Genomic DNA, 57,671 nt, shown 5'->3' with positions numbered 1-57,671 from the left:
ATTGATATCCTCTGCTGTCAAAGGAAGGCCAGCTGGAATCCCTTCGATAATTGCCGTCAGACGCGGACCGTGTGATTCTCCTGCAGTTAAATATCTCATACGTTCTCCTTATTTTACCAAGTAGTCTTTCATCTCTTCCAGAGAAACTGGGTGAATGGTCGCTGAACCAAGCTCTGGTACCAAGACCAATTTCAAGGTGTTCCCACGCGCTTTCTTATCATGAGTCAAAGCTTGATAAAGTTTATCAACATCCCAGTTTTCATAGTCAACAGGCAAACCAAATTTCTGACACATAGCTGTGATGGACTGGGTTATTCCAATCGGCATAAGGCCTTTTTCCTCAGCAACCTTGGAAATCTGAACCATGCCCATGGCCACAGCCTCACCATGCATAACCTTGCCATAACCGGCCGTTGCTTCAATGGCATGGCCAATAGTGTGCCCAAAATTGAGGTAAAGGCGAACACCGTTATCCAACTCATCCTCAACCACCATCTTGCGCTTAACCTGACAAGAATGTTCAATCAAAGTCTCTGCATGTTCCAGAATACTCTCAACAGAACCATCCAGCTCCGTTAAGAGAGCCCATAGTTCTGGATCCTCAATCAAGCCATACTTGATAACCTCACCCATTCCTTCAATCAACTCTCTTTTTCCAAGCGTTTCAAGGACAAGTGGATCAATCAGAACCCCATCAGGTTGGGCAAAAGTTCCTACCATATTCTTAGCAAAAGGAGTATTAACACCTGTCTTCCCACCGATAGAAGAATCAACCTGGGCTGTCAAACTAGTCGGAATCTGAACAAAGTGAATGCCCCGCATATAGGTAGAGGCTACAAAGCCAGCTAGGTCCCCAACGACACCACCACCAAGGACCACAATCCCATCGCTACGAGTCAGACCTTGCTTGACTAGAAATTCATAGACTTTCTGAACAGTAGTTAAATTCTTTCTTTCTTCACCTTCTAAAAAGTCAAAAACAGCTACCTGAAAACCAGCATCTTCTAGGCTGAGCTTGACCTTCTCCGCGTAGAGTGAGGCCACATGGTTGTCTGTTACGATAACCACTTTTTGCGGTTGCCAGAGTTCTTTCAACCATTGACCTGCTTGCGATAGACAACCTTTTTCAATCTGAATATCATAAGGATGATGTGGAATATCGATTCTGATTTTCATAGGTGGTTCTCCTTTTCATTATTGGTATTTTTCCGTTAAGGACTGCCAAATCTCTTCTATCGGCATTTCCTTGCCTGTCCACAGTTGAAAAGCTTCTGCAGCTTGATAGAGCAACATTCCCAGACCATTGACAACTGGATTACCCTGACTTTTGGCCCATTTCAAAAATGGTGTTTCAAAGGGTTGGTAAATGATATCTGCGACCAAGAGTGTTTCTGGCAAATTGATGCTTTCTGGAACTGGGGACGACTGGTCATCCATCCCTACACTAGTCGCATTGACGAGCAGGTCCGACTTGGCAATCTTTTCTTGCAGTTCAGAAAGATTTTCTAAAGCATACAAGTCCACTTTAAAGCCTGTCTGCTCCTGTAACTTGGTCAGGTAAGGTCTTGTTTTTTCCATGGAAACTGAACGAACAAAGACTGAAATCTGACTGACGCCATCTAAAATAGCCTGTGCCAAAATGGACTTAGCCGCACCACCTGCTCCCAGAATGGTCATTTTCTTATCTGAAATTGTAAAAGAAGGCAAGCTATTAAAGAATCCCTTGCCATCTGTATTATATCCAATTAACATTCCGTCTTGATTAACAACTGTGTTGACCGCCCCAATCAAACGAGCCTCATCACTCAACTCATCCAGATAAAGAATCACCTGCTCCTTGTATGGCATGGAGAGATTGATCCCAAACATCTGGTAACGGCGAATATTGGCGACTGTTTCTGCCAAGTCACCCGTTTCAATTTCCCAAGCTACATAGGCACCATTGGTAGCTGTCGCCTCAAAGGCGCTATTGTGGATGAAGGGTGAAATAGAGTGTTTGATGGGATTGGCAACAACTGCAGCTAAACGTGTATAGCCATCAAGCTTCATCCAAAATCTCCCTGATTTTTTTCATGTTTGATAGAGAAATCTGACCTGGGGCACTCGCTTCATCAAGACTCGCAAATGACCAACTTGAACCCGTCACATCTGAAGTGATACGCGATACCTTGCCCATTTTTCCCATGGAAATGGTCACGTAGTCTTGCTCAGGATTGAGTGTCTTAAATCCTCGTGTGTAGTTCATCAAGTCTAAAACATCTTGCTCCGTATGGGCCATGACAGATACCTTGACCACTTTGGGAGACAGACTGGTCAACTCAGACAGGATCTCCATCATGTTTTCAGGTGTCTCTTGGAAATTATGGTAACTCAAAACAAGATTTGGAAAATCCAACATCTCCTCAAAAACGTCCTTGTAGCTGAAATACTCAAAATCCACATAGTCTGGTTGATAGAGTTGAGTGACTTCCTTGATGATTTGAACATACTCCTCAGAAGACAGTTCGATTTCTCCTCCCTCAGAGCGAGTCCGAAGGGTAAAGACCAGTTCGCGTCCTGCAAATTTCTCAAAGATAGCGGGTGCTACCTGTAAAATAGCGTCCTTTGCAAGAAAGTCCGCACGCCATTCGATGATATCGGCATCTTCATACCTTGTGGCATCCAGTTCTTGCGCTTCTTCTAAACTTCTTGGCATTACTGAAACGATTAATTTCATCTACTAACCTTCATACTAATCACCTTGAGGTAATTACTGCTTTCATCTTTTTTATTATAGGCAAAGTCTGCTGGAAGGCCATATTGGTTCAAAATCTGATACCTTCTTCCTGCAAAACCTTTATCAATTTGTTCTGTAAATTTCTGGCGGGAAACATTGGCAGCATTAGTACTGGCAATGATAATCCCTCCCGGATTTATAATTTCTAGACTCTGGGAAATCAGCTTGTGATAGTCCTTCGCCACAGAAAATGTTTGTTTTTTATTGCGGGCAAAGCTCGGTGGATCAAGGACAATCACATCATAGGTCAATCCTTTCCGCTTAGCATACTTGAAGTATTCAAAGACATCCATGACGATAAAACGGTGATTGTCCGTACTGAATCCATTTGCCTGAAAATGAGCTTCTGATAGCTCTCTCGATCGTTTGGCCAAGTCGACAGAAGTCGTCTCACTGGCGCCTCCCATAGCTGCAGCAACTGAAAAGGCAGCCGTATAGGAAAACATATTGAGCAAGGATTTACCCATGGCTAGACCATCCACCAAACTCCCACGAACCTCATGTTGGTCCAGAAAAATACCTGTCATCAAGCCATCATTCATAAAGACTTGATAGAGCACGCCATTCTCAAGAACAGTAAAGTAGTCTGGCGCTTTCTCACCATAGACATGAGCAGACTCGTAATCTAGACCTTTAAAACGAATCTTTTCGTACGCTCCCAAAACCTCAGGAAAGACTTCCTTAAAAGCCTTTACTATCAGCTCACGAATCTGGTAAACAAACGAGTTGTACCACGAAAAGACAGCATAATCTCCGTAGAGATCGATAGTCAGGCCACCAAAACCATCCCCCTCTTGGTTAAAAAGGCGAAAGGCAGTAGTCAAGTCATCTTGATAATATGGCTTTCTAGCTTCCTTGGCCTTACGAAACAGAGTTTCAAAGAAGGTTTGATCGAAAGAAACTTTTTCCTTGCTGACCAACCAACCAATTCCCTTGTTCTGTTGAGAAAGATAGGCACTCCCTAAAAACTTCCTATCTTGACTAAGAACTTCTACTGCCTGATCCGTCAGATCAATATCTCTTAAATCACTTGCTTCCAAAAGAACTAGACCCTTAGCTAGCTTTTTTTCAACACGTCTGCTGACCCTAATTCTATTCATAGCTACTATTATAGCAAATTTTATGACAATTCTCAAAAAAGAAACCGCTTATCCATTTTTACTTTAGTTTACTAAGTGCCATTTTTGTAAAAATAAGTTTACTCAATTTATTTTTTCTCCTAAACACTATTTCTCTAGCAATGGGAAGGAAATAGTGTCTTTAAAAATAGACAATTCTAGAAATGAGTATAGAAAACTGCGCAAACGTTTGCCTAGTACTAAACTTTATGGTAGAATAAAACACAACATTGATAAGCAAGAGGAAAAACAATGCAAAATCAGACACTTATGCAATACTTTGAGTGGTATCTGCCTCACGACGGCCAACACTGGACGCGACTGACAAATGATGCAGAGCACCTAGCCCATCTGGGAATTAGCCATGTCTGGATGCCACCTGCCTTCAAGGCAACCAACGAAAAAGATGTCGGCTATGGCGTTTATGATCTTTTTGATCTAGGTGAATTTCACCAAAAAGGAACTGTCCGCACCAAGTATGGGTTCAAAAAAGACTATCTTCAAGCCATTCAAGCCTTAAAGGCTCAGGGAATTCGACCTATGGCCGATGTGGTGCTCAATCACAAGGCTGCTGCCGATCATATGGAAGCCTTTCAAGTTATCGAAGTCGATCCGGAGGACCGTACAGTTCAACTAAGCAAGCCATTTACTATCAATGGCTGGACTCACTTTACCTTCGATGGTCGCCAAAATACCTACAATGACTTCCACTGGCACTGGTACCACTTTACAGGTACAGACTACGATGCCAAACGCCGTAAGTCTGGCATTTACCTTATTCAGGGGGACAATAAAGGTTGGGCAAATGAGGAATTGGTCGATAACGAAAACGGCAACTACGACTACCTCATGTATGCTGACCTAGACTTTAAGCATCCTGAAGTCATCCAAAACATCTATGACTGGGCTGACTGGTTCATGGAAACGACTGGTGTGGCAGGATTCCGCTTGGATGCCGTTAAACACATCGACTCCTTCTTTATGGGCAATTTCATCCGTGATATGAAGGAAAAATACGGAGAAGATTTCTATGTTTTTGGGGAATTTTGGAATCCAGACAAGGAAGCCAACCTAGACTATCTTGAAAAAACGGAAGAACGTTTTGACCTTGTCGATGTTCGTCTCCACCAAAACCTCTTTGAAGCCAGTCAGGCTGGAGCAAGCTACGACCTTCGTACTATCTTTACTGATAGCTTGGTTGAACTCAAGCCTGATAAGGCTGTCACTTTCGTGGACAACCATGATACTCAGAGAGGACAAGCCCTTGAGTCTACTGTTGAAGAATGGTTCAAGCCAGCAGCTTATGCCCTTATTCTATTACGCCAAGATGGGCTTCCATGTGTCTTTTACGGAGACTATTATGGTATTTCTGGGCAATTTGCTCAACAAGATTTCAGAGAAGTTCTTGACCGTCTCCTAGCCATCCGAAAAGACTTGGCCTATGGAGAGCAAACAGACTACTTTGACGATGCCAACTGTATCGGATGGGTTCGTTCAGGCGCTGAAAATCAATCCCCAATCGCAGTCTTGATTTCAAATGACCAAGAAAACAGCAAGTCTATGTTTGTCGGTCAAGAATGGGCTGGCCAAACCTTTGTAGATTTACTTGAAAACCACCAAGGTCAAGTTACAATCGATGAGGAAGGTTATGGACAATTTCCAGTCTCAGCTGCTTCGGTAAGTGTCTGGGCAACAAAATAAACTTATCAGTTCAAAGTCAAATCCGGTCGGATTTGGCTTTTTAAGTAGGCAAAAAGACCTACCCAAGTGGATAGATCTTTATTTTCTTACAATTTACCTGCTACTGCATCCAACAATTCCTGAATCTTAGCTTGGTTGCTCCCTCCTGCCATGGCCATGTCTGGTTTACCACCACCACGTCCATCGACGATTGGAGCCAATTCTTTAACCAAGTTACCCGCGTGAATGTCTTTGGCCTTACTTGCTACAAGGACATTGACTTTGTCACCAATAGCGGCAACTAGGACAAGCACATCAGAGTAGTCTTTTTGTTTCCATTTGTCCGCAAAGGTACGAAGGGCACCGGCATCTGATACAGAAACTTGGCTAGCAATATAACGGTGGCCGTTGACTTCCTTCGCATCCTTGAAGACATCACCTGCGGCTGCAGCTGCGGCTTTTTCCTTCAACTCTGCATTTTCTTTTTGCAATTGACGGAGTTGTTCTTGAAGGCCTTCAACCTTGTGAGGCACTTCCTTGAGTTGAGGTGCTTTCAAGGTTGCTGCTACTGTTTTCAGAGCGTCTTCTTGTTCACGGTAGGCTTCAAAGGCTTCCTTACCAGTCACTGCCAAGATACGACGAGTTCCTGATCCAATCCCTTCTTCTTTGACAATCTTGAAGAGGCCAATCTCAGAAGTGTTGCCAACGTGGGTACCACCACAGAGTTCCACAGAGTAGTCACCGATGGTTACAACGCGGACTTCTTTACCGTATTTCTCACCAAAGAGGGCCATAGCTCCCATTTCTTTAGCAGTGTCAATATCTGTCTCAACAGTTTCTACTGCAATTGCTTCCCAGATTTTCTCATTGACTTGTTGTTCAATGGCGCGCAACTCTTCAGGAGTTACGGCTTGGAAGTGTGTGAAGTCAAAACGAAGGAATTCGACTTCGTTAAGGGATCCTGCTTGTGTCGCATGGTTTCCAAGGATATTGTGAAGGGCTGCATGGAGCAAGTGCGTTGCAGTGTGGTTTTTCATGACACGGTGACGACGATTTGTATCAATTGCCAAGGTGTATTCTGCATTCAAAGCCAGCGGTGCAAGAACTTCAACTGTATGAAGTGGCTGGCCATTTGGTGCTTTTTGAACATCTGTCACAGTAGCCACGACATTTCCAGCAGCGTCCAAGACTTGACCGTGGTCAGCTACTTGTCCACCCATTTCAGCATAGAATGGAGTCTCTGCAAAGATAAGAGAGACAGTTCCTTCTGAAACAGCTTCTACTTCTGCATTGTCCGCTACGATAGCGACCAATTTAGAAGACAATTGAGATGCTTCATAGTTAAAAACACTTTCAACTGTAATGTTTTGAAGGGTTTCATTTTGCATTCCCATTGAACCACCCTTGACAGCTGACGCACGCGCACGTTCTTGCTGCTCTTTCATGGCTGCTTCAAAGCCTTCACGGTCTACCGTCATGCCAGCTTCTTCAGCGATTTCTTCTGTCAATTCCACTGGGAATCCATATGTGTCGTAGAGTTTGAAGACATCTTGTCCAGCAATGACAGATTGACCTTTTTCTTTCAAGTCAGCTACAATAGTTTCTGCAAAATGTTGGCCTGAGTGAAGGGTACGAGCAAATGACTCTTCTTCGCTCTTGATGATTTTTTCGATAAAGTCACGTTTTTCAAGCACTTCTGGGTAGTAGCTTTCCATGATTTTACCAACAGTTGGAACGAGTTTGTAAAGGAAAGGCTCGTTGATGCCCAATTTTTGACCATGCATAGACGCACGACGGAGAAGACGACGAAGGACATAACCACGGCCTTCATTTCCTGGAAGGGCACCATCACCGATGGCAAATGAAAGGGAACGGATGTGGTCAGCGATAACCTTGAAGCTCATGTTATCGCCATCTTGGTCGTAGACCTTACCAGACAACTTCTCAACTTCACGAATAATCGGCATGAAAAGGTCTGTTTCAAAGTTTGTCTTAGCCCCTTGGATAACCGCCACCAAACGCTCCAAACCAGCGCCCGTATCAATGTTTTTGTGTGGCAATTCCTTGTATTCGCTACGAGGAACAGCAGGATCCGCGTTAAATTGTGACAAAACGATGTTCCAGATTTCGATGTAACGGTCATTTTCGATATCTTCTGCTAGAAGGCGAATACCGATATTTTCTGGATCAAAGGCTTCCCCACGGTCAAAGAAGATTTCTGTATCTGGTCCAGAAGGTCCTGCACCGATTTCCCAGAAGTTATCTTCGATTGGGATCAAGTGACTTGGATCCACGCCCACTTCAATCCAGCGGTTGTAAGAATCTTTATCATCTGGATAGTAGGTCATATATAGTTTGTCTTTAGGGAAATCAAACCATTCAGGACTTGTCAAAAGCTCATAAGCCCAAGTGATGGCTTCATCACGGAAGTAATCCCCGATAGAAAAGTTCCCCAACATTTCAAACATAGTATGGTGACGCGCAGTCTTCCCTACGTTTTCGATGTCGTTGGTACGGATGGCTTTTTGCGCATTGGTAATACGTGGGTTTTCAGGTTTGATAGTCCCGTCAAAGTATTTCTTAAGAGTTGCTACCCCAGAGTTGATCCACAAAAGAGTTGGGTCGTTTACTGGAACCAAGCTCACTGATGGTTCTACAGAGTGACCTTTGCTGGCCCAGAAATCAAGCCACATTTGGCGAACTTGAGCACTAGATAGTTGTTTCATAATATCTCCTTATTTACTTGTTTAATTTGATTGGCTTTCTAGCATCTCCACATAGTCAATCGCGACACAGAGGGAAACGACTAAGTCTGCATAAGAGTCTTCATAGACGGTTACGGTGTAGGTTGAGATCAGATGGAAAATCTCTTTCCGAATCTCGGCGACAAGCTGATCACGATCATCTAGCAATTTAAAATTCAAATCCCAGATATTTCCCTCGATACGAAGCCCTAGATTATCAAACTCATACTTATCTCGAAAGAAAGTCAACTTCTTTCGAATGACGAAATTGGAACCGTTTCGTAGCTGAATAGTAAAGCGAGGAAGCAAAGTGAAAAATTCTTTACTGATTTCACTGACTTGCTCACCATAGGCGTCATAGATGGTAAAGGTCTTAGGAATTTGGAAGAAAGAGCCCTCCACCTGATAGTTCACTACTCCTCTGTCATCCTTGATATCGAAGCGTTCGCCTCCAAGACGAAACTTTTGTTTCACGAGAAATGTCTTCATAAACACCTCCAAAAATCAAAAGACAAGCTCACATCACGAAGGGCGAAAAACCGCGGTACCACCTTCATTCAATGAACTTGTCATTCTCATAATCTTATGCAATTGTCTGATTGAGTAGCATGACTTCCTAGCTTAGATGGCTCGCAGCACCGCCATTTCTCTGGACTAAGACAAGTGAAAATCAATTCTCAACTTTCTTATTATATCGTTTTTTTAAGTCTGCGTCAACTGGGAAAACAAGCACTTGCAATCTCATTATATGTATCTTCAGCAAAATAGATTTATTAATAAGTATATTATTGACGAAGTAAGTCAAGCATTTCATTATTGAGTGTTTGATAACAAGAGAAATAGCTATCATCAATCTCAAATGTATCTTGTAAAATAAAGCGCAAGGTATCTATTGTCTGTTGCAATTTCTTTGAATTGACTAGTTTACTATCAATCTTTGACAAGCCATGTGCCACCTTATTTCTTTCACCATTTAAGCTATTTATTAACTTTATGGACTTCAGTAATTCAGGAGAAACTTGATAATAAGATAGAATATTTTCATAAGACAAGAGATTTAAGGTTGACTGAGGTGAATAGATTCTTTCCTTCTCATCTTTTATACCCTTGGCTTTCTTAAATTCTAGGTCTATGAAATCTAAAATAGCTTCAAAATCCTTGTATTCTTCATTTAACTTTGGAAATGTCCCATCATATTTTATCAATTCTGGATAATCTTTCTTTATCTTCTCCTCAATAACAAATTCAACATAAGACTTTGATTTGATTAAGACATCAGCAACTTGCCCTCTCTCTTTCAAAACTTCAATCATTAAAAAGTAATTAAGAGCTTTTTTCTCAATTTCTGTAAGTGAATATTCCCGAATATCTTTTAAAATCGCTTGAGTTTTAAATACTTTTACAAAATCATTTAATATGTCTCTTAAACGAGCTAATTTCTTTTTAGAAAGTAATTTATTGTATTCTTTTCTAGTAACTAATTCTTCCGCAGCAAGATAATCATAAGAAGAGATTAAATTTCTTAAGTGGCGCTTGATAAGAGACTGGTTAAATTTTTCAGCTTCATCTTTGATTGTACGATCTTCGTAATCCTTTTGGTTATCCTCGTTCTCGTCAAAAAGCTTCTGTTCACCTTCACTTGACAGTGGCACATACTTTCTGTTTGCTGATTTGTTAGGTGTTGCAACCTGTATGGCCTGCGTATTATAATCATTAATTCGATTCAAGGCAAATAAAGCAGAAATAATCTGAGGTGTCCCTGAGGAGAGATTTAAGATTAATTGATGATCTGTTCCAGAATATTTTTCGATAATCTGTCCCATCACTCCATACATTTTATCAAATAGATAGACTTCATCATTTTTCAATATGATTGATTCAATAACCACTTTAGGATGATAACCCTCTATTGAACATAATGCTTTCTCAACAAGATCTTTTTTTACTAACATTTCTTCACTATAAACCAAAACAATTTGTTCAGGTCTATATGTTCGAGCAATATGTAATAAAGCTGCATCTCGATTATTGCTTATCGGATCTGTCGTTCCAACTGCTGAAATTAAAATTTCCAAGATATTCTACCTCTCATTATTTCAGTAATTCTAATAATTCTTTATTAAAATCCTTGTAAAAATTAAAATCCTTTTCAGTAAGTTGATACTGTTCCTTGATTAGCCCTTTTAAGGCTTTTAGAACTGGACCTAACTGTTTAAGTTCCTCAGAATCTAGTGAATCCAATTTATGAGCTATCGTATTTCGTGTTTTGTTCATTCTCAAAATCGGTTTGATTTTATCAGATAATATCCGATCTTTGGTTTGAAGAATCTTATCATAATCCCGAATCCCGAGATAATATTTCTCTGATTGATTCACATAATTATCCAGAAATCCTGGATAACGACTTTCGATATAGTCTTCTAATATAAACTCTGTAAGGTTTTTAATTCTAATCAGACCTTCACTAAAATTACCACGTTCTTTTTGCAAATCAATAGTCAAATAAGCATTTAATACTTTTTTCTGTTCTTCGCTCCATTTTTTCTTTTGGAGGACTTGAGGTACAGCTTGCCTATCTAATGAATCGACAATATCTTGTAACTTTTTGCGACAATCTTTCAAACCAGGGAGGTCTGGCAATTGATTTGCTATCTCTAAACTTGCTTTGTAATCATATTTCTTAATAAAATCACGTAAAGTTTTTTTCATTAAGCCTTGTTTAAACTTTTCTGAAGTATCTTCAATAGTTCGATCGACAAAGTCCTGCTTATTATCTATATTTGTATCAATTAGTACATCAATATCTTCCGAATCATCATGCCGAACTCCAGCGTTTGATTTTTTTGCAGGAGTTGGAACTTGTACTGCCTTGACATTGATTTCACTAAGTCTATTAATCACAAACAAAGCTGATTTTATTTGAGGAGTTGCACTTGAAAGATTGAGGATAAATTCGTCGTCTTTTGTATAATACTCTTGTATAATAGCATCAAATTGATCATACATGGTATCAAAAACATATACATCTTTATTTAAGATGATTGGCTCATGGTATACAATCTCTGGGACGTATTCACTATCAATAGAAAGAATTACTTTCTCAATATCATCTTTCTTACTAATCATTTCCTCAGAAAAAACAATAATAATCTTATCTGGACGGTATTTTCTCGCAATATGTACTAAGGCTCCATCGTGAAAATTACGGATTGGATCTGTATCACCCACTGCTGAAATCAAAACCTTCATTTAGTAATCTCCTTAATCATAAAGTTCGCCTTGCCCATCTCATATAAGGATTCATCATTCATTATCAGTTTACGAGGTCCTTGTGTTGTTTTAACACTTTTCCTTGGTGCTTTTGTTAATTTCAATACTCCCTTACCAACCATCTTGGTCTCCATTCGACTATATCGTTTTTGTAAGATTCTGACCGCTTGTTGAAACAAGGTTTTTGTCCAGGCTCCACTTCCTGCTCCCAAGTAGATAGGATATTGAAGATTTGGCTGAATTTTAGTTTCAGGAAAATCTGATAAGAAAAATTCTTTATATTCTTTGTAAAAGGCTTGCGCTCTCTGTCCTAATTCTTCCATTAGGATTCCAGCTTCCTTAGTAGTTGTAGTAATGGTGAAATTGATTTTAGTTAAGGGCGCGATTGCTTCCCTATATAAAGGAAGAGGCTTAGCAGTTAAGGACTTAGCTGAATAATCCCATTTTTGAACTAGAATAATCTGCTCATTGTTAAATGGCTCACTATCACTAACACGAATGGCATTAAACAAGTCATTAAATTCTTGACCCTTTTTGGCACCCCATGGAATCATCTTCTTGTTTTCTTTAGGACTTCTCCCGCGAAAATCAACTGCATTCTTATTGTTCCAATCAGGATTTGTGTTCATTAAGATGGTTCGAATAGCTCCCTTTAAGGAACTACCTGGAATATACGGACTCCCAAAAGGGTCTCTAATAAATTTTGCCACTTCATTTATCGTGCCTAATTTGGAATTGCGATTATTTTTTTCAATTTCCAAACCAGTCTCAACAATCCGGTAACCACCGAAATCACGATTAGATATCCGGTTATCATCCAAGAAGGAAATCAAGCGATTATTTCTGGCGTTTGGCTTTGTCTCCTGTAAGAAGCGCTCAAACTTTTGATTGTAACCTTTCTCCACCATGCGATTATAAAACTTACCCATATCAGGGAAATAAAAGTACCCATTTTCATAGATAAATTCTCGAGAAGTATATTTTTCACCATTCCCAATATGAATAGGGGCCATAGCTAGGAGTCTGAATTGAAAGGTTTTATATTCTGTTTTCATCTTTCTCCCTCCATCTTGAAAAATAGTGGTTTAGAATAGTTTAATACTTCATGTGGGAAATCAAGAGGTCTTACATCCACAATCTGTCCTGTAAAGGTTTCAGAGAAAGTAGATCCAGAAGCAAACTTATATAAATCCTGCTTACGGTAATTTTCATTAGTTTCTGTACTAAAAGCAAAACCACTTGATTTACTTAGTAAATAGGAACCAGTTTCCATAGCATATTCAAGTTCCTTTTCAATTGGTAGAGAAGTCGTCAAGGTCATGACAGGTCCTTGATGGACCTTAGTAAGACGATTTTTAAGGGCAACAGGTATGTCTGTAATGGTTAAATCAAACAGTCCATAACCGCTGGAACGTTTGCCACCAATTCCTGTATACTGCAAGCTGGTCATGAGTTCATTCAAGAGGTCAGATTCGTTTGCAATCACGTAAAGAGAAGAATCATCTCTAAATCTAACGGTAGACACTTGAAAAAGATTCCCATCAACGTGAGGTTGGTTTTTAGTGACGATGTTTGTTTGTGCATGCTCTGCGTCTTCAAAAAGCGTTCCTTTTACATAAGAATCAAATTTATCCAAGGGTATAAACTGAAGTTTCTTCGCCATTTTCGCTTGACGTCTTACTTCTTTGACATCCGTTGTTAAGTCAGGCTGATCAAACTTTGGAAATCCTATCGGCTTAGGTAAAAATGGACCTGACTGATAAGGAAAGGCGTCAGTCAAAACAAATTCATCTTGAACTGCTAATGATACAAATTCCTCCATTTTACCCATTTTTTTTGCTTCAATAGCTAAGGCTGAAAACAATCTGTCCGCTGCAAAAGTCATTTTAGAACTATCCAGAGTTCCTGCTCCGAAGTGAGCAGTATGGAAGTTCATAATATACATTTTATAGGTCATATTAGACCTCCGTAGTTAAAAGTTCATTCAATCTACTAACATCATAGTTTCCGAAAACTGTATTTGCTTTAAGGTTCTCAAAAACAACTTTACCATAACCACGAGAACCTGAACCACCTAAATAATCAAGTTCCAACAGCTTTAATCCATCAAGAATTACTTTGAAGTCTTCTTCTACTTGAGCTTGACTCTTGTCTGTCACCTCATAGATCAACTCAAATCCAAAGATACTGTCTCGGATAGCACGTTCAATTTGTCTTGGATTTGCTTCAGCAGTGATACGGTCAATAGTATTTTCAAACTTAACTTCAGTATAACTCTTGACCCCTAATGAATCTAACTTGTCCTTATTGATTAAGAAAGCATCTCTAAAAATGAGTCGTCCCATTTTATAGCGATTATCAGAACTGTTCCCAAAGAGTCGACTTAGAATTTCTCCATCTTCTCCTGGTTTCTTAGCTAGTCGTTCATTATGAACTTTTGAAAGAAGGGTACGCATTTTCCCTTTGATACTAGATCCTGGAATAATGGGTAAGTTAGTTATTGGATCTTTAATCACAGGTGAGTCCGTAGCACCAATCGCTGCAAAAGCATTGCTTGTCCCAATATGAAGTCCTGTTTCTAGACGGATTTGTGCTGTTACTTTAATTTTTGCAAATGCCATTAATCTTTTCCTCCATAAAATTTGAAATAAGCTACTAGTGCTTCCATATAGCGACAAAAACGTTGGAGACTTTCCTTATTGTTTATTTCTTTTAGAATGTCTAGAATTTCAGCCTTTTTAACCAAGTCTTTAACCGCAGTTTCTCGGCCCGATTGATAAACAAACTGCACTCTCAAATAAGCAATTTTGTCAGCTAAATCCTTATACTCTCTAACCTTACTTTCATCAAAGAGGGTACTCGTCAAGCTTAGTAGGTTTCTAATTTTGCTAGTTGTTAAAAGGAATGCTTCAGGGTTCCTAGAATCTCTAGTGTTGCGGCTCAATGATTTAATAACATTTTCTGCCTTATCTACGTAATTATCATCTGTTAAAATTGCCATCTATGAATCCTTTCTAATCTCATAAATATATAGAAGTAAAGCCATTTCTGCTTCCTTACGTTCAATTTCGCTACCTGTATACCAAGAAAAGAATAAATCTTTAAACTCTTTAAACTCTTCTTTTTTATCCTTAGAAGTTTGATCTTCTAAGCGGGTCAAATAATAGGCTAATCGAGCAATATTCATACGATCGTAGTTGTGAAGGAGCTCAATAAGTCTATATACAAAACTCTTTCCTCGCTCATCTTGAATATTAAAGTAGTAACGAATGCTCTTCAGTTTCCCATTATAGACATTGTCAATAAATTGGTCGAACTTCAAGGTATAATTTTTTTCAAAAAGGGAGATACTATCCTTGTCGTTATCCTTTGCTGCTCCTTCTAGCTTGCCAGTTTCTTCAGCCATGAGGCTAACTGGAGTTTTATCTGGAAAGAGGCCGATTCCTGCTGATAGGGTTAATTTGCCATTTGTCCACTTGATAAAGTTTTGTCGGAGACAAATAGTAAACTCAATAATATCCTGCCAGGAACCGATAGCAAATACATCATCTCCACCGGCATAGATGATCGATAGTTTTTTCTCTCTTGCAAACTGGTTGATATAGACCTTAAAGAAGAGACTCATACTTCTAGAGAAGGTCGCTGACCGTGCCAGAGTATTATACTTGCCACCATCTTGATAGGAGAACCCAGCCATAAAGGCTGCTCCTAGATCATCCACATCTAGTCGAACAACTGCTAATCGCTTAATCCCTTGTCCAGTTTCACTATCCTGAGATAATTTGGCGTACTCGTAAATCTCATCATACTTGTAATCTCCGACAAAGACATGGGTTGCTTTTAGGATATCTGTACTATAGCTATTCTTTACATAAATACGGTCCCACTCTTCATTGGCAAGGTCGGCTTTTGAAATACCACTAATATAGGCTCCCGGACCTATCGGCAGGCCTTTTTCTTTTGTCACAATATAGTAGTTTTCTTGTATTTCCTTGGCAAAGCGATACATCCCTGCACAGATATGGCAGACCTCTTGATCTTTATACTTGGTAAGCTTTTCGACTGAGTGACAAATTGCACATTCTTTCTGGGAGCTTTTTCCTCCTTGGTTGAGTTCAAGGAGAGTTTTGGCATTGTAACGAGAAATTTTCTTTTGGGAAATCATCCGACTAGTTGTTTGATAGACTTTTCGATAGTCGGCCAGTGTCGTTGTCATATCATTGGCTGAAAATTGACTCCAACCAAATGCTACGAACAAACCTGTCTGGAAATGCTTGACCAAAAACTGATTGAATTCTGCTTCAAAGCTAGCCAAGATCTCTCTAGTTTTTTCGGTGTTTGGAAGGATAAAGTAGGCGTGTCCTCCACCGACGTAGAGGAGATTAGCCCTTGTCAACTCTAACTTCTCCAGTAAGCTGTCAGCGATATGTTCCCCCATAAAATCTAGATACAAGGAACGTGCTTTTAGTTGCTTGGCTGCACCAGCTGTTGCAATATTGTAGATAAAGTCCTGAATACCTGACAGGTCAAAGCTTGCTAATAAAAAGGCCTTCTCGCTATAAAAAGCTTCTAAATCTTTCCCCAATACCTTCTCATAATCACGACAATTCTTATCAGCTAAATAGTCCTCTATAGCTAGGGCAAAGCCAGCTGTCAGACGACTGTAGGTTGCTAGGGAAAGATCCGATAATTCCTTGGTTCTTGTCGAAACAGGTACATAGGAAAGAGTAGACTCAAGGAGATTCAAAAGGGCATCTATCTCAGATTGGCTAAAGTCCAATCTCTCAAACTCTTTTTCTAAGGTCTCTACTATCAAGTCATAATCTGACTGGTTAGACGGCTCACTCGTTCCCTTAGCATAGTTTGGTTCCCCACCAAGCTCTAATGGTCGTGCATCAAGATAACGCTGACTAGGGCTATCTGAAAATACATTGAAGATATCCGATTGTTTGCTTAGGAAATCTTCTTTTCCTTGATGAATTCTTGCTGTCCCTTTTAGTCCTGAAGCAATCTTTGCAGCAGCTGACGTGATATAGACCAAACTATCAGGAGCTAAGTCCGTCGACAAATCACTAGAAGTCGCCATGGCTATCTGCTGGGCTATTTTTTCATTGTCCGAAAAGCGTCTAAACCATTTGGATCCAATGGTACCTAGGTCTTTCTCATCATACCTGGAACCTTGAATCACCTTGCCGATAGCGTGCAGAAGCGATCCATAAACTAAATCAATCTTTTCTTTCTTCAAGTTCTAAACCTCCCATCCCTAAGCTAGTTTTCATACCGAGACCTGAATACTCCCCAAATTTTAGAAGCATATTAGCATATGCTTTCAAGGTATTTGGACCTGTAATCTTAAAGGTCAGTCTCCCCCTGAAACCAGGGATTTTTTTGCCATGGACTTTAAAATAGCTGGACTCCAATCGATAGCTGGTAATTCTACTATGCTTGACCAAGTAGTCCAAGGTTTCCTCTTCGATTTCCTGACGATTCTCGACCAGACGTGCATACTTCATCATCAAACTCTGAAAGATGAGACGCATGGTCGGAAAGAGCACGCACTCTCCCTGGGAGCGAAATCCTGTCGGAGTTTGAAACTGAATGGTGTAAAGTGACCGATCTTGGTTTTCATTAAAAAACTCAAAGAGTTGCTCCGAACTGAGATCTTGCATGGACAGAGACTCAACCATGAGAGTCGGAAAATCATGAAGTTCTACTTTCTTGAGCTCCAAGAGAACAGGCAAAATTTGCTTGACAGCCTCATCCGTCAGGAGATGAAGGGACCATAGGGTCTTGTCCTTTTGATGGATGATTTTTAGTGAGTAGGGGTTGGTTTCCTGCTCATGTAGCCAAGTCACATAGTCTGGTTCTAGATTTTCCATAAGAAAACCTTGGAATTTTGTCGATAGGTCGCTCGGTGATTGGTCAATCCGCTTAAATGATAGTTCGATGCGTTTCATATGCCTCCTTTATTGATACAATTGCGCTTTTGGTTTCTCATGAGCGCTTTTTTCTTTTACTTTTAGAATCCTTTTCCCTTATGAAACTGTCCCCTCTCGAGGTGAGTAGATATCTATACTGGATAAAAACGGAAAGGAAATCTTTGAGGGGGATATGTTTCCGGCCCCTCGCGAGGTAGATAGGTATCTATACTGAATCTGCACCTCAAAATGTAACTGCAAACGTAACGTTTTCGGCCCCTTTCGAGGTAAATAGGTTTCACTACAATCGTAGAGATTTTGGCTAAGAACGCAGTAAATGCGTTTCCGGCCCCTCTCGAGGTGGATAGGTTCTTATACGAATTTAGAAAGGTGTTATTAGAAAATGGATATCAAGTTTCCGACCCCTCGCGAGGTAGATAGGTAGATATACCACCTAAAGCTCCATCACAAAGCTCTTCTTCAAGTTCGTTTCCGGCCCCTCTCGAGGTAGATAGGTATCTATACTTGGAGTAAAAGGAACATTTGACGCTGACTTCTAGTTTCCGGCCCCTCTCGAGGTGGATAGGTTCTTATACGAATTTAGAAAGGTGTTATTAGAAAATGGATATCAAGTTTCCGGCCCCTCGCGAGGTAGATAGGTAGCTATAAAAGGAGTTGGAAGATGAATAATCAGGAATTGATTGTTTCCGGCCCCTCTCGAGGTAGATAGGGTCTTATACCTTAGGTTTAGAAAAGAATATTGATGTCTCAATTTATGCGTTTCCGTCCCCTCTCGAGGTGGATAGGTTCTTATACAATGAATTATATCTAAATATGATTTTGATGAAGTTTCCGGCCCCTTTCGAGGTGAATAGGGTGTTCTACGGATAAAGACGGTGAGACTGTCTACACAACTGACGTGTTTTCGGCCACTATCGAAGTAGGTGGTATTTATACAAGAACCGCAGAAAGTCAAAGTACCGCAGTTTGTGGCTGAGTTTCCGGCCTCTCGCGAGGTAAATAGCCATCAAGACACATCAGTATTGCACATACAATCAGTTTCCGGCCCCTCGCAAGGTAGATAGGTGGCTATACTCAGCCTATCGTTTAGCAAAAGAAATCGGAATACAGTTTCCGGCCCCTCCCGAGGTAGATAGGTATCTATACCGGAAAAAGCTGGATTGAAACATACAGGTGATTATCCAAAGTTTCCGACCTCTCGCGAGGTACCAATCAAGAACGAATCTGTAAAACAGAAGGAAATTGACACGTTTCCGGCCCCTCGCGAGGTAGATAGGTAACTATACTTGTTCCAGTTTATGACAATCGTTATGAAGGCGGAGTGTTTCCGGCCCCTCGCGAGGTAGATAGGGAGCTATACGGGCTTATAAACAAGGTTAGGGTGACAGCTGAGGAGTTTCCGGCCCCTCGCGAGATAGATAGGTAGCTATACGTTATATCAACCCATGTTTGTCTGCACAAGTGGAGCAGCTTCCGGCCCCTCCCGAGGTAGATAGGGAGCTATACTCTTTGGAGCTTGTGTATTGCTAGGTTATCTAGTAGGTAGTTTGTTTCCGGCCCCTCGCGAGGTAGATAGGTAGCTATACGTGTAACAATTGGTATGCCTACACAAGGAGATGGAGTAAGGTTTCCGGCCCCTCTCGAGGTAGATAGGTATCTATACATCATTAACCTGACACCACACAAAATAAACATCGTAGGGTTTCCGTCCCCTCTCGAGGTTGATAGGGAGCTATACGGTAGAGCGCAGTCAGCAATCGTTTATGTGGACGTGTTTCCGGCCCCTCTCGAGGTAGATAGGTATCTATACGCCGTAGGAACTATTGTTACTGCAGTTGCACTATTGTTTCCGGCCCCTCCCGAGGTAAATAGGGGGCTATACTCAGTGTTCATATTATTTTGGCCAAAATAATGTTTCCGGCCCCTCTCGAGGTAGATAGGTATCTATACAAAATGCAACTATTTCAATAAGCGCAAAGCTTTATGTTTCCGGCCCCTCGCGAGGTAGATAGGTATCTATACCGTTTTGGCAAAAATAGAACATTTGGAGGACTTAAGTTTCCGTCCCCTCTCGAGGTAGATAGGTTCTTATACGCTTTACCTGAAGGAACTCTTGCACCAATGCGCTACCCGTTTCCGGCCCCTCTCGAGGTAGATAGGTAGCTATACCAAACCTCTATGAGCGCATTATCGGTAGTAGTGAATCTGATATGTTTCCGGCCCCTCGCGAGGTTGATAGGGGGCTATACTCTGTGTTCATTTTATTATTTTGGCCAAAAGTTTCCGGCCCCTCTCGAGGTAGATAGGTATCTATACTGATGGGAGCCTTTTTTGTCGTACTTACGTGCCTAAAAGTTTCCGGCCCCTCGCGGAGGTATATTGGGAGCTATACAGATCGTTCGATTGGTGGTGCGTACAAGTACGCTTATGAGTTTCCTGCCTCTCGCGAGGTAGATAGGTATCTATACAAGCAAAAGAAAGCAACTAAAGCCGTGTACCTTGTCCCAATTCCGGCCCCTCCCGAGGTAGATAGGTATCTATACATCATTAACCTGACACCACACAAAATAAACATCGTAGGGTTTCCGTCCCCTCTCGAGGTAGATAGGTATCTATACCCCATATCTTGTATGTAAACCTATAACAAGCACTAGATATAACCTATTGGAAACTACTATTAGTATACCATATTTTGTAAGAGTTTTCATTTCTGAATACCAAATAAATCACATATCTTTTTATTCCTCCTAAATGTATAAAGGATACTATTCTATCACTAAAATTGCTTTTGTCAACTACAAATATAAATTTTTTAAGAAACCAAAAAAACGAACCAGCTTAACTGATTCGTTTCATGATGGATAACTCCTACTTCCTATACATTTTAAACTGGAGGAAGAGGTCGCTGTATTTTCCTGTCCATTTATGGTCAAATTTTTCATAAACTTCTAGGTGTTTCATAGTATCCGCATCTGGATAGAAGGACTTGTCTTCTTTGGTCTCCTCTGGGAGCAGTTCCTTAGCCGTGTTATTTGGTGTTGCATAGCCGACATATTCTGCATTTTTAAGAGCATTTTCGGGTTTCAACATAAAGTTGATAAAGGCATAGGCTGCATCTTGGTTTTTCACGGTTTTGGGAATGACCATGTTATCAAACCAGAGATTGCTGGCCTCAGTCGGAACGACATATTTGAGGTTAGGATTTTTCTCCAACATCTGGCTGACTTCTCCTGAGAAGGTCACACCGATGGCCGCGTTGTTCTGAATCATGTAACCCTTCATCTCGTCGGCTACAATGGCCTTGATATTTGGAGTCAGTTTGTAGAGTTTATCTACTGTCTCTTCCAACTGCTGAGGATCCTTTGAGTTGAGGCTGTAACCAAGTGAGTTAAGCCCGAGTCCCAGCACCTCACGCGCCCCATCAAAAAGCATGATGGAATCCTTATATTCTGGCTTCCAGAGGTCATCCCAATGCTCAGGCGCCTCATCTACCATGGTTTCATTGTAGACAATTCCCAAGGTTCCCCAGAAATAAGGAATGGAGAATTTATTTCCCGGGTCAAAAGACTGGTTGAGGAACTCAGGTCCGATATTTTCGATTCCTTCAATTTTTGAATAATCGAGTGGTACCAAGAGGTCTTCGTCCTTCATCTTATTAATCATGTACTCACTCGGGATGGCAATATCGTAGGTTGTTCCACCCTGCTTGATTTTGGTATACATGGCTTCGTTGGAGTCAAAGGTCTCATACTGGACTTGAATACCTGTTTCTTCTGTGAATTGCTCCAAGAGTTCTGGATCGATATAGTCCCCCCAGTTGTAAATAACCAATTTCTGACTATCTCGGCTATTGATTTTACTATCTAGATGAGTCGCAATTCCCCACAAGACAAGGATAATCGCTACAATTCCTGCTAAAAATGAATAGAGTTTTTTCATGCTTGCTCCTCCTTCTCACGTGAGATAAAGTAATATCCAACCACTAGGATAATACTAAAGAGAAAGACAAGGGCAGACAAGGCATTGATCTCTAACGAAATTCCCTTCCGAGCACGAGAGTAGATCTCGACTGACAGGGTTGAAAAGCCATTTCCCGTTACAAAGAAGGTCACGGCAAAGTCATCCAGCGAGTAGGTAAAGGCCATGAAATAACCTGCAATGATAGACGGTGTCAGGTACGGAAGCATGATTTCTTTGAACATTTGAAATTGGCTGGCACCAAGGTCATAAGCCGCGTGAATCATATCATCATTCATTTCCTTGAGACGAGGCAAGACCATCAAGACCACGATTGGGATGGAGAAGGCCACGTGACTAGATAGAACCGTCAAAAATCCAAGTGAAAACTTAAGCTGGGTAAAAAGAATCAAGAAGCTGGCACCAATCATAACGTCTGGCGCAACCATGAGGATATTATTGAGTGATAGAAAGGCTTCTTGGTATTTCTTACGAGACTGGTAGATGTAGATGGCTCCAAAAGTTCCAATAACGGTCGCAATCAAGGCAGATAGAAAGGCCAAGAAAAAGGTTTGGGTGAGGATCAACATGAGACGACCATCACCAAACATGGTTTGAAAATGGCTCAAGCTAAAACCAGTAAAGCTGTTCATATCATCACCAGCATTAAAGGCATAGCCAATCAAGTAAAAGATTGGCAAATATAGGATGATGAAGACAAAGGCTAGGTAGAGATTAGCAAATTTTTTCATCGTTCTCTCCTTTCCTTGGTCACCCACATGGTGAGAAACATGGTCAGGATGAGGATCACACCGATGGTGGAACCCATACCGTAGTTGTCATTGGTCAGGAAGTTCTGCTCGATGGCAGTCCCCAAAGTAATCACTCGGTTCCCCCCAATCAAACGGGTCAGCATGAAGAGACTCAAACTTGGGATAAAGACTGATTGAACACCACTTCTCACTCCATTCATTGATAGAGGGAAGATAACGTGGCGGAAAGTTTCCCACTTGGTCGCACCGAGGTCATAGCTGGCATTGATGAGATTGTTGTCCATATCGTCCAAGACATTGAAGATCGGCAAAATCATAAATGGAAGCTCGATGTAGCTTGCGACAAAAATAAAGGAGAAATCCGTAAAGAGCAACTGCTGCGAACCGATTCCGATAAATTCCAAGAATTGGTTAATGGAGCCATTTTGACCAAAAATCCCGATAAATGCATAGGCCTTAAGGAGCAAATTAATCCATGTCGGCAAGATAATCAGCATGAGCCAGAGCTGACGGTGCTTAAGACGAGTCAAAAAGAGGGCTGTTGGATAACTGATGAGTAGCGTCACTAGGGTCACAATCCCTGCATAGAGCACTGAGTTAAAACTCATTTTAAGATAGGTCAAGTTTTGTGACGCAAAGTAAGACTTATAGTTTTCTAAACTAAACTGCCCTTCAATGTTGAAAAAAGATTGTCCAAAAATCAAGACCAAGGGTGCGAGGACAAAGAGGGCAATCCAAAGCATGTAGGGCACTACAAAGAGTTTAGAGGTTGTTTTCTTCATCTCTTTCCTCCTCGATTGCGTTAATCAGACCTGCTTCTTGCTCTTCGATTTCAACGTATTCTTCGATACGAGCATCGAACTCTTCTTCTGTTTCATTGAGACGCATGATGTGAATGTCTTCTGGTTCAAAGTCCAGACCGATTTCCTCACCAACGATGGCCTTACGAGTTGAGTGAATCATCCATTCATTTCCGAGCTCGTCATAGGCGATAATCTCGTAATGAACCCCACGGAAAAGCTGAGTATCCACCTTAACTTGGAGCTTGCCTTCCTCAGGAAGGGTAATGCGCAAGTCCTCTGGACGAATGACAACCTCAACAGGCTCATTTGGCTTCATCCCACCATCGACCGCTTCAAAGCGTTTTCCGTTAAACTCAACCAAGTAGTCCTCAATCATGGTTCCTGGCAAAATGTTGGACTCGCCGATAAAGGTGGCAACAAAGTGGTTGATTGGCTCATCGTAGATGTCCACTGGCGTTCCAGACTGAACAATCTCACCATCGTTCATAACGAAAATCCAGTCACTCATGGCGAGAGCTTCTTCCTGATCGTGAGTGACAAAGACAAAGGTAATTCCCAATCGTTGTTGCAATTCACGCAGTTCGTACTGCATGTCTGTCCGCAATTTCAAGTCCAGCGCTGACAAAGGCTCATCCAACAAGACCACACGGGGCTGGTTGATAATGGCACGGGCAATGGCCACACGCTGACGTTGTCCTCCAGAGAGTTTACGGATGGAACGTTTTTCATAACCTTCCAACTGAACCATCTTGAGAACTTCTGCTACACGTTGCTCAATTTCTTTCTTGTCGATTTTACGCAAGCGGAGCGGAAAGGCAACATTTTCAAACACATTCATATGTGGAAACAAGGCATAGGATTGGAAGACCGTATGGACATCTCGCTTGTTGGTTGGGATGTCGTTGATCCGTACCCCATCCAGCAAAATATCTCCTGTTGTCGCATCCAGTAAACCTGCAATGATGTTTAGAATGGTTGATTTTCCTGAACCAGATGCGCCTAGTAGGGTATAGAACTTTCCCTCTTCCAACTCAAAGTTAATGTCTTTGAGAACCTTGGTGTTGCTGTCTTCAAAAACTTTAGAGACGTTTTTGAATTCAATAATTGGTTTTTTCAATTGTCATAAATTCCTTCTTTTTCATAAATTAACAGATCCTGGCTCTGTCAGGCCGCTACTACCTCGTGTAGGAGATTGAACTGCCTACATACATCTTCACTAACGATAGGCTTTCACCCCCTTACAATGGTTATAGCAGCAACTTTTCTGCCCAAACCTTATTCTTTCTCACCCAAAATACGGACTTCCCTCTCAAGGGTAACACCTGAGTGTTCCTTGACTTTTTCAATAACAGATTGTATCAAGTCCTCATAGTCTTTCGCCGTTCCGTCAGCAACATTGATCATAAAACCGGCATGCTTTTCAGATACTTCAACACCACCGATACGATAGCCTTTCAATCCAGCTTCTGAAATTAACTGACCTGCAAAATGACCAACAGGACGCTTAAAGACCGAACCACAAGATGGGTACTCTAAAGGCTGTTTGAGTTCACGAAGGTGAGTCAAGCGATCCATTTCCTGCTTGATAACCTGATGATTTCCTGGAGCTAGGGCAAATTTAGCTGACAAAACAACAGCTCCAGAATCTTGAACAGCTGAATGACGGTAACCAAAAGCCAATTCCTTGGCAGATAAGGTCTCGATTTCCCCTCCCTTGGTCAAAACTTGACAAGACTGCAAGATATGAGCAATCTCTCCTCCATAGGCACCCGCATTCATAAAGACTGCTCCACCGACGCTCCCTGGAATGCCACAGGCAAACTCGAAACCAGTCAAACTATGACGAAGGGCAATACGTGTCGTTTCAATCAAGTTGGCCCCAGCTTCCGCTTCAATGGTATAACCATCAACTGAAACGTTATTGAGCTTGTCACACAAGATGACAAATCCACGAATTCCACCGTCACGAACGATAATATTGCTGGCATTTCCTAGCACCATACAAGGAATATTCTCTTGATTGGCAAATTGAACGACACGCGCCATCTCATAGCGATTGCGTGGCAAAACCAGATAATCCGCTCGACCTCCGACCTTGGTATAGGTATAGGTCTTCAAGGGTTCCTTGAAACGAATATCAATTCCTTCTAATTGTTCTTGTATTTTAGTTACTAATGTCATATCTCTCATCCTTTTGTAAAGTCATTTCATTATACCATTTTTAAAGGCTTTTGACGAACCGAAAAATGGAAGTATCAAAGCATTGCATAAAAAAAGAGGTGAACCTCTTTTTATGATGATTTTTTCCAAAATGTAGATTTTGTAAGCCAGACAAAGGCAAGTACTTCTACAAGAAGAATGCCCTCCACTAGAAGTGGATTTGCAATCCAGCCCACTTGAGATAGAGCTGGAGCTAAGTCGAACAAGGCATGTAATCCATAGGCAGCAACGAGATAAATCCATTTCTTTTGACGGACACTTTGATAGACCCAGACAGTAAGGCTCATTTGGAGAACCAGAGCAAGGACACGCTCAACTCCTAGTAGATAGATCTGCCATGCTGATAGAGACTGAACCGTTTCGAGTGTCGTCTTTGTAAGAAGATTCGCCGCATCAGTATTTGATGACTGTACTAGTGAAAAGAGGATCAAAAGGCTAATCAAGCTTCCCATTCCGAGGTAGAGCATCTCCAAGCCCCCATGTCCCAAACCATAAGCCAAAACATCTCGATCTTCTAGCTTTCTCTTTTTCTCCAACCATTTAAAAAAGACAAGACGAGCTGTTTCCTCAAAGAGGGCAGCCATGGCAATCCCATAAAGGACGTATAAGAGAGGCTGCTCCTGCATGAGCGGAATGGTTCCATCTTTTTGCGGATGGAGTACCAGAAGGTGAACCATCTTCTCTAACACTTGAGAAGAAACAAAAAATGCGATTGCCCCCAAGCCCATCACTGCAAGAGAGATTTTAAACCGTTTTTTGGCATACCAAGTTCCACCTACTAGAATGAGAACTAAAGCGATCATGGTAAGGATAATATGTACTGTCATCTTTTTCTCCTATTCTGACTTATCAATATCTTTCTTCATCTCGTCAACATTAAATTTGGCAAATAAATACTGACGATCTTGGACTGGAAAACGTTGGTCCAACTGGTCGACTGCTCCAACCTCAATCATTCCTTCTTTGATAACAAAGTCCATCACATGCCCACCAAAGGTCAAATCATCAGAGATAAAATGCAAATGGTAGCCTGCAACACTCACTCCATGGAAAATCTCCGGTGTCCAAAATCCAACAATGGTTCCCGATACATTTTCACGGCTATATTCAGGTTGGTGAGTCGCGACATCAGCAAATTTGGTATCAGGTGTGGATTTGGGAATCATCCGTACGTGCATTTGTGAAAATTCGCCATGAATCTTGATGGAACGAAAAAGATTTTCCCCATCATAGTAGGACTCAATTCGTTTTTCCAATTCCTTGTCCGTCATCTCAAAGCGTTGTCGAAAAATCACTTCCGCCTGATGAGGAACCACTGCCGCATAAGGGATAAGGGCATCAGGTGCAACTTCTACAATTTCAGGTTGCTCCCCTGAACCTTTGGCTTGATAAGCCTTGCCATCAAGGACAATCAACTCCCCATCAATCGAATCCAATGTTCCCAAGCCGAGGTCACCATGTTCCAACAATTCTCCTACTGTCATGGTTCCACCATAGAGACCTGCCATTAGGGCACCTAAAGTATTGTATTGAAATAATTTAACTGGTTCCTGCACTTTTCTATCCATTCTCTTTCTTATCTTTTATTCAATGAATCATCATACTTTCTAAGTATACCACATTTGCTCCTAGATGTGAAAGGGAGAAATGCTTTTCCCATTGCAAAGGAGGCAAAAAAAAGGTACAATGTAACAAAATCAAGGGAGGTCTGGAATGAAGAAAGAAAGTAAATACCAAGCAGTCGTTTCCTTTCTCAAAAAGGGTATCGAATCGGGAAAATTCCCAACAGGTAGCCGGCTTCCCTCTATCCGTCAACTGAGCCAAGACTTCCACTGTAGCAAGGACACTGTCCAACGAGCCCTGCTAGAATTACGCCATGAACAATACCTCTATGCCAAACCCCAAAGTGGCTATTATGTTCTGGAACAGGGGCAGCATCAGGACTTGGAAATCGAAGTCACTGATGAACATGCCAATGCTTATGACGATTTCAGACTCTGCGTCAATGAAACACTGATTGGAAGAGAAAACTACCTCTTCAACTACTATGACAACCAAGAAGGTCTTGAGGAACTGAGACAATCTGTCCATCAACTTCTTTTCAACCAAGCCCTCTACTGCAAACCCGACCAACTGGTTCTAACATCCGGTACCCAGCAAGCTCTCTTTATCCTTTCTCAGATTGACTTTCCGAGCGAGGGAGAGGAGATTTTGGTCGAACAACCGACCTACCACCGAATGAATCGCCTCTTGGTCGCTCAAGGATTAGCCTACCAGACCATTGAACGCCGTATTGATGGCATTGACCTTGAAGAACTGGAAGAACAGTTCAAATCTGGGAAAATCAAGTTTTTCTACACTATTCCTCGCTTCCACTATCCTCTAGGTCATTCCTATTCTGATCAGGAAAAAAGGGCTATTCTGGATCTAGCAAACCAGTATGGTGTTTACATCGTAGAGGATGACTATCTTGGTGACTTGGACCCAAAGAAAGGTCAGACCTTCCACTATCTGGATACCGAGGATCTGGTCATTTACATCAAATCCTTTTCAACCAGCCTCTTTCCAGCCCTTCGTATCACCGCTCTCATTCTCCCAAATGCCCTAAAAGAGACCTTTGTTTCCTACAAAAATATCCTAGACTATGACAGCAACCTGATCATGCAAAAGGCTCTCTCTCTTTACATCGATAGTCAGTTATTTGAAAAAAATCGACTGGCTCGACTGACCCTTCAAGAGAACTATCAGACTCGGATAAAGGAAATACTTGAAAAAAACACCTGCCCCTTATCCTACTATCCTCTACATGATGGTCTTCTGCTTGATTTGAGATCCTATCCTAAAATTGCCAGTTTAAAGCATAGCTCACTCAAACTAGACTTCTTTGAAGAGGCTTATTTGGAAGCCTGTCCTTATCAGTTTGCCAAAGTCTCTCTCGAAAATCTAGAAGCGCTATTACAATACATAAAAGCAGAATTGGATTAAACTCCAACTCTGCTTTTTCTTATTGTTCAACTTCTGTTAGTTTCGCTGCTTTTTCTAGATAGGTTTGATAAGTTCCATCATCTTTCAGTTTTTGGATAACCTTATCTACTACTGCTTTCAAGTCTGATTGATCCTTCTTGATAGCAACGGCATTGGCTTCGCCATCTTTCATCGTCAAATTAACAGTTGCAACGGCAAGATCAGAGTTTTTACCTGCGTAGCTAAGAGCAACTGGTTCATCCATATGAACAGCATCCACTTTTCCAGCCTGCAATTCATTAACTGCTTCCCCCATATTGGTCAAGGATGTCAACTGGGCATTTGGCAATTGTTCCTTCACCATAGTTTCTGGAACGGTTCCCTTTTGAGCTGCGATATTCGCACTTGCGAGGCTTGAAAGATCCTTGTACTTGTCTAAATCGGCTTTTCTAACCAAGAAACTCATCTTGTTTTCATAGTAAGGGATTGAAAAGTCAAAGACTTCCTTTCTCTCATCTGTAGCACTAATTCCTGCAATGGCTAAGTCAGCCTTTCCAGTTTGAAGGCTGGTCAAAACATTGTCAAAACTCATGCTAGAGATTTCAAGTTTAACCCCAAGCTCATCCGCAATCGCTTGAGCCATATCAATATCTGCCCCAACCACTTGGTTTTTACCATCTACCAAGGATTGGAATTCAAAAGGTGCATAGTCTGGGCTGGTCGCAACAACTAGCTTCCCTTTTTGTTTAATAGCGTCCACAGCTGACTGGGAATTATCCGTTCCTGACTGGCAAGCTACCAAAACCATGCTGGTCAGCATGCTACACACAACTAATATCCATTTCTTAAATTTCATAAATAAACGACCTTTCTATTATTTCTGAATAATTATAACTCTTTTAAAAATAGTTGTCAACCCTTTTAGAGATTTTGACTGCAAAACAATTCTTTTCATAAAAAGAAGACTGATTTATCACAATCAGCCTTTTATTCTGTATATTTAAACCGTTTCTTATAGTTCGACAATCTTCCCTGTTTCAAAGTAAACAACCCATTCACAGATATTTTTAGCGTAGTCTCCGATACGTTCCAAGAAGGAAATTACCTGGAAGTAATCACGGCCTGTAACGATGGCTTCAGGATGTTTCCTAATCTCCTCTGTAGTAAGATCACGAATACTATCAAAGTAATGGTTGATTTTTTCGTCCATAGCCGCTACTTCATAGGCTTGATCCACAGAACCATTCAGGTAAAGTTCGAGAGCAGATTCAACGAAGTTTTTCACATCGCGCCCCATTTTTTTGATTTCTTCCTCAACGGCAGGGATGCGTTGTTCCCCCTTCATACGAATAGTTGCTTTTGCGATTGACACCGCATGGTCTCCCATACGTTCCAGGTCCGATACTGCCTTGAGAACGGTCAATACAGTACGGAGGTCTTGAGAAACAGGTTGTTGAAGTGCAATCATTTCAAATGATTTCTTTTCGAGTTTCACTTCATATCCATTTACTTCTGCATCTTCCTCAATAACTTCTTTTGCCAAATCACGGTCATGTGTGACAAAGGCACGCACTGTACGATTGATTTGTGAGAGCACTTCTTGTCCCATGGCATAGAACTGGTTGTGCAATTTCTCCAAATCTTCTTCAAATTGAGATCGTAACATCATTCAACTCCTTATCCAAATTTTCCTGTAATATAATCTTCTGTTTCCTTGTTTTGTGGGTCTAGGAACATTTTCTTAGTATCGTTAAACTCGATCAAATCCCCATCTAGGAAAAATCCTGTTTTATCAGAGATACGAGAGGCCTGTTGCATCGAACGCGTTACCAAGAGCATGGTGTATTTATCTTTCAGACCATACAAGGTTTCCTCAATCTTACCAGCCGAGATAGGATCCAAAGCTGAAGTTGGTTCATCCAAGAGAATAATCTTGGGACTGGTTGCTAAGACACGAGCAACACAAACACGTTGTTGTTGTCCACCTGAGAGACCAATGGCTGAATCATGCAAGCGATCCTTGACCTCATCCCAAATAGAAGCGCGTTGCAAAGCTTTTTCCACCGCTTCATCCAAAACATGTTTATCCCTGACCCCATTGATACGTAGGCCGTAGACAACATTTTCATAGATAGACATAGGGAAAGGATTGGGCTGTTGAAAGACCATACCGATTTCCTTACGCAATTCAACCGTATCGGTACGGGGACTGTAGATATTGTGGCCATTATAAATCACTGTTCCAGTTGTTGTCACCTCAGGATTTAGATCGCCCATGCGGTTGATGGCTTTGAGCAGGGTGGACTTTCCTGATCCAGAAGGACCAATCAAGGCTGTTATTTCCTTAGGTTGGAAAGAAAGGGAAACACTATTCAAAGCCTTCTTTTTATTGTAATAAACGGACAGGTCTTTAACCTGCAAAATCGGTTCTGTCATACTGCTTCCTTTCTAACCAAAGTGTCCCGTTACATAGTCATTGGTTGACTGTAACTTAGCATTTTGGAAAATATTGGATGTCTTATCATACTCAATCAAATCACCCAGGTAGAAAAATCCTGTGTAGTCACTTGCACGCGCAGCCTGTTGCATACTGTGGGTAACGATGATGATGGTGAAGTCTTTCTTCAATTCCAACATGGTTTCTTCCAGTTGGGCTGTCGCAATCGGATCCAAGGCTGACGCCGGTTCATCCATCAAGAGGATATCTGGCTTAACAGAGATGGCGCGAGCGATACAGAGACGTTGTTGCTGACCTCCAGAAAGCATCAAGGCTGATTTGTGGAGGTCATCTTTGACCTGATCCCAAAGGGCAGCCTGTCGGAGAGAGGTTTCTACAATTTCATCAAGTACTTTCTTGTCCTTAACACCTGCACGTTCATGAGCAAAAGTGATGTTACGGTAAATAGACTTGGCAAATGGATTTGGACGTTGGAAGACCATTCCGATATGCTTGCGCATCTCATAGACATTGATTTCTGGACGATTAACGTCAATCCCTCGGTAGAGGATTTGACCTGTGACCTTGGCAATATCAATAGTATCATTCATCCGATTGAGACTGCGAAGATAAGTAGATTTCCCTGATCCAGAAGGACCAATCAAGGCTGTTATTTTATTTCTTTCAAATTGCATATCGATGCCCTTGATGGATTCATTTTTACCGTAGTAAACATGTAAATCCTTGGTAGAGAGGGCCACTTTTTCTTCAGGGAAGGTGATGATATGCTTTTCATCCCAGTTATATTTTGACATGGCTTCTCCTTTAGGCAGCGGTTAATTTCTTGTGTAAATAGCTTCCGAGTTTGCGTGCTCCAAAGTTAAAAATCAAGATAAAGATGAGGAGCACGGCGGCAGAACCTGCTGATACGATAGTAGCATCAGGAATGGTTCCTTCACTGTTGACCTTCCAAATGTGGACAGCCAAGGTTTCTGCTTGACGGAAAATTGAGATAGGACTGGTAACACTGAGGATATTCCAGTTAGACCAGTCAAGGGCGGGAGCGGATTGTCCTGCCGTATAGATAAGAGCGGCGGCCTCACCAAAGATACGGCCAGATGCCAAGACAACACCCGTTACGATACCTGGAAGGGCTTCTGGAATGACGACATGGACCACAGTCTCCCAACGAGAAATTCCAAGAGCTAAGCCAGCCTCACGTTGTGTATGGTGAACGTGTTTTAAACTGTCCTCAACATTTCGAGTCATCTGAGGGAGGTTAAAGACCGTCAAGGCCAAGGCACCTGAAATGATTGAAAATCCATACTCAAACTGGACTACAAAGATCAAGTAACCAAAGAGACCAACTACGACTGATGGTAGAGAAGACAAAATCTCAATACAGGTACGAATAAAATTGGTCACAGGTCCTTTTTGGGCATACTCAGCGAGGAAAACACCAGCTCCCATAGACAGGGGAACAGAAATGATCAAGGTAATGACCAAAAGGAAGAAGGAATTGTAGAGCTGAATCCCGATCCCCCCACCTGCTTGATAAGAGGAGGATTTCCCAGTCAAGAAGGACCAAGAGATATGCGGTAACCCTCTCACCAAGATATAGAGAATCAAGGATGCCAAGATGGCCACGATGATACCCGCGATGGTATAGAGGACAGCTGTTGCAAGTTTATCTAATTTCTTAGCGTGCATAGTTTTTCTTTCCTCTTTCTTTCGTAATCAATTTAATCACACTGTTAAAGGCCAAACTCATCAAGAGCAATACCAAGGCCAGTGACCAGAGTACGTTATTATCAACTGTTCCCATGACGGTATTTCCAATACCCATAGTCAAAACAGAAGTCAAAGTCGCAGCTGGTGTTGTTAACGAGGTTGGGATAACTGCTGAGTTTCCGACCACCATCTGAATAGCAAGGGCTTCACCGAAGGCACGCGCCATCCCAAAAACCACCGCAGTGAAAATACCTGAACGTGCTGCTTTCAAGGTCACACGCCAGATGGTTTGCCAACGAGTGGCTCCCATGGCTAAACTAGCTTCACGGTAATGCCGAGGAACAGCACGCAAGCTGTCTGTTGTCATAAAGGTTACAGTTGGTAGGATCATGACAAAGAGAACGAAAATACCTGACAAGATCCCAAAACCAGTTCCACCAAAGATGCTGCGAACAAAAGGCACCACAACTTGCAAACCGATAAATCCATAGACGACTGAAGGAATACCGACGAGAAGTTCAATGGCTGGTTGCAAGATTTTTGCACCCTTTGGTGATACTTCTGTCATAAAAACTGCTGCTCCAATAGCAAAGGGAGTTGCGATGAGGGCAGATAAAATCGTCACAATAAAGGAACCCAAAATCATCGGAAGGGCACCAAATTGTTTCCCTGAAGGATTCCAAGTTTGTCCAAAGAGGAAATCAAAAATGTTGACCCCATTGACAAAGAAGGTCGATAAGCCTTTTTGGGCTACAAAAATCAAAATCATCGCCACAATGATAACAATCAAAGAAAGGCAAGTGAAGGTCAAACCTTTACCAAACTTCTCAAGGCGAGAGTTCTTTGAAGGAGAGAGTAATTTTTTCGATAATTCTTCTTGATTCATTATTGACCTCCTTCTACTGCTGTAACGGTACCTGAAGCATCCTTTTGGACTTTCATTTCATTGATGGAAATATAGTCCATGCCCCTAACAATTCCATTTTGGGCTTCATCTGAGAGGACGAAATTCAGGAATTCAGCAGCTAACTCGTTTGGCTGACCGAGTGTGTACATATGTTCATAAGACCACAAAGGCCAATTGTTAGTCGTTACATTTTCAGACGTAGGCTCATACCCATTCAGTTTCATACTTTTCACGGAGTCATCTACATAGGCAAAGGCTAGGTAAGAAATAGCTCCAGGTGTTTGGGATACAATCGACTTGACCATCCCGTTAGAATCCTGTTCTTGGCTCTGCATTGCCGATTGGCCATTCATAACCACCGTATCAAACGTCGCTCGTGAACCAGAACTTGCTGCTCGGTTGATGATTGAAATGGCCAGGTCTTTGCCCCCAACTTCTTTCCAGTTGGTCACTTCACCTGTAAAGATTTTGCGAAGTTGCTCGGTTGTGAGATTTTCGACAGTCACTTCCTTGTTTACAATCACTGCAAGACCAGCCACTGCAACCTTGTGGTCTACTAGAGCTGAAGCATCGATTCCATCTTTTTCCTCTGCAAAGACGTCAGAGTTCCCGATGTCTACTGCTCCAGACTGAACTTGAGATAGTCCTGTACCCGATCCACCACCTTGAACATTGACTGTTTTTCCGATGTTTCTAGAACCAAATTCATCTGCTGCTGCTTCGACAAGAGGTTGAAGAGCTGTTGAACCAACAGCTGTCATGGATTCTCCACGATCAATCCAGCTAGCACATCCTGCTAGAGAACCTGCCACCAAAAGAGTCGCAAGAGATAGGACGAGCTTTTTTCTTTTTTTCACTGTTATTCTCCTTGAACATAATGATAAATGTTCTGATTTCTTCCGTTTGTCCTGATCATCCAATTATCATCAATGATTGTCCCGCTTTATTTTTTAGACATTCTTAGGGGCGGACAATTCCATCGTATAATATGAGTAATAATAAAAGACTATCAGAAAAAACTCATAATTCCAATATAACATAGAATAGATTCTTTGACTAGCTTTTTCACTTGAATCTGAGGCCTTTTGGATAATAATTTTTCAAAACATTTCCAGTTACCTTGGCAAAGCCCAGACCGTTTCCTTGAACCACAACTTGATACCAGCCATTTGGTAGACTTTCAGCTAGCTGAACTGTCTCCCCAGCCACATATTTTACAAAGTTCTCATCCTTGATTTCTACCCTTTGTTTCACCTGACTTGGTTTTAAGGCTAATCCCAGAGCAAAGCTTGGTTCGAAGCGTTTCTTCTTAAAAGTACCCAGATGAAGTCCATTTCGGGCAATTTTGAGTTTCCCTAGATCAGGTAGCATCTCTGGCAAGAGATAGAGCTGATCTCCAAAAGTCTGCAAGATACCAGTTAGATTGACCCGCAAGTATTTTTGAGCAAAATCATGCCACAAGGCCAGCTGTTCACGACTGAGATTGCTCTTGCTGGCTTTGAATTTAGGTGCTGGGTTTTCTCCCTTAAACTGCAAATGGGCAACAAACTGACCTTCTCCCTTAAAATGGTAAGGGTACATTCGCGCCGTTTCAGGAAGTCCAATTCCTGCTACCATACCGTTCACATGCTCGACTGGAAGCAGTTCAAAATCATAAGTATCTAGTAACCAGTGAACGATCTCTTCATTTTCCTCAGGTGACCAAGTACAGGTCGAATAGATCAAACGACCACCTTCAGCAAGCATGGTCACTGCATCTTCTAAAATTTCTCTTTGGAGACTAGCACATTGGCAAGGATAATCGGTACTCCAATAATCCATGGCATCTGGCTGCTTACGAAACATCCCTTCACCCGAGCAAGGTGCATCAAGGACAATCACATCAAAGTAACCTTTAAAAACCTTGGCTAAGCGGTCAGCAGATTCATTGGTCACGACAACATTTGTCGCTCCAAATCGCTCCATATTTTCCACTAAAATCTTAGCACGCTTGCTTGAAATTTCGTTGGAAACAAGGACTCCTTGATTAGCCAGATAAGCTGCTAGTTGAGTGGATTTTCCACCTGGTGCTGCCGCCAAGTCCAAGACCTTCATGCCAGGACTTGGTTGAGCTACCTGGGCCACCATTTGGGCTGCAGGCTCTTGTGAATAAACGAGACCCGTAACGTGCTCTGGAGATTTCCCAGAAACTTTTCCATAGTGCCCCCAAGGTGTACGAGGAATGGCATCAGCAAACGATAGCTGACTTTCTTTTAAGGGATTAACCCGAAAAGCCGAAACCGCTTCCTGCTTAAAAGAGGCAAGAAAATCTCTTGCCTCATCTTCTAATATCGCATCATATTTTTCAACAAATCCTTCTGGAAATTGCATTTAGTTCTCTTTCCTTTCGTAGATATAAGACTGAATCTCTTCTTGCATCTCGATTGGCACCATCATGACAGGCTGACGCGTTTTAAAATCAGCGGGCTCACCTGATACTGTAAGAAGTCGATAGCCCAGACTTTCCCCTAGGATACTGGCCGCAGCGTAATCCCATGGCTGCAAGTAGGTAATATAAGTCAGAAGACGACCCGATAAAACCTTAGCAAAACTAATGGCCGCACTACCGTAGACACGGACTCCCAAAGCTGCTCGCCCCAAATCCGCCAGGCCCCACTCATTGCTTTCAAACATACCTGAGTTACCAGCAACCAGGAATTCTCTGAGGGGCTTCTTTTTAAAAGGCGGTAAGGGCTCATTATTGCGACAAGGAGGAAAGGCACCACCACCATGGTAACAATCACCTTTCATAACATCATAGATGATGCCAAATTTGCCCACACCATTCTCAAAATAAGCCAACATCACGGCAAAATCTTCCTGCTGAGCGACAAAGTTATTGGTACCGTCAATGGGATCAATCACCCAAACAGAACCTTGATCGACCGCAGCACGCAAACAGCCCTCTTCCGCGCAAATCAAGTCCTCAGGATAGGAGGACTTGATCCGATCAACCAAGAGTTCCTGGACCTCCTTGTCCAAACGTGTCACTAAGTCAGTGGGTGAAGACTTGCACTCAACCTGCAAATCTTCTTTCATGTGGGCCAAAATATAGGCAGCAGCTTCCTGCACAATCTGTTTGGCAAATTCAAATTTAGTTTCCAAGAGAAATCTTCCCTTCTCTTTTTTCTTTTGCTAATTGAACTGCATGATAGAAGGAATAACCGCTAACCGTCTCAAATTCGCGACCTAGGCGCTTTTCTTCACTTTTGCTTGGAACCACAGACTTGAATTCCTTGTAAGACTCTAGCAGCTTTTTTGCTTCTACCTTATCTTCATAAGCAGCTTCAACATCATTAAAAAAAGAAAGCACTGAAGCAAGTTCTTCAGTGCTCCACGACAAATCTAGTGGGTAACTATACTGTTTGTTCATCTATCCTATACCAGCTCTCAATGTTGCTTCTTTCAATTCTTGTTTACGGTAACTACGAGGGAGAAAAGCACGAATCTCATCTTCATTAAAACCGATCTGCATGCGTTTGGTATCTATAATAATTGGGCGACGCAAAAGACTAGGATATTGCTCAATCAACTGAAGCAACTCTGATACCGAGATACTCTCTACATCAATATCCAATTTTTGAAAAATTTTTGAACGAGTTGAAATGATGTCATCAGTACCATTTTCGGTCAAGGAAAGAATATGTTGTAATTCTTTTCTTGTTAAAGGACTAGTCATAATATTATGCTCTTGAAAGGGCACTTTATGCGTCTCTAACCAAGCCTTTGCCTTACGACATGATGTACAACTCGGTGATAAAAATAGTGTAATCATGCTTTTCTCTTCTTTTATCTATACTTGCTATTTCTATTATACAAAAAAATAAAGCGCTTGACTAGGTATTTTTAGAAAAAAAGCCTATTTTTTCATAGAAAATAGACTGTTTTCTGCAAAAATCTCCTGCTTTGCAAGTTTATCTTTAGGATAACCTAACAATAAATAGGGAGTAGAGCAACTTCTCTCGTTTTTTATTAAAAATACAGAATTTTTTCCACTATTTCCTTGAAACTTTAACAAAAAGGAAACCAAACATTCCTTCATACAAAGCAAAGAAAAGTAAAAAGGCATGGAGAAAGAAAGTCTCTGGCAAAATCCAAATAACGGGATCCTTTGCTGGATCAAAAAGCCAGGTATCATCTCCCACAAAGAGAATCTGATGGAAAAGAGTAAAGAATTGCTCAAACCCAATCAACACTCCTACAAGCCCAATGATCAGGGGCAATAGTACTAGAGTTAAAATACTTTTACGATATAAGGGGAGAAAACCCTTTTTTACAATCTTTCTAACAAAGAAATAGAAACTTGGTAGCGTCACTAGGGCAACTAGCTGAACTAGGTGAAAGAGATTCTTCACCACCGCAAAGTGATGTAAACCAGCCGCTGATGAACTAAAATCTGGCATCTCTAAGACCTGACTAAAGGGATTGGTCAGGTAATTCATCAAGATATGAAAATTGTATTGAATGGTTTCGGGCTTTAGATAGACTCGATTCGCTAAGTTCAGCCACTGAATTTCCAAAGGATAGAAAATCCATGCCAGATAAATGGTCAGAAGAATAGAAAGAGAGAGGAGAAAGAGCATACTTCCCCAAAAGGTTAGTTTAGTTTTCATCAAAATTCCACTCCACAAGGCTAGAAACTACATGAGTTGGTGCAATTGGTAGGTCAGCCACTTCTTCTGCCTTGGTAAAACCTGTTGTCACCAAGAGAGTTGGAATGCCATTGTCAATCCCTGCTCGGATATCTGTCAGGTAGTTGTCACCAACCATGAGCAATTCTTCTCGTTCCAAGCCCAAGTGCTCAACTGCCTTTTCCATGATGATCGCATTCGGTTTTCCGATATAAACTGGTTTTACACGTGTTGCTACTTCAAGAAGTGTAATTAGTGAACCAGCACCAGGCAAGAGACCACGTTCCGTCGGGATATTGAGGTCTGGATTGGTTCCGATAAAGTGAGCCCCCTTTTGAATGGCTAGAGTTGCTGTCGCAAATTTTTCATAGTCGACTTGCCAGTCCAATCCAACGACCACATAGGCTGGATTTTCCTTGTCTTCGACATAACCAGCTGCCTGAATGGCATCCTTGAGTCCTGCTTCACCAATGACATAGACTGTCTTTTCCAGTCCCAAGTCATTCATATAGTCAATGGTTGCCAGAGTTGCCGTGTAGACAGTTGATAGAGGCGTGTCGATATTAAAATTCTGAGCCAACATCTCTTGAACGCTCTCAGGAGTACGAGTTGTATTGTTGGTCACAAAGAGATAGGGAATTTCTCTTTTTTGTAACTCATGGACAAAAGCTTCACCCGCCGGAATCCGGTCTTTCCCCTTGTAAATGGTTCCGTCTAAATCAATTAAATAACCTTTATAAGCCATATCGTTCTTTCTAATTGCCTTCAATTTCTTGCCAAGTAATCATGGCTTGGGCATTGATTTCGCCATCACTGATAATCTCATGCTTGCTTTCTAGTCCCTTGAGTTCATAAGCTGAAGCAATCATGCCACCCGGTCGCACTTCTTTGACATATTTGAGATTGATTTTCTTTGGAATATACTTGGTCAAAAAGTCTGCTCCCATGACCTCAAAAATCCAATCCAGGTATTTGCTGTTATTAACATGACCATTCATATCCAAGTCGTAAAAACGAACATGGTAGTCTTTACTGATCGGATCTTCTAGATTTGCATACTTTGGCCCACGGATGAGTTTTTTATCAAACTCAGACTGGTAAGGCGCAACAATCTCCGGTTCGACAGCATGAACTTTACGACTATCTCTGTCCATGAGAACAAAGGTTGCTACCATGCGAATGATTTCTTGACCTGCTTCATCATAGAGAGTGAAACGGCGGTAGCAAAAAAGACGATTGTAAGTCAACGCTTCTGTTTCAATCGTAATCTCCTCAGCAAAGCGAGGCAAGCGTACCACGTCAATCGCATAGTCTGTAATAATCCAGACCAGATTGTAGCGTTCTAACATATCCTTGTCGCTAACTCCCAGCTCAATCGACTGCATACCTGATACTTGCAAGGACAGCAAAATCACATCTGGAAGTTTGATATGACCGTTCATGTCCGCCATATCAAAAGGAATTTTCATTTTCATTTGATAAGTTAAGCCCATTGTTCTACTCCAAAATAAATCGTTCTGCTACAGTGTCTCCCAAGAAGAGACCCCTCTTTGTCATTCGGACACGATCACCGTCGATCTGCATGAGTCCTTGTTGAACCAAGTCTCTGATGATCTCGCCATAAAGTCCATCAAAGGACCGTCCAAATTTTTCCTCAAATCGCGCCATAGAAACACCTGATTTCTTGCGGAGGCCTAGGAACATTTCTTCTTCCATCTGCTCCCTTTGACTCAGGTGTTCTTCTGTAATCCGAGCATTTCCTGCCTCTACCGCAGTGAGATAGTGGCGGATAGGACCGTGGTTTTTATAACGCACCCCGTCCACATAACCCGAAGCACCCGCACCGATACCATAATACTCGGCATTGTCCCAGTACATGAGATTGTGGCGACTTTCAAATCCGGGTTTAGAGAAATTGGAAATCTCATAATGCTCAAAACCAGCTCGCTCCAGTTCTGCGATGATGTACTCAAACATCTCCGCTTCTAACTCTTCCTTGGGTAGGGGCAATTTCCCACGTCTCATGCGGTTCATAAAGACCGTATGGTTTTCCAAAATCAAGCTATAAAGACTCATATGAGGAATATCAAGCGAGATGGCTTTAGCGACATTGTCCTTGACCTGATCCATAGTTTGACCAGGTAGAGCGTAGATTAGGTCGATGGAGATATTGTCAAAATCGGCCAGTTTGAGGCGGTCGATATTTTCATAAATATCCTTCTCCAAGTGACTACGCCCAATCTTTTTCAGCATTTTGTCATCAAAAGTCTGCACACCCAAGGAAACACGATTGACTGGCGACTGTTTCAAAACGGCAATCTTATCTGCGTCCAAATCGCCTGGGTTGGCCTCAATGGTCAACTCTTCCAAGACAGACAAATCTAGATTTTTAGTCAAGCCATCCAGGAGCACTTCTAATTGCGAAGCGGACAAAGCCGTTGGCGTCCCACCTCCGATGTAGAGGGTTCGTAACTTTTGGATATCATAAGAACGAAACTCCTTGAGCAGATGCTCCAGGTAACTATCTACTGGTTGATTCTTGATAAATACTTTTGAAAAGTCACAATAATAACAAATCTGTGTGCAAAAGGGAATATGCACGTAGGCGGACGTTGGTTTTTTCTGCATAGTATTTATTATACCACAAAGACAGGCTTGCAGATAAAAATCACCATCTCCAAAAACCAGAGATGGTGATGCATTATACTTCAGTAATATCGATGATGATTTCTTCTTGGTCTTCAGCAACGTCTGGAGTTGCTGACTGTTCTTGCCACTGCTCCTTGAGATTGTTAAAGGTTTCCTTTGATGCTTCTGTCGCTTGTCGAGCACAGGTTTTGGCTTGGTCAAGGACACTATCAAAAGTAATTTCACCAGATTCTACTTGTTCCTTTGTTTTCAGCACAAAGTCCGTTGCCTGTTCCTTCACTTCAGTTAGTTTCTCACAAACCTGCTCTCTAGCATATTCTGGATCTTCTCTCAAATCATCTAGAAAATCCTGAGCTTGACTACAAACCTGCTTGCCCTTGTCACTCGTCAAAAACAAAGCAAGAGCTGCACCTGAAACAGTACCTAAAAGGATAGAGGATAGTTTTCCCATAAGATTTCTCCTTTTTTATTTTTTGAAAAATTTACTTGCGACACGAAGAGCGGACAAGCCTGCACCTGTTTTAATGGTCTTTGAACCAGCAGATGAAGCTTTTTTGCCTAAGACACGTGCATGTTGGTTGAGGTCAGATACTGACTCAGACAAGTCCGCCACCGCCGTAAAGAGTGGATCAATCGTCGCAACTTTGACATTAATATCGTCTGCTAACACATTGACCTTAACCAATAATTCATTGGTCTGATGCAAGGTAACGTTCACATCTGAGCTCAACGTTTTGATGGTTTTCTCTGTCTCATCAATCATACGACCTGCTTTTTGAATCGTGATTGTCAAATAGACTAAACAGACAATCAAAGCAATCGCAACAAGTATATATGCAACTTCTAACATTTAGTTTTCCTCCTCTGTATGATAGAAAGGGGCTTTCTTTCGATTTTGATAAAGTATGATAAAAATACCGAGTCCGATAAGGACAACTGATAACCATTGGGAAACTCGCAGGCCAAAGAACATGAGACTGTCCGTCCGCATCCCTTCGATAATCATACGACCAAAGCCATACCAAATCAAGTAGAAAGCAGTGATATGACCACGTCTGATTCCCTTCAATTTTCTTCTAAAAATCAGAATCAAAGCAAATCCAATCAGATTCCAAACCGACTCATATAAGAAGGTCGGCTGACGGTAGCTACCATCAATGTACATCTGGTCACGGATAAAGCCTGGCAAATAATCCAGACTATCTACTGCTGCACCGTAGGCTTCTTGGTTAAAGAAGTTCCCCCAGCGTCCTAAACTTTGGGCAACCATGACGCTTGGTGCTGCAATATCTAAGAAATCCCAAGTATTAATCAGCTTTCTATCTGCAAAGATATAAAGGACAATAGCCCCTGCTATCAAACCTCCATAAATGGCCAAACCACCATTCCAGATGGCAATGATTTCACCTGGATTTTGCAGGTAATAATCTAAGCGAAAGAGTACGTAGTATAGTCTAGCACCTAAAATCGCAACTGGAAAAGCAATCAGGATGAAATCCAAAATATCATCTGACAGGATTTTCTTTTTAGGAGCTTCCTTCATGGCAAGGTAGACTGCCAAAACCAAACCAGCCACAATACACAAAGCATACCAACGAATAGAAAAAGGACCGATTTCAAATGCGACTGGATTAATCATTTTTCACCTCATTTTGAGCGATCAGACTTGTCAAGCGTTCTTCAAATAAACGTGTCGCATCAAAGCCCATTTCCTTAGCACGGTAGTTCATGGCAGCCGCTTCAATAACAACAGAAATATTGCGTCCTGTTTTTACTGGGATGCGGATACGTGGAATAGCTACACCAGAAATCTCGATTTCTTCAGCATTATTTCCTAAGCGATCGAAGGTCTTATGCGTATCATAATTTTCCAAATAAACTGCTAGTTGAACTTGTGAAGAATCCTTAACTGCACTTGCTCCGTAGAGACTCATCACATCAATAATCCCCACTCCACGGATTTCAAGTAAATGCCTCAAAATTTCAGCTGGCTCTCCCCAAAGGGTCATTTCGTCTTTTGCAAAGATATCTACACGATCATCTGCCACCAAACGGTGTCCACGTTTCACAAGTTCCAGACCAGTTTCACTCTTACCGATACCGCTATCCCCTTGGATCAAGACACCCATGCCATAAATGTCCATCAAGACACCATGAACACTGGTCCGTTCTGCCAAACGAGAATCCAAATAGCTAGATAATTCTCCTGACAGGCGACTAGTAGCTGTTCGACTGGTTAAAATCGCAATCTTACATTCCCTGGCAGCTTTCAACATCTCTTCTGGAACTACTAAACCACGCGCAACAATAACCACTGGTGTTTCTGGTTGAAACATCTTGGTCAACACCTTATAACGGTTGTGAGAAGACATGGAGACTAAATAGGACCATTCCTTCATTCCCAACAGTTGAAGCCGCTCCGGAGTATAGTAATCAAAATAGCCCGTCATTTCCAGACCTGGTCGAGAAATGTCCGCAGTATTGATTTCTTTTTCAAGTAAATCGCCTTCACCATAAACAATGTCTAATCTGAGCTTTTCAATGACTTCTTTTACTAAAACCGACATAATTTCCTCCTTCAATCGAGTTCTCCCTACTATTATATCAAATTGTGGTAGGAAGTTTCCTTTTTTTGCAGGATTTACAGTATTTATTTGGAAAGAAAAAAGGCTAGACAAGTCTAGCCTTTCATTTCAAATTAGAATTTTTTACGTTTACGAGCTGCTTCTGATTTACGTTTACGTTTTACAGAAGGTTTTTCATAGAATTCACGTTTGCGTGTTTCTTGAAGAGTACCAGCTTTAGTAACCGCACGTTTGAAACGACGAAGTGCATCGTCAAGAGATTCATTCTTACGTACTACTGTTTTAGACATTTTTTTCACTCCCTTCAAGTTCAAGATCTATTCCATTTTACACACAAAGTGAATAATTGTCAAGAGAAAAGCAACCATAAACTTTTATTATTTTTACTTTCTTCTTTTGAAGATGAAATAAATCACTAAGATGCAGAGAATCAATCCCAAAACAGCTGGTTTTACAATCGATATGCCACTTCCTCCACTAAATAAAAGACTATGGGCAACCTTCAGAAACGCTCCAATCACTACCGTTGCTAATAATCCATACCAACGTCTACTCCACGTTAAGGATATAATCGCCGTAAAAAATGCTAGAATCGTCGCCAGAATAATAACTTTTTCAATACTCCATCCGCTCGTAAAATAAGTCTTCTCAAAATTCAAAAACTCAATTACTTTTACATCAACTATTTCCGGCTTTGGGAACCAGAACATGCTAGTAAATAGGCAAAATATAGAAAAGAAAATCAGGCTATAGGATTTTTTATAAGCTCCCATTACAATTGGAATAATAAAGAGAGGGCGAATATACCAACTCAGAGTATTCTGGTGTCTAGTAAACGCCCACTCAAAAAAGCTCGTATCTGATAAAAAAACGACAATGATAGCAATCGTTAGAAACAAGAAAATAACCCCACCTATTTTATCTAGCGTTTTTATTTTCATAACTTTTCCCTTCTTGAATTCATAAAATTAATCTATCCATGGCAGATTCCCACTAAGTGAGTTATCAACCTCTAATCGTTTTAGTGGTAAAATATCAATGTTCTTCCAACCACGCTTTTATTCTATTGTCAAGATATCTATTTGCTCATCGTTAACGATAATTGCTTGGTGGTTATGAAGCGGTAGCAATTCAAGCTGCTTTTTATACATTTCAAAAGTCTTTTTGCTACTATCAGTAAAAGGTTCCTCACCATAATGTGGAAGGACATAAAAATCCACTTCATCCAATCCCGCTGTATCAGATAACTCTGTCGCTACCGTCTTGTCGTCCATGAGCTTATTGTAGTCAATATCCTTGGCGGTAATGATAGCCCCTGCTGATTCTCCCACATAGATCAGCCCATCTCTTATTTGTTCTTTGATAAGAGATAGGAGTTGCTTTTTCTTTAATTCTTGCAATAAATAAAAGGTATTCCCGCCTGAGATATAAAGAATCTTACTTTGGAAAATCTTTGCCTGTGCAGTTTCTCGATCACAAGAAGCAATATCTAGAACCTCTATCTCAAATCCTAAATCTCTGAATGTTTGCTGAGCCTCATCGATATAGGCAGTATAATCCTCTTTGTTCCCAGCGGTAGGAATAAATAAAACCTTGTTTTCTAGATTCTTTTCCTTTGCATAATCGCTAAAAAGCTTTTTGACTCCAGCAAAGTATGAACATAAAAATAACTGTTTCATGATTGTACCTCCATTAATTTTTAACAATTTTATAAAGGATCCATGATCCCTTTCTTTGACTAGTTACGAGCTCAAACCCTACCGATAACAAGAATCGTCTAAATGCTTCTTCGCTTTGAACCTCTGGTAAAAAGTAAGACAACTTGTTATATTCACAAACCAGTAAGAGCATCCCGTCTGATTTGAGTATTCTTCGAAGTTCCATAAAAGAAGCCTCTAGATCCTGCCAATGAAAATGAGTTTGAAAGGCTGTGATTAAATCAACACTTTCATCAGAAAAGCCTGTCTCCCTAACGTCTCTTCGTTCAAAATTTAGATTAGTCATCTCTACCTGTTTGGCTTGAGCTATTGCAGTATCTGAAATATCGATTCCAGTTATGGTACTTTGCGGAAAAGTTTCTTTCAGCAGGATGGTTGAACGACCATTCCCAACTCCTACATCTAAGATTACAGGGTAAAATGTCCTATCTAGATGACGAATTGCCCATACAAACATGGGGAGATAGGCTCGATCCCACAATTTCATCATTCGTTTTCCTAGAAAGCCCGAAGGATTCTTTGATTGCTGAATTAAGCGACTAAACAGAAACATTAAAAGTAAAAAACAAATAAAACCGATTATATAAATCAAAGTTCGAGCCTCCCCGTATAGCTATATTATACCACTTTAGCAGGATAGTGAACATTTGAAGTAAAAAGCCACTCACTCCAAAGAGCAAGTGGTTCTTGTCATTTTACTTTTCAAGCAAGCTGAGCGCTTCAGCATCCGCAATAATAGTCACATCAGGGTGGTTTTGTAGGCTACTTGCTGGGAGGTTCTCAGTCACTGGGCCTGATACTGTGCCAGCAATGGCCTCTGCTTTCGACTCACCGTAAGCAAAGAGAATAATTGACTTGGCATCCAAGATGTTTTTAATCCCCATTGAGATGGCTTGAGTTGGAACGTCTTCAATCTTGTCAAAGAAGCGAGCATTGGCTTCGATTGTAGACTGGTCTAGGTCTACAAGGTGTGTCTGGCTATCAAAAGCAGTTCCTGGCTCATTAAATCCGATATGGCCATTGCGGCCGATTCCCAAGATTTGCAAATCAACTGGATGGTCAGCCAAAATTTGGTTGTAGCGTTCTACTTCAGCTTCAGCATTGTCCTTAATTCCACGAGGTAAGAAGCTTTCATTAAATGGTTTTTGGTTGAATAAGTGTTCTTGCATAAAATGACGGTAAGACTGAGGATTGTCTCCGTCAAGTCCCACATACTCATCAAGGTTTACACTGGTTAGATTTGAAAAATCAAGGTCACTCTCAACGATTTCCTTGTAAAACTCAAGCGGACTGCTCCCTGTCGCAAGTCCTAATGTTTGAGCGCCATTGGCCAATTTTTCCTTCAAAATCTCAAAAGCTACTTTTCCACCTTCAACTTGATTTTCAACTTTTATAACTTTCATCTTTTCATCCTCCGTTTTAATCTATATTTATTATATGGTATAGACCAATTTTTGTCAAGTGAAAACGATTTAATTTCTAAAAAAAGAGCGTCCAAACTTGAAACGTGTTATAATAGATAAGATTAGAACTTAGAAAGAATGATGAAAAAATGAATACAGCTGATTTTGATTTCCACTTGCCTGAGGAATTGATTGCCCAAACGCCCCTTGAAAAACGAGATGCCTCCAAACTCCTTATCGTTAATCGCGAGACGGGAGAAATGCAGGATAAACACTTCCACTCCATTATCGACATGCTGGAACCTGGTGATGCCCTTGTCATGAACGACACTCGCGTTCTCCCTGCCCGCCTCTATGGTCAAAAAGAGGAGACAGGAGGTCATGTGGAGCTTCTCCTGCTCAAAAATACTGCAGGTGATGAGTGGGAAGTTCTGGCTAAACCTGCCAAACGCCTCAAGGTTGGCACTCGTGTCAAGTTTGGCGATGGTCGCCTCAGCGCCGTCGTTACGGAAGAATTGACCCACGGGGGCCGTATTGTCCGCTTTGAATACCAAGGAATTTTCCTAGAAGTCTTGGAAAGTCTAGGTGAAATGCCACTACCACCCTACATCCATGAAAAACTGGATGACCGTGAACGTTATCAAACCGTCTACGCTAAGGAAAGTGGCTCTGCTGCAGCACCGACTGCTGGCCTCCACTTCACCAAAGAACTGCTAGCAGAAATCCAAGCCAAGGGTGTCCATTTGGTTTATTTGACTCTCCACGTTGGTTTAGGAACTTTTAGACCTGTTTCTGTGGACAATCTGGACGAACACGAAATGCACTCCGAATTCTACCAACTTTCTGAGGAAGCAGCAGCCACTCTTCGCTCTGTTAAGGAAAATGGTGGACGCGTCATCGCTGTCGGAACCACCTCTATCCGCACGTTAGAGACTATTGGTTCCAAGTTTGACGGGCAAATCCAGGCTGATTCTGGCTGGACCAATATCTTTATCAAACCTGGTTACGAATGGAAGGTTGTGGACGCCTTTTCAACCAACTTCCATCTTCCAAAATCAACTCTCGTCATGTTGGTTTCTGCCTTTGCAGGCCGTGACTTAGTCTTAGATGCATACCAGCACGCTATTCAAGAACGCTACCGTTTCTTCAGTTTCGGTGATGCCATGTTTATCTATTAATTCTCATAATCAAAAAACGCATAGGATCAGATTTGATCCTATGCGTTTTGTAATGGATAACTTTATCAGTTAATTTATTGTAAAGGTTGGATCTTTCAAGCTCTGAACACTGGCATTGATAACTGCTCCGATAATCAAAATCTTAGCAATAAGAATAAACCAGAACATCATGACTACCACGATGATGGAACTGAAAAAACGGACATCGACTAGGTGATTGACATAGTTATTAAAATAAACAGAAAAGATATTCAATAAACCGATAAGAGTTAGCAAGACAAAGACACTTCCTGGTAAAACATAGCGGATTCGTGGTGTTTTTACTTTTGGAAGGAAGTAATAAATCATAACCAGAATGGCAAAGATCAAAGCATAGACTAGAGGGCCTGTAAAATCTTGCAGGTAAGAGAATAGTGGGCTGTCTGATTGCCAGTAAGTTTTGAAGAGGTTGAGCAACATACGACCAAACATACTCAAAAACAAGGCTAGGGCAAAAAGAATCTGCAAGCCGAGGCTAACAAGCAAACTCATCAACTGATGGGAGATAATCCCTCGACTTTTGGTCACCCCATAGGCTTTGTTAAAAGCTTTTTGGAGGAAATCCATTGATTTTGAAAAGGTCCAGAGTGCAGATAAAACGGCAAAACTCAGCAAACCAGTCGATGGTTGAGTCAGAACTTCTCGGACAATCTTGGCGACCACATCATACACCGTATCAGGCAAGAATTCCTTGATCGTCAGTAAGAAATTTGAGACCGGAATCTGAAAATAAGGCAAGATATTGACTATTATCATTAGCAAAGGAAAGATTGAAATCAACCAATAGTAGGCAACCGCAACACTGGTCAACTCGCTATCAGATGCTTGATAATAATGCAAAAAAGCTTTCAATAAGGGCCTATCCATCAGCTCTTTCCACCACTTTTTCATATCCCATCCTCCGTCATTTTCTTCATCATCTAAGTTCTTCTGATTAAATCTACCATATCATAAGGCAAGGTATTTGCGGCCTCTTTCAGAGAATAATTCTCTAAATTATTCACATTTTGGCGTAGTTTTTTAGCATACTTGGCTGTTATCAGTTTAGCTTCTTCGTATTCAAAGATTGCCTTACGTTCGAGATAGTAGCCTCGTAGCATTTCATCGATATTGTTTGGCTTGATGCGATTTATAACCCGCTCAACAAAGGCACCGCTTCCGATAATGGCCGTCTCGCGTAGACGAGACTCTTGCATAAAACTAATCAGAGAACTCTTATAAACCCCTTTGAGGTTTTCCAAACTCTCGATAATCAGCTCTGTATTTTCCAAATACAACTCTGAAATCTGATCATAGTCAACTGCTAGTAGTTTACGAGATTCTTCGTTCATCCAACTACGGAAAGTTTTGCCAAAGGTAAACATTTCATGGAGTAGAAAGCGCAGTATTCGTAAGGAAACTAGGAAGTAATAAGTCACTCTAGAAGCGAAATTCCGATTGATACTCTGCTCCATGTTTTTTAGGTAACGTTGGTAAACTCGATAGCCACGCTCACTGATTCTATTTTCCTCGTAGGCTTGCTCCAAACCATCACTCTCAATACTCAAGATAAGAAGTTTGAGGGACTCCCAGTCCTCTTGGACTCTCTTATTTTCCAGACTAAGGATGAGGTTTTCAATCCGACCATGATAGTTATCAATAGCTGCATAAAGAGGAAGTTTGTTCTTGTGATGGTCCAGTTCTTTTTCTAATTCTGCAGCTACATCATTCAAAATCGCAATATGCATCAAATGATCCTTGCTTTCCTCTTGTTCTTCAGATAAGTGAGGGAGAACCAATAAACCTGTTAGAAAGCTCAATAGTGTAACGCCTGCTACTAAGAAGAGCAACAAAGGATATTCCTGCTCCAAATGACTTGGTATGAGGAGAGTGGTCGCGATAGATACTGTCCCTTTGACACCAGAGAAGGTCAAAAGAAGCATATCTTTCATGTACTTATGAATTTTTTTCTTGAGTCGACGCGTCCTCACAAAGTAAAAACCAGCAATCATGACAAAGCGGATCGCAAAAAGCAAGAAGGTCAGAACGACAACTGAAAGCAGTAAAAGAAGGGGATTGTAGAGCGAATTAGACAAAATTGGCTCCGCAATCAACTCTAACTCCATTCCCAAGATAACAAAGACTGATCCATTTAGCATAAAGGTCACGGTGTGCCAGACGGTCTCCGTCACAGTGTCTACCTGGGCCTCAAGGAGCGTAATTTTCTTAAAGCGACTGGCCTTCAAAATACCTGCGACTACAACTGCGATAATCCCTGAAACATGAAACTCTTCTGCGATAAAAAAGGTCATGAGTGGTAAACTTAGCTCTAGCAATAGTTCGCTGGCTATATCTATCGCTCGCACACTCAGTAAAAAAGTATGCAAGAAACGATTGACCATAGCCGTCACAAAACCGACTACAAAACCACCAAGAATAGAAAGTGCTAGGGAAGTTCCAGCTTGGCTGAGAGAAAAAGTTCCTGTTGTCCAAGCAGCCAGAGCCATCTGAAAGGCAACCAAACCAGAAGCGTCATTTAAGAGCCCTTCCCCTTTTAGGATATTGGAAACCCGTTTAGGAAAACGAAAACGTTCAGAAAGAGACGCAAAGGCAACCAAATCTGTTGGGCCAAGTGCCGCTCCAACTGCTAAACAGGCAGCCAACGGAAGAGTCATCCAAAGGAAGTGAGCCATGCCTCCTAAGCTTAAGGTCGAGATAAAAATCACAGGAAAAATCAGAACGACGACAATCCGCCAGTGCTTCAAAATGGACGTAATATCGGCTTCTTCTGCCTCCCGGAAGAGTAAGGGACCAATAACCATGGCCAGAAACAGCTCTGTATTGAGATGAAAGTCCGCATCGGGAACAAATAAACCAATCCCAATCCCCAAAAGAATTTGTACAAGAGGAAGGGGCAAAAAAGGGAGAAGTTTATTGGTCGTAGTTGAAATGATTAAGACAAATAAAAATAGAATCAAGTAAATAAGTAATTCCACACAATTCCTCCTTAATCTTTTTTACAACAAGATTCAAAAATCTCCTTTTGCTCTTGGATTTTCTGATCAATCTTAGAACAGTCTTTGTGCTCAATTTTTTTCTGGCATCGTTCCATTTCAAGAGCCACTAATTTTTTCTTGATCTTAAGCATCTTTTTGCTCATATGTGCTTCATCAAGCACCCCGACTGCTCGCTCGTGATGCGTTGACTCGACAAAATTTTGGCGCATGGCCTCAAGCTTCTCACGAAGGTATTGTTTATCCATGTCTATACCCTTCTAATTTTTCAATCATAACTAAAAACGGTGGATTATTAACTTGGTTGAGAGTTCGATAAATAACAGCTGTATACTCTTGTTGGTTCAACTGGCTAACAAAATCCAACACAGCATCCCTCTCGGTGTCTCCTCCTTCATGACCATAGTAGATCATGATAGCAATCCGTCCTCCTTTGACAAGCAAACGGCAAAGCTTTTCTAAGGCTTCGATAGTAGTCTGAGGTTGTGTGATGACGGATTTGTTAGCAGAAGGCAGATAACCCAGATTAAAAATCCCTGCCTTAGCTTCTGTCACAAACTGGTCTAGTGTCTCATGACCTTGCAAGATTAACTGGGCATTTGTCATTCCAGCCTGATCCAAACGCTCTTGCGTCTTCTCTAAAGCCTGCTCCTGGATATCAAAGGCATAGACTCGCTTGGCTAGCTTGGTTAAAAAAAGGGTATCATGGCCATTACCCATGGTCGCATCCACTACGATATCCTTTTTTGTCACAACTTCAGCCAAAAAATCATGTGCCATCTCAAGTGGTCTTTTCATTTTTAAACTCCTGTTTTACAGCCTTGCATCCTTGCACACTTCCACGACGGCGCATCTCAGTTTCAATAGCATTTAGCACTTCCCATTTTTTGAGGCTCCACATGGGACCAATCAGCATTTCTCTAGGTGCATCTCCCGTGATTCGGTGGATGACAATATGCTTGGGAATGATTTCCAGTTGGTCACAAATGACCTTGACATACTCATCCTGACTCATCAGTTGCAAGCGTCCTTCGTGGTAATCTCGCTGCATCCGTGTATTGGTCATGAGGTGAAGCAAGTGCAGCTTAATACCTTGTATATCATTATCCGTGACACAGCGACGGACATTTTCGACCATCATCTCATGAGTCTCACCGGGCAAACCATTGATCAAATGGGAAACAATCTCAATCTTGGGATATTTCCTCAAGCGTTTTACTGTTTCAACATACAATTCATAGGAATGGGCACGGTTAATCAGGTCAGAGGTTGCTTCAAAGGTTGTCTGTAAGCCCAATTCTACCGTCACATGCATGCGTTCCGATAACTCAGCCAAATATTCGATGGTTTCGTCTGGCAGACAGTCTGGCCGCGTTCCGATATTAATTCCTACTACACCTGGCTCGTTGATAGCCTGCTCATAGCGTTCCCGAATCACTTCCACCTTTTCATGGGTGTTGGTAAAGTTTTGAAAATAAACCAGATACTTTTTAACATCTGGCCATTTGCGATGCATAAAGTCAATTTCCTTATAAAATTGCTCGCGGATAGGAGCATCCGGTGCCACGATAGCATCTCCAGAACCTGAAACTGTACAAAAAGTACAGCCCCCATGAGCCACAGTTCCATCCCGATTGGGACAGTCAAATCCCGCATCAATCGGAACTTTAAAAGTCTTTTCTCCAAAAAGTTTTCGATAATAATCATTCAAGGTATTATAAGATTTCATAACTTTCATTATAACAAAAAACACCCACAATCTCAAAAGCCTGACTTTCCAACAAATTCCCTTGTTTCTCATTTCCTTTAGCGTTTTTTTATGATACAATATGGGTATGATTTTAATGAAAATAGCATCTATTTTATTATTGATATTAACCTTGGTGGTTTGCTTTATTGTCACCAAGCTTTTCGGACTCAGGAAAATAGGATTTAATTTCGCGGATGTAGCTTTTCCACTTTTGGTATTTGAGTACTATCTGATTACTGCTAAAGCCTTTACCCACAACTTTCTACCACGACTTGGTGTCGCACTTTCTCTCCTAGCAATCCTCCTTGTAATCTTTTTCCTTGTCAAAAAACGAAGTTTTTATTACCCTAAATTCATCAAATTCTTCTGGAGAGCCGGTTTTCTCCTTACCTTAATCATCTATATAGCAATGATTGTCGAATTGATGATGGTAAAATAATTACCAACCCAGTATTAAATGCTGGGTCTTTCTTTTACTCTTATATCTAAAAAAGACCAGAGGAATCCTCTGGCCTTTTTATCACAGATTAAACCTAAGAAAAACAAATGGAAACTATCTTTCTCACGCTAGATTATTTATTTTTACGGCTTACAAAGTACAATCCACTAGTCACTGACATCAAAGCAAGTCCTGCTGCTACTGCTGCTTGGCTTGCTGCACTTCCTGTATTTGGTAACTGCTCTTTTTGAACCTGACCAGCTGCACTTGAAGTGTTTTGTTTTGTATCTGTTTTTTCTGATACTTGTGTTTTTGTAGATCCTTGCGGTACTGGCTTGGTCGTTTCGCCAGCTGTACCGACTTCTACGATGCGATCCTGAGCCATGACTTTATCATAGCTTTCTTTTTCAGTCCGCTTGCCATTTTCAACTTCAATCAAGTGAACACGGATACCTTTTTGTCCTTCTTGGAGAACACGGGTTTGACCTGCTGGAAGCTTATCGTTCTTTTGTTCCTGAACCTTGAAGTCAATTGTTTCTTCTTCGATTACAAGTTCTGGTCTGTTAAGGACAAGGTTCTTCACTTCATCCTCTGGAAGGGAGGTTCCTGGTTTTGTTCCTACTTCTACGATGCGATCCTGAGTTAAAACTTTATCATAGCTTTCTTTTTCAGTCCGCTTACCATTTTCAACCTCGATCAAGTGAATGCGAATACCCTTTTGACCTTCTTGGAGGATACGAGTTTCACCTAGATACAACTTATCAGACTTACGTTCCTGAACCTTGAAATCAATTGCTTCTTCTTCGATTACAAGTTCTGGTCTGTTAAGGACAAGGTTCTTCACTTCATCTTCTGGAAGGGAGGTTCCTTGCTTCGTTCCAACCAAGACGATGCGGTCTGTCGGATCCTCTAACACTTCACGGAGTTTTTCTTCTTTACTTCCATCAGGATTAATCGCTGTAAAGATACGTTCTTTACCAACTTTTCCTTCTTGTTCTACACGAGTTTCACCTAGATACAGTGTTGAATCTTTTTTCTCAACTGTCTTATAGGCCAAATCTTTTTCAACAAATTCGAGTTTTGGAAGTTCTTCTTGTACAGCAGCAACTGTCTTCTCAGAAACTGGTTTTTCCTTGGTCAACTGGATACGGTATTCCTTGACTTGTTTTCCACTTTCTGAAACAAGACGAACAAGTACTGGAAGGCTATCGTCTCCGCTATCTACAACTGTTGAAGCCACTTGGTCTGTTTCCTCAACTGAAACTTTTGGACGTTGTCCGCTATAAGTTACTTGATAGTCTTGACGGTTTTCAGAGAAATCAGGAAGTTCTTTTCCATCTACAAGAATCTTCGATTGAGTGCTTTCTTGAGGCAATTCGCTTGGAGCAAGGAAGGTCATCTCAATCATCGCAACACCGCTCTTGTCAACTTTACGCTCCATACGCCATCTCATGGCTTTGGCTTTGACAGCTTTAAATGTTACGTTGATTTCATCACCAGCTGCAATGTCTTTATCCGCACGATAAGGCACAGCTTCCCAATTTTCTGGATTGTTGAATGGATGGGCTGCATCATAGGCTTGATAGTTTGAATAGTAGGTAGGGACTTCAAAATCTGGGCCGATATAGCGCTCCAAAACAAGTTTAGATGGTGCATCCGTACCACTATCTGCAAAGAAATGAAGTTTGGCTTGCGCAACAGTCCGTTCTACAATCTTGCCATTTTCACGGAAGATCACACCTGCTGATACTTCTGGATTAGAAGATGGAGTTGGAGACCAGTTTGTCCAACGACGATTTTCTGAATGATTTCCGTCATTGAGATAGTCCACACGGTCATGGGAATTTCTATCAATATCGTTAGTGGCTGAAGCAAAGGCGCGGTTACTATTTTCATCATAGTCAGGGTTGTCTGAGAGGGCCTCACCAAGTTTGTCTGTCACTCGTACAGAGAATTCCGCAACGAGGTCACTACCAAGGACACGACCTCGAACAGTAAATTGACCTGCTTTTGTCAGATTTTCTGCTGGAACTTCTTCCCATTCAACTGCCAAGTCTTTTGTTTCATAGCCGTCTTTACCTGTGAAGTAAACCGGAACCTTAGTTGGCAATTCAAGTGGTTGACCTACTTGTACCAAACGTGCTTGTTTAACCGTAGCAAGAGGTTTACGAGAAAGTAAGTCTTTGTCCTTAGTGAAGTGTAGACGGTATTCTCCTAAGATGTCGCCATTTTCAGCTTTCGCGATGACACGAACTGGCTCACCTTCACGAACGCTTGGAACAACCGTCGCAAGACCATTGTTGCTAACACTTGCTGTTACTGTAGGAACTTTTCCATCTACAGACTCAAGGTAGTAGTCTTTCAAATCAGGGTTGAAGTTTGCTAAGTCTTTACCGTCAACTTGGATTCTTGTCTGTCCTTGTTTAGCTGCCGCAACTTGTTTCGCAAAGATTTGTACTTCTGTGATAGACGTTCCTTTCTTGCTATCTAGTCGAACCATACGAATACGGACAGCATAGGTTTCAACCTTATCAAAGCTAAAGTGATTCATTTCTCCAGCTTTTAATTGAGCTGGTGCTTTGAGATTGCTTACCTCTTTCCAGTTTGCAGGATCGTTAAAGACATGGTTTTCCTCACCTACAAAGCTAGGATTTTTAGGAGCTGTTGGAACAGTCTTACCAACATAATACTCAATCACATAAGACTTAGGTACACCAACTCCGTGGTCTTCGTGGAATCCGACACTTAGATTATCAACAGAACGTTTGCTCAAGATACCTGAATCTCCGAATAGGACACCGACTGAAGCTTCTGGATTAGTACGATTCCAGTTTGTCCAACGGTTGGCTGGTCGGTCATTAAAGGAAATCAATTTATCGTTGACATTTGAAACAGGGTCGCTTGGATTTGAGTCTGAAGCAAAGGCAAGTGGCAATTCTGAACCGGTCCATTGGTCAGAAATATTTGCTCCTTGCTCAGTTTGAGCAGACACACGAACATGAAGTTTGGTAGTTAATTGCGTACCTTCTAGACGACCATTAACTGTAAAGACACCTTCCTTAGCGTACTGGTCTGGACGAATCGTATCCCAAGTAACCTTGGCAGATGAAACGTGACCATTTGAATCGTAGGTACGAACACTTTCTGGTAATTGTGGTGCTTCAGCGATTGGTGTTGTCACACTGACTTCTTCAACCGAAACGATACCTTCTACAGAGACTTTAGCACGCGCTTCAAGGTCAATCCCTTCAACTTTACCTAGAACTTCAAAGGTTTGATAGTGGTCTAGTTTTTCTTTTGGAATAGCTTCCCAAGTGACTTTGTGGGCTTTAGGGAAACCTTTGTCATACTCAACTGTTACTGTTGCTGGAAGGCTTGGTTCCTGATGCAAGTCTGTTACTACGTTTACTGGACGGATAGATTGGGCTACTTTTTTCTCAGTATTGGCCTGAATCGTGAGATCGATTTGACCTGTAACCCCCTCATATTCTGCTTTGAGAGTGACTGTTCCTGGCTTATGCAACTCAAGCATTCCTTTACGAACTGCGACTTCCCCTTCACCACTTGTAGAGAAGTTCACTTTATCTGCTGGTAAAACTGCTTGTGTTCCGTCTTGATAGTGGGCAAGAACAGACAATTTCACTGTTTGATCTTCTTTAAGACCGTCAGCTTTCTCTACTTGTAACCTCAAGTGGTCAATTTTTGGTGCTTCTTCAAGGAATTGAATTGCATAGGTTTGAAGAGGGCCACCATCTTTTGGTTGAACATAGATGCTTGCGCGCATGCCGTTTGCTGCACTTGCTTGGACTACAGTAACAGCTGCATTTTCAGCACTTGCTACAACTTCTGGCAAGGATGCACCGTAAGCAAGAGTTCGATATTGCATTGGATTTTGAGTAGTAAGACCAGTGACAGCTTCACCACCAACCGTTACAGTTGGTACTGCAGGTGCCGCAGCCTCACCTTCTTCTACTACAAGGGTAGCGTGAATAGTCTCACCACCCAGTTGGCCAGTCATTGGAATACGTGATCCTGCAACTGACAGTTTAGCTTTATCTGTTTCCGCAATCTCCCACTTATCAACTTCGTATTCTTGTACGCTTCCATCCGTAACGGCAATAGAAACGTATTTGTCAACAGCACTCAAGTCTGTTCCTGGAGCAACACGCTTAACAGTTGGAAGCTCATTTGCAATTGCTAGAATTTCGACACGGGCCTCAACTTCGCGTCCGTCTGCCATACCTTTAACAGTCACAACTCCTGCTTGGCTCACATCAACTGAAGACCAAGTTACTGGACGTTTTTCACGACTGCCATCACTGTAGATAAAACCGACTGTCTTCGGCATTTTTGGCTCTTTCTCAATAACAGTACGTACTTTTGGTACTTCTGTCCCGAGAACGGTCTTTTCTTGACCTTCTTTTTTACCAGTAAAGACCGTTACTTGACTAGATTTCAAGAGATCAGAATGGGCTGTTAGTGTGAATTTACCTGCTTGTTCAGTTGATTTGACAATGGCAACCCCTTTACCGTTAAAGGCTCTGCGAATCCAAGAACCATCTGGTTGTGCTTTATAGCGTTCACGGCTGGCTTGTTCCCCATTATCGACACCGACCAGTTGACCTTGTCCATGCAATTGGAAGCGAACCAGATTATTTGCAGTTGGTACAACATTTCCTTCACTGTCAACGATTTCGTAGTAGATGTAGGTCAAGTCTTTTCCATCTGCGGCGATTGCGTGTTCTTCCTTGACGAGGCGAACTCCTGCTGGTTGGCCTGCAGTAATGATCTTATCACGTGCAATTTCTTTTCCAGCTTCATCGCGAGCTACAGCTTCCAAGGTACCTGGTTGGTAAGCAACCTTCCACTCAAGATAGAGTTCCTTAGCATTGGCACCTTCTTGGTAGGTACGACCATCGCTGGTTTGT

At 41.5% G+C, this 57,671-nt stretch carries 56 protein-coding genes (2 of these 56 cut by a window edge); 4 read left to right on the top strand and 52 right to left on the bottom strand.

Annotated elements, in window-relative coordinates:
* The 5 genes in view from aroC to M9H69_RS03925 are tightly spaced (at most 18 nt apart) and all read right to left on the bottom strand, a layout consistent with a single transcriptional unit that may run on beyond the window.
* Positions 1–99 carry the 5' end (the start) of a chorismate synthase gene (gene aroC, locus M9H69_RS03945; protein ID WP_250315972.1) on the bottom strand. It extends 1,068 nt beyond the left edge of the window, so the window shows 99 of its 1,167 coding nt (coding positions 1–99); the start codon lies at positions 97–99; its stop codon lies beyond the left edge, outside the window.
* A 9-nt stretch (positions 100–108) separates the two neighbouring features.
* Complete coding sequence (gene aroB / locus M9H69_RS03940; RefSeq protein WP_250315971.1) at positions 109–1,176, bottom strand: 3-dehydroquinate synthase; 1,068 nt, start codon at positions 1,174–1,176, stop codon at positions 109–111.
* 18 nt (positions 1,177–1,194) lie between these two features.
* Entirely contained in the window at positions 1,195–2,049 is an 855-nt protein-coding gene (locus tag M9H69_RS03935) for a shikimate dehydrogenase (RefSeq protein WP_250315970.1), read from the bottom strand.
* A complete protein-coding gene (aroD, locus tag M9H69_RS03930) occupies positions 2,039–2,716 on the bottom strand; it encodes a type I 3-dehydroquinate dehydratase (protein WP_250315969.1) in 678 nt (225 codons plus the stop codon). Before aroD ends, M9H69_RS03935 begins: the two co-directional genes overlap by 11 nt.
* Positions 2,713–3,876, bottom strand: coding sequence for a class I SAM-dependent rRNA methyltransferase (locus tag M9H69_RS03925; protein WP_250315968.1), 1,164 nt, complete (start codon positions 3,874–3,876; stop codon positions 2,713–2,715). The genes aroD and M9H69_RS03925 overlap by 4 nt, the downstream gene beginning before the upstream one ends.
* Positions 3,877–4,146: 270 nt before the next feature.
* Here M9H69_RS03925 and M9H69_RS03920 point away from each other — a divergent pair, with 270 nt between their 5' ends.
* Positions 4,147–5,595 (top strand): alpha-amylase, encoded by a 1,449-nt coding sequence (locus tag M9H69_RS03920; RefSeq protein WP_250315967.1) that lies wholly within the window; start codon positions 4,147–4,149, stop codon positions 5,593–5,595.
* Positions 5,596–5,681: 86 nt separating this feature from the next.
* On the opposite strand, the gene alaS is transcribed toward M9H69_RS03920, so the two are convergent.
* From alaS to budA, 17 genes are all read right to left on the bottom strand, one after another.
* Positions 5,682–8,300 (bottom strand): alanine--tRNA ligase, encoded by a 2,619-nt coding sequence (alaS, locus tag M9H69_RS03915; RefSeq protein ID WP_250315966.1) that lies wholly within the window; start codon positions 8,298–8,300, stop codon positions 5,682–5,684.
* 21 nt (positions 8,301–8,321) lie between these two features.
* Positions 8,322–8,807 carry an LURP-one-related/scramblase family protein gene (locus M9H69_RS03910; protein WP_250315965.1) on the bottom strand — a complete coding sequence of 162 codons (486 nt, stop codon included), beginning with the start codon at positions 8,805–8,807 and terminating at the stop codon, positions 8,322–8,324.
* A 296-nt stretch (positions 8,808–9,103) separates the two neighbouring features.
* Positions 9,104–10,393 (bottom strand): type III-A CRISPR-associated CARF protein Csm6, encoded by a 1,290-nt coding sequence (gene csm6 / locus M9H69_RS03905; RefSeq protein WP_250315964.1) that lies wholly within the window; start codon positions 10,391–10,393, stop codon positions 9,104–9,106.
* Between the two features lie 16 nt (positions 10,394–10,409).
* A complete protein-coding gene (gene csm6, locus M9H69_RS03900) occupies positions 10,410–11,567 on the bottom strand; it encodes a type III-A CRISPR-associated CARF protein Csm6 (protein ID WP_250315963.1) in 1,158 nt (385 codons plus the stop codon).
* Complete coding sequence (gene csm5 / locus M9H69_RS03895; RefSeq protein WP_250315962.1) at positions 11,564–12,643, bottom strand: type III-A CRISPR-associated RAMP protein Csm5; 1,080 nt, start codon at positions 12,641–12,643, stop codon at positions 11,564–11,566. The genes csm6 (M9H69_RS03900) and csm5 overlap by 4 nt, the downstream gene beginning before the upstream one ends.
* Positions 12,640–13,545, bottom strand: coding sequence for a type III-A CRISPR-associated RAMP protein Csm4 (gene csm4 / locus M9H69_RS03890; protein ID WP_250315961.1), 906 nt, complete (start codon positions 13,543–13,545; stop codon positions 12,640–12,642). Before csm4 ends, csm5 begins: the two co-directional genes overlap by 4 nt.
* Before the next feature lies 1 nt (position 13,546).
* A complete protein-coding gene (csm3, locus tag M9H69_RS03885) occupies positions 13,547–14,209 on the bottom strand; it encodes a type III-A CRISPR-associated RAMP protein Csm3 (RefSeq protein ID WP_250315960.1) in 663 nt (220 codons plus the stop codon).
* Complete coding sequence (csm2, locus tag M9H69_RS03880) at positions 14,209–14,589, bottom strand: type III-A CRISPR-associated protein Csm2 (protein WP_250315959.1); 381 nt, start codon at positions 14,587–14,589, stop codon at positions 14,209–14,211. The genes csm3 and csm2 overlap by 1 nt, the downstream gene beginning before the upstream one ends.
* The gene (gene cas10, locus M9H69_RS03875) at positions 14,590–16,833 is read right to left on the bottom strand and encodes a type III-A CRISPR-associated protein Cas10/Csm1 (protein WP_250315958.1); all 2,244 of its coding nucleotides are present in this window, start codon (positions 16,831–16,833) and stop codon (positions 14,590–14,592) included. It abuts the gene before it with no gap.
* Complete coding sequence (gene cas6 / locus M9H69_RS03870) at positions 16,814–17,545, bottom strand: CRISPR-associated endoribonuclease Cas6 (protein ID WP_250315957.1); 732 nt, start codon at positions 17,543–17,545, stop codon at positions 16,814–16,816. The genes cas10 and cas6 overlap by 20 nt, the downstream gene beginning before the upstream one ends.
* 2,850 nt (positions 17,546–20,395) lie before the next feature.
* Positions 20,396–21,466, bottom strand: a complete 1,071-nt coding sequence (locus tag M9H69_RS03865; protein WP_250315956.1) for an ABC transporter substrate-binding protein — start codon at positions 21,464–21,466, stop codon at positions 20,396–20,398.
* Positions 21,463–22,236 carry an ABC transporter permease gene (locus tag M9H69_RS03860; RefSeq protein WP_049485117.1) on the bottom strand — a complete coding sequence of 258 codons (774 nt, stop codon included), beginning with the start codon at positions 22,234–22,236 and terminating at the stop codon, positions 21,463–21,465. The genes M9H69_RS03865 and M9H69_RS03860 overlap by 4 nt, the downstream gene beginning before the upstream one ends.
* Positions 22,233–23,039 (bottom strand): ABC transporter permease, encoded by an 807-nt coding sequence (locus M9H69_RS03855; protein WP_000754115.1) that lies wholly within the window; start codon positions 23,037–23,039, stop codon positions 22,233–22,235. Before M9H69_RS03855 ends, M9H69_RS03860 begins: the two co-directional genes overlap by 4 nt.
* Complete coding sequence (locus M9H69_RS03850) at positions 23,020–24,177, bottom strand: ABC transporter ATP-binding protein (protein WP_000742901.1); 1,158 nt, start codon at positions 24,175–24,177, stop codon at positions 23,020–23,022. Before M9H69_RS03850 ends, M9H69_RS03855 begins: the two co-directional genes overlap by 20 nt.
* 158 nt (positions 24,178–24,335) lie before the next feature.
* The gene (gene murB, locus M9H69_RS03845; protein WP_250315955.1) at positions 24,336–25,241 is read right to left on the bottom strand and encodes a UDP-N-acetylmuramate dehydrogenase; all 906 of its coding nucleotides are present in this window, start codon (positions 25,239–25,241) and stop codon (positions 24,336–24,338) included.
* 110 nt (positions 25,242–25,351) lie between these two features.
* Positions 25,352–26,107, bottom strand: coding sequence for a YhfC family intramembrane metalloprotease (locus M9H69_RS03840; RefSeq protein WP_250315954.1), 756 nt, complete (start codon positions 26,105–26,107; stop codon positions 25,352–25,354).
* A 9-nt stretch (positions 26,108–26,116) separates the two neighbouring features.
* Positions 26,117–26,848, bottom strand: coding sequence for an acetolactate decarboxylase (budA, locus tag M9H69_RS03835; RefSeq protein ID WP_000375402.1), 732 nt, complete (start codon positions 26,846–26,848; stop codon positions 26,117–26,119).
* A gap of 145 nt (positions 26,849–26,993) precedes the next feature.
* Here budA and M9H69_RS03830 point away from each other — a divergent pair, with 145 nt between their 5' ends.
* Positions 26,994–28,265: a PLP-dependent aminotransferase family protein gene (locus tag M9H69_RS03830; protein WP_250315953.1), complete on the top strand. Its 1,272-nt coding sequence runs from the start codon at positions 26,994–26,996 to the stop codon at positions 28,263–28,265.
* 19 nt (positions 28,266–28,284) lie between these two features.
* Here M9H69_RS03830 and M9H69_RS03825 read toward each other — a convergent pair whose 3' ends face one another.
* From M9H69_RS03825 to M9H69_RS03710, 24 genes are all read right to left on the bottom strand, one after another.
* On the bottom strand, positions 28,285–29,100 hold the full coding sequence (locus tag M9H69_RS03825) for an ABC transporter substrate-binding protein (RefSeq protein ID WP_195216333.1): 816 nt from the start codon (positions 29,098–29,100) through the stop codon (positions 28,285–28,287).
* 156 nt (positions 29,101–29,256) lie between these two features.
* Positions 29,257–29,910, bottom strand: coding sequence for a phosphate signaling complex protein PhoU (phoU, locus tag M9H69_RS03820; RefSeq protein ID WP_000946477.1), 654 nt, complete (start codon positions 29,908–29,910; stop codon positions 29,257–29,259).
* 11 nt (positions 29,911–29,921) lie between these two features.
* Positions 29,922–30,680: a phosphate ABC transporter ATP-binding protein PstB gene (pstB, locus tag M9H69_RS03815; RefSeq protein ID WP_000138671.1), complete on the bottom strand. Its 759-nt coding sequence runs from the start codon at positions 30,678–30,680 to the stop codon at positions 29,922–29,924.
* Between the two features lie 12 nt (positions 30,681–30,692).
* Complete coding sequence (gene pstB, locus M9H69_RS03810; protein ID WP_000049854.1) at positions 30,693–31,496, bottom strand: phosphate ABC transporter ATP-binding protein PstB; 804 nt, start codon at positions 31,494–31,496, stop codon at positions 30,693–30,695.
* A gap of 10 nt (positions 31,497–31,506) precedes the next feature.
* A complete protein-coding gene (gene pstA, locus M9H69_RS03805) occupies positions 31,507–32,391 on the bottom strand; it encodes a phosphate ABC transporter permease PstA (protein ID WP_250315952.1) in 885 nt (294 codons plus the stop codon).
* The gene (pstC, locus tag M9H69_RS03800; protein WP_001070950.1) at positions 32,381–33,298 is read right to left on the bottom strand and encodes a phosphate ABC transporter permease subunit PstC; all 918 of its coding nucleotides are present in this window, start codon (positions 33,296–33,298) and stop codon (positions 32,381–32,383) included. Before pstC ends, pstA begins: the two co-directional genes overlap by 11 nt.
* A complete protein-coding gene (locus M9H69_RS03795) occupies positions 33,298–34,176 on the bottom strand; it encodes a phosphate ABC transporter substrate-binding protein PstS (protein ID WP_250315951.1) in 879 nt (292 codons plus the stop codon). The genes pstC and M9H69_RS03795 overlap by 1 nt, the downstream gene beginning before the upstream one ends.
* A 208-nt stretch (positions 34,177–34,384) precedes the next feature.
* Positions 34,385–35,689 carry an RsmF rRNA methyltransferase first C-terminal domain-containing protein gene (locus M9H69_RS03790; RefSeq protein WP_250315950.1) on the bottom strand — a complete coding sequence of 435 codons (1,305 nt, stop codon included), beginning with the start codon at positions 35,687–35,689 and terminating at the stop codon, positions 34,385–34,387.
* Positions 35,690–36,463 carry an inositol monophosphatase family protein gene (locus M9H69_RS03785; RefSeq protein ID WP_250315949.1) on the bottom strand — a complete coding sequence of 258 codons (774 nt, stop codon included), beginning with the start codon at positions 36,461–36,463 and terminating at the stop codon, positions 35,690–35,692. It abuts the gene before it with no gap.
* Positions 36,453–36,731 (bottom strand): UPF0223 family protein, encoded by a 279-nt coding sequence (locus M9H69_RS03780; RefSeq protein ID WP_084872023.1) that lies wholly within the window; start codon positions 36,729–36,731, stop codon positions 36,453–36,455. The genes M9H69_RS03785 and M9H69_RS03780 overlap by 11 nt, the downstream gene beginning before the upstream one ends.
* Complete coding sequence (locus tag M9H69_RS03775) at positions 36,732–37,133, bottom strand: Spx/MgsR family RNA polymerase-binding regulatory protein (RefSeq protein ID WP_000631261.1); 402 nt, start codon at positions 37,131–37,133, stop codon at positions 36,732–36,734. It abuts the gene before it with no gap.
* 220 nt (positions 37,134–37,353) lie between these two features.
* Positions 37,354–37,971 carry a TIGR01906 family membrane protein gene (locus tag M9H69_RS03770; protein WP_084872020.1) on the bottom strand — a complete coding sequence of 206 codons (618 nt, stop codon included), beginning with the start codon at positions 37,969–37,971 and terminating at the stop codon, positions 37,354–37,356.
* On the bottom strand, positions 37,961–38,734 hold the full coding sequence (locus M9H69_RS03765; protein ID WP_227231739.1) for a TIGR01457 family HAD-type hydrolase: 774 nt from the start codon (positions 38,732–38,734) through the stop codon (positions 37,961–37,963). Before M9H69_RS03765 ends, M9H69_RS03770 begins: the two co-directional genes overlap by 11 nt.
* 10 nt (positions 38,735–38,744) lie before the next feature.
* The gene (locus M9H69_RS03760; RefSeq protein WP_000524791.1) at positions 38,745–39,482 is read right to left on the bottom strand and encodes an acyl-[acyl-carrier-protein] thioesterase; all 738 of its coding nucleotides are present in this window, start codon (positions 39,480–39,482) and stop codon (positions 38,745–38,747) included.
* Positions 39,483–39,486: 4 nt separating this feature from the next.
* Complete coding sequence (gene hemW, locus M9H69_RS03755; protein ID WP_109289458.1) at positions 39,487–40,617, bottom strand: radical SAM family heme chaperone HemW; 1,131 nt, start codon at positions 40,615–40,617, stop codon at positions 39,487–39,489.
* A gap of 73 nt (positions 40,618–40,690) precedes the next feature.
* Positions 40,691–41,089, bottom strand: coding sequence for a YtxH domain-containing protein (locus tag M9H69_RS03750; RefSeq protein WP_084974988.1), 399 nt, complete (start codon positions 41,087–41,089; stop codon positions 40,691–40,693).
* A 15-nt stretch (positions 41,090–41,104) separates the two neighbouring features.
* Entirely contained in the window at positions 41,105–41,488 is a 384-nt protein-coding gene (locus M9H69_RS03745; protein ID WP_007520313.1) for a DUF948 domain-containing protein, read from the bottom strand.
* Positions 41,489–42,277 (bottom strand): prolipoprotein diacylglyceryl transferase, encoded by a 789-nt coding sequence (gene lgt / locus M9H69_RS03740; protein ID WP_212576447.1) that lies wholly within the window; start codon positions 42,275–42,277, stop codon positions 41,489–41,491.
* Positions 42,270–43,205, bottom strand: coding sequence for an HPr(Ser) kinase/phosphatase (hprK, locus tag M9H69_RS03735; RefSeq protein WP_000115137.1), 936 nt, complete (start codon positions 43,203–43,205; stop codon positions 42,270–42,272). The genes lgt and hprK overlap by 8 nt, the downstream gene beginning before the upstream one ends.
* Before the next feature lie 131 nt (positions 43,206–43,336).
* Positions 43,337–43,513 carry a 30S ribosomal protein S21 gene (gene rpsU / locus M9H69_RS03730; protein WP_000048054.1) on the bottom strand — a complete coding sequence of 59 codons (177 nt, stop codon included), beginning with the start codon at positions 43,511–43,513 and terminating at the stop codon, positions 43,337–43,339.
* A 93-nt stretch (positions 43,514–43,606) separates the two neighbouring features.
* Complete coding sequence (locus M9H69_RS03725; protein WP_000695595.1) at positions 43,607–44,164, bottom strand: hypothetical protein; 558 nt, start codon at positions 44,162–44,164, stop codon at positions 43,607–43,609.
* Between the two features lie 117 nt (positions 44,165–44,281).
* Positions 44,282–44,902: a Type 1 glutamine amidotransferase-like domain-containing protein gene (locus tag M9H69_RS03720; RefSeq protein ID WP_084872009.1), complete on the bottom strand. Its 621-nt coding sequence runs from the start codon at positions 44,900–44,902 to the stop codon at positions 44,282–44,284.
* Between the two features lie 13 nt (positions 44,903–44,915).
* Positions 44,916–45,533 (bottom strand): class I SAM-dependent methyltransferase, encoded by a 618-nt coding sequence (locus M9H69_RS03715; RefSeq protein WP_033606108.1) that lies wholly within the window; start codon positions 45,531–45,533, stop codon positions 44,916–44,918.
* Positions 45,534–45,636: 103 nt separating this feature from the next.
* Entirely contained in the window at positions 45,637–46,344 is a 708-nt protein-coding gene (locus tag M9H69_RS03710) for a glucosamine-6-phosphate deaminase (protein ID WP_250315948.1), read from the bottom strand.
* Positions 46,345–46,493: 149 nt separating this feature from the next.
* Here M9H69_RS03710 and queA point away from each other — a divergent pair, with 149 nt between their 5' ends.
* The gene (queA, locus tag M9H69_RS03705) at positions 46,494–47,522 is read left to right on the top strand and encodes a tRNA preQ1(34) S-adenosylmethionine ribosyltransferase-isomerase QueA (protein ID WP_250315947.1); all 1,029 of its coding nucleotides are present in this window, start codon (positions 46,494–46,496) and stop codon (positions 47,520–47,522) included.
* A gap of 69 nt (positions 47,523–47,591) precedes the next feature.
* On the opposite strand, the gene M9H69_RS03700 is transcribed toward queA, so the two are convergent.
* Genes M9H69_RS03700 through M9H69_RS03680 form a run of 5 tightly spaced genes read right to left on the bottom strand, consistent with a single transcriptional unit; the run spans position 47,592 to position 52,292 of the window.
* Positions 47,592–48,452, bottom strand: a complete 861-nt coding sequence (locus M9H69_RS03700; RefSeq protein ID WP_250315946.1) for a YihY/virulence factor BrkB family protein — start codon at positions 48,450–48,452, stop codon at positions 47,592–47,594.
* 29 nt (positions 48,453–48,481) lie between these two features.
* Positions 48,482–50,536: a cation:proton antiporter gene (locus M9H69_RS03695; protein WP_250315945.1), complete on the bottom strand. Its 2,055-nt coding sequence runs from the start codon at positions 50,534–50,536 to the stop codon at positions 48,482–48,484.
* A gap of 11 nt (positions 50,537–50,547) precedes the next feature.
* Entirely contained in the window at positions 50,548–50,802 is a 255-nt protein-coding gene (locus M9H69_RS03690; protein WP_000361094.1) for a hypothetical protein, read from the bottom strand.
* Complete coding sequence (locus M9H69_RS03685; RefSeq protein ID WP_250315944.1) at positions 50,795–51,352, bottom strand: tRNA (mnm(5)s(2)U34)-methyltransferase; 558 nt, start codon at positions 51,350–51,352, stop codon at positions 50,795–50,797. Before M9H69_RS03685 ends, M9H69_RS03690 begins: the two co-directional genes overlap by 8 nt.
* Positions 51,336–52,292: a TIGR01212 family radical SAM protein gene (locus M9H69_RS03680; protein ID WP_250315943.1), complete on the bottom strand. Its 957-nt coding sequence runs from the start codon at positions 52,290–52,292 to the stop codon at positions 51,336–51,338. Before M9H69_RS03680 ends, M9H69_RS03685 begins: the two co-directional genes overlap by 17 nt.
* A 91-nt stretch (positions 52,293–52,383) precedes the next feature.
* Between M9H69_RS03680 and M9H69_RS03675 the strand changes: the two genes are divergently transcribed.
* Complete coding sequence (locus M9H69_RS03675) at positions 52,384–52,743, top strand: DUF3397 domain-containing protein (protein WP_033588922.1); 360 nt, start codon at positions 52,384–52,386, stop codon at positions 52,741–52,743.
* A gap of 133 nt (positions 52,744–52,876) precedes the next feature.
* Here M9H69_RS03675 and bgaA read toward each other — a convergent pair whose 3' ends face one another.
* On the bottom strand, positions 52,877–57,671 hold the 3' portion of the coding sequence (gene bgaA, locus M9H69_RS03670; RefSeq protein WP_250315942.1) for an LPXTG-anchored adhesin/beta-galactosidase BgaA. 2,441 nt of this gene lie beyond the right edge of the window; 4,795 of the gene's 7,236 nt are visible here — the last part of the coding sequence; its start codon lies off the right edge, out of view — the gene reads right to left on this strand; it ends in the stop codon at positions 52,877–52,879.

It is taken from the genome of Streptococcus oralis (assembly GCF_023611505.1).
Taxonomy (GTDB): domain Bacteria; phylum Bacillota; class Bacilli; order Lactobacillales; family Streptococcaceae; genus Streptococcus; species Streptococcus oralis_CT.
This window is presented reverse-complemented; position numbering and strand designations above follow the sequence as displayed.

Coding starts and splice junctions, on each gene's coding strand:
- M9H69_RS03855 (WP_000754115.1), bottom strand. CDS start 23,039: ATGAAGAAAACAACCTCTAAACTCTTTGTAGTGCCCTACATGCTTTGG.
- phoU (WP_000946477.1), bottom strand. CDS start 29,910: ATGTTACGATCTCAATTTGAAGAAGATTTGGAGAAATTGCACAACCAG.
- M9H69_RS03770 (WP_084872020.1), bottom strand. CDS start 37,971: ATGAAAACTAAACTAACCTTTTGGGGAAGTATGCTCTTTCTCCTCTCT.
- hemW (WP_109289458.1), bottom strand. CDS start 40,617: ATGCAGAAAAAACCAACGTCCGCCTACGTGCATATTCCCTTTTGCACA.
- M9H69_RS03935 (WP_250315970.1), bottom strand. CDS start 2,049: ATGAAGCTTGATGGCTATACACGTTTAGCTGCAGTTGTTGCCAATCCC.
- alaS (WP_250315966.1), bottom strand. CDS start 8,300: ATGAAACAACTATCTAGTGCTCAAGTTCGCCAAATGTGGCTTGATTTC.
- pstC (WP_001070950.1), bottom strand. CDS start 33,298: ATGAATCAAGAAGAATTATCGAAAAAATTACTCTCTCCTTCAAAGAAC.
- M9H69_RS03725 (WP_000695595.1), bottom strand. CDS start 44,164: ATGAAAATAAAAACGCTAGATAAAATAGGTGGGGTTATTTTCTTGTTT.
- M9H69_RS03765 (WP_227231739.1), bottom strand. CDS start 38,734: ATGGCTTATAAAGGTTATTTAATTGATTTAGACGGAACCATTTACAAG.
- hprK (WP_000115137.1), bottom strand. CDS start 43,205: ATGTCGGTTTTAGTAAAAGAAGTCATTGAAAAGCTCAGATTAGACATT.
- M9H69_RS03920 (WP_250315967.1), top strand. CDS start 4,147: ATGCAAAATCAGACACTTATGCAATACTTTGAGTGGTATCTGCCTCAC.
- M9H69_RS03700 (WP_250315946.1), bottom strand. CDS start 48,452: ATGAAAAAGTGGTGGAAAGAGCTGATGGATAGGCCCTTATTGAAAGCT.
- M9H69_RS03675 (WP_033588922.1), top strand. CDS start 52,384: ATGGGTATGATTTTAATGAAAATAGCATCTATTTTATTATTGATATTA.
- pstA (WP_250315952.1), bottom strand. CDS start 32,391: ATGCACGCTAAGAAATTAGATAAACTTGCAACAGCTGTCCTCTATACC.
- M9H69_RS03750 (WP_084974988.1), bottom strand. CDS start 41,089: ATGGGAAAACTATCCTCTATCCTTTTAGGTACTGTTTCAGGTGCAGCT.
- rpsU (WP_000048054.1), bottom strand. CDS start 43,513: ATGTCTAAAACAGTAGTACGTAAGAATGAATCTCTTGACGATGCACTT.
- queA (WP_250315947.1), top strand. CDS start 46,494: ATGAATACAGCTGATTTTGATTTCCACTTGCCTGAGGAATTGATTGCC.
- aroB (WP_250315971.1), bottom strand. CDS start 1,176: ATGAAAATCAGAATCGATATTCCACATCATCCTTATGATATTCAGATT.
- budA (WP_000375402.1), bottom strand. CDS start 26,848: ATGGATAGAAAAGTGCAGGAACCAGTTAAATTATTTCAATACAATACT.
- M9H69_RS03925 (WP_250315968.1), bottom strand. CDS start 3,876: ATGAATAGAATTAGGGTCAGCAGACGTGTTGAAAAAAAGCTAGCTAAG.
- M9H69_RS03710 (WP_250315948.1), bottom strand. CDS start 46,344: ATGAAAGTTATAAAAGTTGAAAATCAAGTTGAAGGTGGAAAAGTAGCT.
- M9H69_RS03680 (WP_250315943.1), bottom strand. CDS start 52,292: ATGAAAGTTATGAAATCTTATAATACCTTGAATGATTATTATCGAAAA.
- M9H69_RS03775 (WP_000631261.1), bottom strand. CDS start 37,133: ATGATTACACTATTTTTATCACCGAGTTGTACATCATGTCGTAAGGCA.
- M9H69_RS03860 (WP_049485117.1), bottom strand. CDS start 22,236: ATGAAAAAATTTGCTAATCTCTACCTAGCCTTTGTCTTCATCATCCTA.
- M9H69_RS03840 (WP_250315954.1), bottom strand. CDS start 26,107: ATGACAGTACATATTATCCTTACCATGATCGCTTTAGTTCTCATTCTA.
- M9H69_RS03790 (WP_250315950.1), bottom strand. CDS start 35,689: ATGCAATTTCCAGAAGGATTTGTTGAAAAATATGATGCGATATTAGAA.
- csm2 (WP_250315959.1), bottom strand. CDS start 14,589: ATGGCAATTTTAACAGATGATAATTACGTAGATAAGGCAGAAAATGTT.
- M9H69_RS03745 (WP_007520313.1), bottom strand. CDS start 41,488: ATGTTAGAAGTTGCATATATACTTGTTGCGATTGCTTTGATTGTCTGT.
- M9H69_RS03830 (WP_250315953.1), top strand. CDS start 26,994: ATGAAGAAAGAAAGTAAATACCAAGCAGTCGTTTCCTTTCTCAAAAAG.
- M9H69_RS03690 (WP_000361094.1), bottom strand. CDS start 50,802: ATGGATAAACAATACCTTCGTGAGAAGCTTGAGGCCATGCGCCAAAAT.
- M9H69_RS03720 (WP_084872009.1), bottom strand. CDS start 44,902: ATGAAACAGTTATTTTTATGTTCATACTTTGCTGGAGTCAAAAAGCTT.
- csm4 (WP_250315961.1), bottom strand. CDS start 13,545: ATGACCTATAAAATGTATATTATGAACTTCCATACTGCTCACTTCGGA.
- M9H69_RS03865 (WP_250315956.1), bottom strand. CDS start 21,466: ATGAAAAAACTCTATTCATTTTTAGCAGGAATTGTAGCGATTATCCTT.
- csm3 (WP_250315960.1), bottom strand. CDS start 14,209: ATGGCATTTGCAAAAATTAAAGTAACAGCACAAATCCGTCTAGAAACA.
- pstB (WP_000049854.1), bottom strand. CDS start 31,496: ATGTCAAAATATAACTGGGATGAAAAGCATATCATCACCTTCCCTGAA.
- aroD (WP_250315969.1), bottom strand. CDS start 2,716: ATGAAATTAATCGTTTCAGTAATGCCAAGAAGTTTAGAAGAAGCGCAA.
- M9H69_RS03685 (WP_250315944.1), bottom strand. CDS start 51,352: ATGAAAAGACCACTTGAGATGGCACATGATTTTTTGGCTGAAGTTGTG.
- M9H69_RS03910 (WP_250315965.1), bottom strand. CDS start 8,807: ATGAAGACATTTCTCGTGAAACAAAAGTTTCGTCTTGGAGGCGAACGC.
- M9H69_RS03825 (WP_195216333.1), bottom strand. CDS start 29,100: ATGAAATTTAAGAAATGGATATTAGTTGTGTGTAGCATGCTGACCAGC.
- M9H69_RS03760 (WP_000524791.1), bottom strand. CDS start 39,482: ATGGGCTTAACTTATCAAATGAAAATGAAAATTCCTTTTGATATGGCG.
- csm6 (WP_250315963.1), bottom strand. CDS start 11,567: ATGAAGGTTTTGATTTCAGCAGTGGGTGATACAGATCCAATCCGTAAT.
- M9H69_RS03780 (WP_084872023.1), bottom strand. CDS start 36,731: ATGAACAAACAGTATAGTTACCCACTAGATTTGTCGTGGAGCACTGAA.
- cas6 (WP_250315957.1), bottom strand. CDS start 17,545: ATGAAACGCATCGAACTATCATTTAAGCGGATTGACCAATCACCGAGC.
- murB (WP_250315955.1), bottom strand. CDS start 25,241: ATGACATTAGTAACTAAAATACAAGAACAATTAGAAGGAATTGATATT.
- lgt (WP_212576447.1), bottom strand. CDS start 42,277: ATGATTAATCCAGTCGCATTTGAAATCGGTCCTTTTTCTATTCGTTGG.
- csm5 (WP_250315962.1), bottom strand. CDS start 12,643: ATGAAAACAGAATATAAAACCTTTCAATTCAGACTCCTAGCTATGGCC.
- pstB (WP_000138671.1), bottom strand. CDS start 30,680: ATGACAGAACCGATTTTGCAGGTTAAAGACCTGTCCGTTTATTACAAT.